Genomic DNA, 55488 nt, shown 5'->3' on the forward strand with positions numbered 1-55488 from the left:
GGTACGCGGTGGACGTGCCCACCGAGTGCCGTCCGTGGAAGGCGGAGACCCGGCGGGCGCTGGTGAACAGCTTCGGTTTCGCCGGAGCCATCGCCGCGGCGGTGCTGGAGGAGGCTCCGGAGGGTCCCGTGGCGGAGCCCCCGCACACGGGCGAGGGCGGGCATCTCCTCACCCTTTCGGCGAAGAACCGCAAGGGCCTGCGCCTCCAGGTCGAGGCCTACCGGGCGTTCCTCGACGAGCAGCCGGACACACCGGTGGGCGACCTCTGCTACACGGCCAACGTCGGCCGCAGCCACTTCAACCAGCGGATCGCGGCCGTCGTGCACGACCGCGGCCAGCTGGCCCGTTTCCTCGACAAGCAGGCGGCCCGTCTCGAGAGCGACGAAAGGGGAACCGGTGACTTCCGCAAGACGGCCTTCCTGTTCACCGGGCAGGGTGCGCAGTACCCGGGCATGGGGCGCCCGCTCTACGAGCAGTTCCCCGTCTTCCGGGACTGTGTGGACGAGTGCGACCGGCTGTTCGCCCCGCTCGTGGGCCGGTCCGTGCGGGACCTGCTCCTCGACCGGGCCGAGGACGGCGACGCAGTCCACCGGACCCGTTACACGCAACCGGCTCTGTTCACCCTCGAATACGCCCTGGCCCGGCTGTGGCTCTCGTGGGGAGCACGGCCGAACGCCCTGATCGGCCACAGCATCGGCGAGGTGGTGGCCGCCGCGGTCGCGGGGCTGTTCAGCCTCGAGGACGCCGTGACACTGGTCGCCCACCGAGGCCGCCTCATGCAGTCGGTGACCGCCCCCGGCGGCATGGCCGCGGTGGGGGCGCCGGCGCAGGAGGTGGCTCCGTATCTGGAGGGGTACGCCGATCTCACCGTCGCCGGGATCAACTCCCCGCAGCAGTGCGTGATATCGGGCGGGGACGCCTCGCTGGCCGAGGTCACCGCCGTACTGGAGGAGCGTGGGCTCAAGGTCAGCCGGCTCGCGGTCTCGCACGCGTTCCACTCCCCTCTGATGGCGGAGGTGTACGAGGAGTTCCGCGCCGCCCTGGCGGGCATCGTCTTCCACGAGCCGTCGTTCACGCTGATCTCCAACGTCACGGGCAGGGTCGCCCGGCCCGCCGAGCTGATGACCGCCGACTACTGGGTGCGCCACATCGGCGCCCCGGTGGACTTCCTCCAGGGGATGCGGACACTGGAACGCCGTGGACGGCACGTCCTGATCGAGATGGGCCCGGCGGCCACGCTGTCCGGCCTGGCCCGGGCGTGCGTCGAGCCGGAGGACCACCGCTGGCTGACCAGTCTCGGCAAGGCGGACACGGACGGGTCGGCGATCCGCGCCTCCGTCGCCCAGTTCTACACGGCGGGCCTGCCGGTGGACTGGGCCGAGTACCACCGGGGCCGTGAGGGGCGGCGCATCCACCTGCCGCACTACTCGTTCGACCGCAAGCGGTACTGGCTGCCCGTGAAGGGGGAGCGTCACGGCCTGGGAGCGGGGGCGGGATCGGGTCCCGCCGTCCATCCGCTGCTCGGCCAGGAGGTCACCGGCTCCGCGGGCGTGCCGGACGGCGTACGGGAGTTCTCCGCGAGGCTGTCCCCGCACAAGCCCGCCTATCTCGCCGACCACGTCGTCGGGGAGCAGGTGGTCCTGCCGGGCACCGGCTACCTCGAGATCCTGCTCGCGTTGCAGGACGCGGTGTACGGCGAGACGAGCCGGCCCGTCCTCGACGTGGAGATGAAGGAGGCCATGTTCCTGCCGGAGGAGGGCGTGGTCGAGGTGCGCACCCGGCTCCGGCCCCGGGACGACGGATCGGCGACGGTCGAGGTGCTGAGCCTCGCGGCGGGTCAGGACGGGGCGATCGAGCGGCTGCACACGACCGCCACCCTCGCCGCCGGCCCGGCGGCTCCGAGCGGCCTGGCCGACGAACTGCGCGCACTGGCCGACGCGGCCGGGGAGCCCGAGGACGTGCTCGGCGCGGACGAGGTCTACTCCGCCTACGCCGCGGCGGGGCTGCCGTACGGCCCCGAGTTCCGCCGGATGCGGGAGGTCGCCCGCTGCGACAGCACCCTGGCCGTCGGCGAGCTGGAGGGCCTGCCCGCCGACGCGGTCGGACACGCTCCGCCGGCTCTGCTGGACGCGGCCACCCATGCGTTCGCCGCGATCGGCGACGACGGGAGCAGCTATCTCCCGGTCCGGTTCGGCCACTTCCAGCTCTTCAAGAAGCCCAAGGGCGAGCTGCTGCGTGTGGTGGTGCGACGCTCCCCGGGTGAGCTTCCGGGCGTGGACATCTCCCTCGACCTGGTGGTGTTCGAGGGTGACCGGCCGGTGTACGAGCTGCGAGGGCTCGGCCTGAAGCGGATGGCCGGCATCGGGCGGGCCGGACGGCGCTTCCTGCACGAAGTGCACTGGGTCAAGCGGTCCCTGGTGTCGCAGCCCCTGCCGGAGAACCGGAGCGTGCTCGTTCTGGGGCGTACGGCCGCGGAGCTGCCCGGTCTCGTGGCCGCGGCGGCGGACAGCGGTGTCGTCCTGCGCTTCGCGCCGGACCCGGGTGCCGTGGCGGACACGCTGCGCACGGAACGGGTCACGGACGTCGCGTGGTTCTGGCGGCCGGGAGACGGCGGGGCGGGCAGGGACGGCCTGCGGTCGGAGGCCGAACACAACTTCGGCGGCCTCCTCGGTCTGCTCCGCGTCCTCGACGAGACGGGATTCGGCCGTGATCAGCGGCTGTGGCTGCTCACCGAGGAGGGTCAGTACCTCCCCGGTGACACGGTCGGCGATGCCCCGTGCGCCGCGGCGAGCCTCTGGGGCTTCGGGCAGGTGGTGCTCAACGAGTACCCCGCCTATCGCACGACGCTGATCGACCTGCCGGCCGGCGGGGGCGGCGCCGAGCTGGCGGCGGAGTGGAGCTCCCGTGACGGCGGTGAGTTCCAGCTGGCGTTCCGCGGGGGGCACCGTCATGTGCGGCGGATGGTGCCGGCCGCTCCCTTCGCCCCGAGTGACGAGAACGTCGAGCTGGCGGTGCAGGAGTACGGGCAGTTCTCCGGGATCAGGCAGCAGCCGGCGCAGGACGTCGTCCCGGCCGGTGACCAGATCCAGGTGCAGGTGCGTGCGGCGGGGCTCAACTTCAAGGACGTGCTCAACGCCCTCGGGATGCTGGCGGAGTTCGGCGAGCAGCCTCTGGGTTTCGAGTGCGCGGGCACGGTGGTGGCGGCGGGTCCGGAGGCGACGTTCCGCCCCGGGGACGAGGTCGTCGTCAACTATCTCGGCGTGTTCAAGCGCCGCATCACCGTTCCTTCGGCCGTCGCCGTGGCCAAGCCCGCCGGGCTGAGCATGACGGACGCGGCCGGGCTGATGTCCGTCTACGTGACCGCCTACTACGCGCTGCACACCCTGGGCGGGATGAAGGCCGGGGACAAGGTGCTGGTGCACGCCGCCGCGGGCGGGGTGGGTCAGGCCGCGGTGCGGCTGGCCCAGCTGGCCGGGGCGGAGGTCTTCGCCACCGCCAGTCCGCACAAGTGGCCGGTGCTGCGCGAGCAGGGCGTCGAGCACCTGATGCACTCGCGGACGCTGGACTTCGCGGACGAGGTCGACCGGATCACCGGAGGCACGGGGGTCGATCTCGTGCTCAACAGTCTCAACAAGGACTTCATCCCGGCGGGCATGCGGGCGCTGGGTGAGGGCGGGCGCTTCATCGAGCTCGGCAAGGTCGGGGCCTGGACCCCGGAACAGGTCCGGGCGCAGCGGCCGGACGTCACGTACCACAACTTCGATCTCAGCGAGCTGCCCGAGGACCGGTTGATCCCCGTCAACCAGGAGATCATGGCGAAGATCGCCGAGCTGGTCGGCGCGGGCCTGCTGCCCCCGCTGCCCACGACGGTCTACCAGCTCGACGAGGTGGAGGAGGCGTTCGGTGTCCTGAGCCGGGGCGCGAACGTGGGGAAGCTGGTCATCGACATGGAGGACGGCCGGCGCCCGGCCGCCCGCGAGGTCTCCGTGCGGCCCGACCGCACCTACCTGGTCACCGGCGGACTCGGCGGACTCGGTCTCGTCACCGCGGAGAAGCTCGTCGATCTGGGGGCCCGGCACATCGCGCTCGCCGGGCGCCGGACCGAGGCCGCGCCGGACGTGGCCCACCTGGAGAAGCGGCTGCGGGAGCGGGCCGAGGTGACGGTGTACCCCTGCGACATCGCGGAGGCCGCGGACGTGGCGGCGCTCTTCGCCGAGCTCGGGCAGGGGCCGCCGGTGGGTGGCATCGTGCACTCGGCCGGGGTCGTCGACGACAAACCGGTCTCCGCACTGACCTGGGAGGACATCGACACGGTCTTCAGGGCCAAGGTCTACGGGAGCTGGCTGCTCCACGAGGCGTCCGCGCACCTGCCGGAGCTGGACTTCTTCGTCGGATACTCCTCGGCGGCCTCGGTCGTGGGCGCCATGAGCCAGGGCAACTACGCGGCGGCGAACGCCTTCCTGGACGACCTGATGCGCCGCCGGGCCGCCACCGGGCTCCCCGGGCTCAGCGTCAACTGGGGGCCGTGGGGTGAGGTCGGCATGTCCGCGCGCCTCAGCGACCAGCTCATCAGGCGGTGGGCGGACGAGGGGGTGCGGCTGTTCACCCCCGCGCGTGGCACCCGGACCCTGGCCTCGCTGCTGGGCGCACCGGTGGCCCAGGTCCTCGCGGGCGAGTGCGACTGGGACATGTTCACCGCGACGAAACCGCTCGACAACGCCCTCTACCGCGAGCTCCTCGGCAGGAGCGCGACGGCTGCCCGGGGGCTGGACCTGGACGCGCTCCTGGCGCTGCCGGCCGAGGAGCGGGCCACGGCCGTCGAGGAGTTCGTCCGCGCCCGCGTCGCGGCGGTCCTGCACATGGAGGACCTGGAGAGTGTCGATCCGTCGACGCCGTTCGGCCAACTGGGTCTGGACTCCCTGATGTCGGTCGAGTTGAAGAACGCGCTGGAGTCCGCCTTCCGGGTTCCGTTCCCCGCCTCGGTCGTGTTCGACCACCCCTCGGCCGCTCTGCTGGCGGAGTTCATCGGCGGCCAGATCGCGCGGCCCTCGGAGCCGGCCGCCTGATCCGAACCGGCTCCGTAACGGGCCTCCGCGACCGTGTCATCACGGTCGCGGAGGCCCTTCCATCCATGACAAGGAGTGCTCACCCATGTCCGATCACAGGGCCGCCGGCCAGGGACGCTGGCTGCAGCCGGCCGAGACCGATCCGCAGGCCGCGATGCGGCTCGTGCTGTTCCACTACGCGGGCGGCGCGGCCTCCATGTACCGGGACTGGCCCGCCCATCTGGGCGACGACATCGCGTGCCAGTTCATCCAGCTGCCCGGGCGCCAGGAGCGGCGCTCGGAGACCCCCTTCGTCGACTTCGACGCCCTGATCCAGACCCTGGTGGACGAGGTGAGCGCCGAGCTCGACGACCGCCCCTTCGCCTTCTTCGGGCACTGCATGGGCGGCCAGATCGCCTACCGGCTCGCGGTCGAGATGGAGCGGGCCTGGGGCCGCGGGCCTTCGCTGGTCGGGGTCTCCTCCTGGGCACCGGAGGGTTTCCGGACCGTGCCCCCGGAGCAGGCGGACGTGCCCGAGGCCGAGCTGCTGGAGTGGGTGAAGGCGCTGGGTTCGCTCCCCGAGGAGATCTACCGGGACCGGGAGATGCTGCGTCTGGTCCTGCCGGCGATGCGGGCGGATCTGCTGGCGTGTGCGAGCTACACCGACGACGGCCTCGCGACGTCGTGCCCGATCGTCACCTACAGCGCCAAGAACGACCCGCTGGTGGAGTCGTCCGCCATGGCGTGCTGGAGTGACCGCACGCCCGACTACCTCGGCAACAGTGAATTCCGCGGCGGCCACTTCTTCATCCACGAGGAGTCGCTCGCCGTCTCGGCCGACTTCACGCGGCTGATGCGCAGGTACGCCGCACCGGCCGGGCGGCACTGAGCGCGGCGGAGGGAACGACGGAGGGGCCGCCCGGCAGTCCGGGCGGCCCCTTCGCCGTCGGCTCAGAAGGTGGGCGGCCGGTCGGTGTACTGGTAGGCGCAGGCGATCCTGCCGTCGTCCGCGAGGACGAAGAGGTTCGTTCCCGTGGAAAGCGCCTCGCCCGTCTCGGTGGACAGGAGCACCCAGCCGAAGCGCACCGAGTTGTGCAGCCCCACCGCGTCGTGCTGGGAGACGAAGCGGTGGGCGACGCCGCGCTCGGCGTAGTAGTCCTGCGCGAACCGGACCTGTTCGGCGATCTCCGCGTGGCCGCGGACGTGGCGCACCTCGTTGACGTACTCGCCGTCCTCCGACCAGAGTTCGGCCACGGCCGCGCTCACCACGTCGGGGTCCTTCTCCATCCACAGCGAGACGTAGCGCTCAGCCAGGTGGTTGTAACCGGTCATGTCCGTTCTCCTGTCGTCGCGTGCCGATGACGGACGCCGGACGGGCTTCGAGGAGCTCCGTCCGGCGTCCGGGAACTGGTCGGCGGTCCGCCGGGTCCGCCGTTACTTGCCGTCCTTGCCGCGCGGCAGCAGCTGGACCAGCACGGCCAGGACGACGCCGACGGCCGCCGAGTAGAACAGGCTGACGTTGTACGCGTGCCCGTAGCCGGCCGGCCCGTCCTCCGTGGAGACCGCGCCGTAGAAGATCACACCGATGATCGCCACTCCGAGGGAGTTGCCGAGCTGGAGCGCCGTGGTGAGCACCCCGGACGCGGCGCCGGCGATCTGGGGCTTGACCCGGGTCAGGACGGTGGAGGCGAGCGGCGCCACGACCAGGCCCATACCGGCTCCGTCGAGGAAGAGCCCGGGCACGAGCCACCAGGCGCTGCCCTCGACGCCGTTGGCGGCCACGGCGAGGCCGGTCAGCACCAGGCCGACCGTGGTGAGCAGCCCGCCGAGGGTGAGCACCTGCCGGCCGAGCTTCGCGGCGAAGCGGTGCGCGGTGGCGGAGGTGGCCATGTAACCGAGGCCGAGCGCCGTGAAGACCACGCCGGCGCCCAGCGGGTCCAGTCCCCTGCCGTACTGCAGGAAGAGGGCGAGGATCAGGAAGTAGGAGGCCTGTCCCATCCAGAAGACCAGCTGCACCAGAAGACCCGCGGTGAAGGCCCGGTCGCGGAACATGGCGGGATCGATGAGTGCGGAGCCGCTCCTGCCGATCAGCCGCTTCTCGTACGCGAAGAAGAGCGCGAAGAGCACGGCGGAGGCGGCCAGCGAGCCCCAGATCCACATCGGCCAGCCCTGCTCGCGGCCCTGGATCAGCGGGATGAGGAGGGCCACGAGGGCGCCGGTGACGAGCACCATGCCCACCGGGTCGAGCCGGGACTTCACCTCGGCCTTGGACTCCGGGACGAACCGCGGGGTGAGGAGCAGGGCGACGACGCCGATCGGCACGTTGATGAGGAAGCAGGCCCGCCAGCCGAGGCCGAAGACGTCGGCCCGCATGAGACCGCCGCCGATGAGCTGGCCGAAGACCGCGGCCACTCCCATCACGAAGCCGTACATGCTGAAGGCGCGGGCCTGGGCCTTTCCGCTGTACACCGTGCGGAGTACGGCGAGGACCTGCGGGGCGGTGAGCGCGGCGGCGACGCCCTGGGCCAGGCGGCCCACGACGAGGACTCCCGAGTTCGGCGCGATGCCGCAGAAGACCGAGGCCAGCGTGAAGAGCGCCATGCCGGTCATGAAGACGGCACGCCGGCCGAACATGTCACCCAGACGCCCGCCGGTGATGAGGCCCGCGCCGTACGTCAGCCCGTAGCCGGCGACGATCCACTGGACCGCCGCCTCGCTGGCGTGCAGCTCCTGCTGGGTGGCGGGCAGGGCCACGTTGACGATGAAGAAGTCGAGTACCGCCATGAAGAGGCCGGTCAGGACGATCCACATGGTCGCGGAGCCGGGTTCGGTGGTCGGAGCGTCCGGCCCCGTGGCCGGAGCAGCTGCCGGTCTGGCACTACTGGTGGTCATGGAAACTCCCGATCATCATGATGGCGCTGCGGTGAGCGAGGTGGCTGGTGTGGATGCCCTGGTAGGCCACCGACCGGAATGTCCCACGGCAGTTCGTCTCGGGCCAGGTACTCCGACATCGACCGCATATGAAGCATTCACATGCCTGCGGCCGCTGTTCGAGATCAGGCCGAGGGAGCGAAGAGCTGCGGAAACACCTCGGTGCCGAGGTGGTCCAGCAGCTGGTTCACGGTGGGGCTGTTGAAGAGCAGCGTGGTGCTGACGGGGCGCCCGAGGAGCTCTTCGAGGCGTTGCTTGACCTCGGTGATCCGCAGGGAGGTGAACCCGAGTTCGAAATAGCTCGTGTCGAGGGGAAGTTCCTCGTCGTCCGTCATGAGCAGAGTCGCCCTGAACTCGGCGGCGATCAGTGCCTCGAGCGCGTCACGGCGCTCGGAACGGGGCAGGTCCAGGAGTTCCTGGACGGCGGGGTACATCTCGGTCTCGGCCGAGGCCGGTATGGCGGGCACGCGTGCCTCCGGAGGCGGTGAGTGGTGTCCTGGTCGGTCTCCTGCGCACTCCGGGCCGGAACCCGCCGCCCACGCGAAGGCGGTGGCCGGCCTCGGCCCGGAGTGGTTTGTACGGTGGGGGTGTCGGCGGTCGGGGTTCAGCGCGGGCCGGGGCGGCCCGCCATTGTCAGCCGTCGATGAACTGGTGGTCGCTCTTGATGCGCCCCTCCTTGTCGAGGACGATGAAGTCGAAGCCGACGCCCCTCACCTCACCGCTCGCCAGGTGGAGCATCTCCCAGTTGAAGCGCACCGCGTCGTGGTGGCCGTTGGCGTTGTCGACGGCCCGGAAGACGTGCTCACCGGGCTTGACGAACTGCTCGTAGGCCTCGAGGAACCGTGCCTCCAGCTGCTCGTGGCCGTGGAACTCCCGCGTCGGGGTGTAGTGCACGGCGTCCGGCGCGAAGAGCTCGACGATCTTCGTTCGCCGGGCTCCCGCCTCCGCCTCGTTCCACGCGTCGATGTAGCGCCGGGCGAAGTCGTTCAGGTCGCTCATTGGTTCCTCTCTCGTCACTTCTCTGCAACCGGCGAGACCGGTTTGTCCTGCGGTCGGGTGATGTATGCGCCGGGAAAGGTCACGCCCTGTACCGGCGGCCCCGATGGTGGCACGCCGCAGTCGTCCCCGAACCGCCCTTGGTGAGCTTTTGGTCAGCTTCGTACGCCGGCCTCGGGCCTGATGGGATCGCGCAGTTCACGGCGCAGGACCTTGCCGGTGGGGTTGCGCGGGAGCCGGTCCACGAACTCGTACCGGGTGGGGATCTTGAAGTCGGCGATCCGCCCACGCAGCGCCACCATGAGCTGACGCCCCGTCACTTCGTGCCCCGGCCGCAGCACGACGACGGCCTTCGTGATCTCACCGAACCGGTCGTCCCGCACCCCGACCACCACGACGTCGGCCACCGCGGGGCTCGCGGCCCGCAGGGCGTTCTCGACCTCGGCCGGGTAGATGTTCTGGCCGGCGACGATGATCATGTCGTTGATGCGGTCGCAGACGAAGAGGTAGCCGTCCTCGTCGAGGTAGCCGGCGTCCGGCATCTTCAGCCAGCCGTCGTCGAGGGCCTCGCGGGTGGCGGCGGGGTTGCCCCAGTACTCCACGAAGCGCGCCGGCGTACGCACCGAAATCTGGCCGATTTCACCAGGGGCGACGGGCTTGCCCTCACCGTCCAGGATGCGTATCTCGTTGCCGGGGCACACCCGCCCCGCCGAGAGGGCCTTCGGCCCACCGGGGACGTGCTCGGCCGGCGTCAGGCAGGTGACCACGCTCCCGGTCTCGGCCGAGGCATACATCTGTGCGAGTTCGCTGCCGAACTCGTCGATGCAGCGCCGCATCAGCTCGGCGGGCATCGGGGCGCCGCCGTACGTCACCTTCCGCAGCGACGCGAACGCCTCGGGGCCCGCGGCCGGCTCGTCCAGCATCATCTGGAGCATCGCCGGTGCGCAGAACGTGGTGGTCACCCGGTGCTCGGCGATCAGCCTGACCGCTTCCTCGGGGATGAAGATCGGCATGACGACGCTGGTCGCCCCTGCGACCAGGTTGAACATGAACCACGCCATCCCGCCGGAGTGCAGCCCCGGGAAGGAGATCAGGGCGACGTCGTCCGGCAGCCAGTCGATCCAGTCCAGGCCGGCCCGCTCCATCCCGTCCTGGAAGGTGAAGTAGGTGCGGTGCGCCAGGACCACCCCCTTGGGCAGTCCCGTCGTGCCGCTGGTGTACATCTGGAGGATGGAGTCGTCGGTGCTCGCGCCCCCGCCGGTCTCCGTCTCCGGACGCCCCGCCTTCCACGCGAGGAATCCGGACCCGCGGACCGGCCCGTCGTCCGTCACGACGATCTCGGTGAGCTCCGGCAGCTCCTCCCGCAGGGCGTCGGCGATGTGCCGGAACTGGGGTTCCACGAACAGCAGCCGGGCGCCCGAGTCGCGCAGCACGTGGTCCACCTCGGGAGCCGTCAGGCGCCAGTTGACCGGCACCATCACGAGACCGGCCTTGATCACGCCCAGCACGAGGTCGTAGTAGTGCTCCGACTCCCTTCCCAGGTAGGCCACCCGGCTGCCCGGGGCCAGGCCCGTCGCGCGGAGCGCGTGGGCGGTACGGTTGCTCTCCCGGTCGAGCCGCGCGTAGGTCACCTGCCGCCCCTCGCAGATGATCGCCGGGTGGTCCGGCCTCTGCCGCGCGTGCAGCCGCAGCCGCGCCGTGATCGTGGCCGGGTCCTGACCAGTCATCCTGTCGCTCCTTGTCCGTCTGTCGGCAGCGCGGCCCCGGCCAGGTGCAGCCGGACCGCTTCGTTGAGCAGCGCCAGGAAGTCCCCGACGCTGCAGACCATCGGGTCGAGCCGTGGCGGGGGCGGCGCGGGGAGGTCCGGCCACACCCCGCCGAGCGGGCCCGACTGGGGGGTCACGGCGTGCGCCGGTGCGCCGGCCCGGCCGTGACCAGGGCTTCGGGGCCGGGCTCCGGCGGTGCGGGGTCCCGCGTCTCGACCCCGGCGAGCCGGGCGTACCGTGCGGGCCGGGCGGAGCGGATCCACAGGGCGTAGCCGACGCCGATCACGCCGGAGCCGAGGACGACCCAGGGCAGGGCAGCCACCACGGGGTTCGTGGTGCCGGTCATGGTGTCGAAATTGGCCACCACCAGGACCGTGGCCAGGGAGAGCCCGGCGAAGCCGAGCACCGGGGCGAGCCGGGTGTTCCACCAGTGGCCGTCGCCGCGGTTGCGGAAGAAGCCGATGACGGAGAGGCAGGCCAGTGCCTGGAGCACCACGATGCCGACCGTGCCCAGTCCCAGCATGCTGGTGGTGAGCCCCATGTACGGGTCGAGCCCGGCCAGTGCGAACGCCGTGGCCACCACGGCGCTGAAGCCGGTCTGCGCCAGGCCGGCCCGGTGAGGCGAGCGGAAGCGGCGGTGCACGGCGGACAGCCCGGCCGGCATGACCTTCTCCCGCCCGAGGACGAACATGTAGCGGTTGGCGGCGTTGTGCAGCGCCAGCCAGCTCGCGAACAGGCTGAGGCAGAGCAGGAGCTGCATGAGCGAGGTGAGCGCGCTGGTGAGGTAGTCGTCGCTGAGGTTGAGGAACAGGTCTCCGAGTTCCCGGGTGGCGACCTCCTGCACCCGCGTCGCTCCCACCGCTCCCACGGCGAGCCAGCTGATGAGGCCGTAGAAGAGGGCGATCAGGGACACGGCGATGTAGGTGGCCCGCGAGACGGTGCGCTCCGGGTGGTGTGCCTCCTCGCCGTACAGGGCCGCCGACTCGATGCCGATGAACGAGATGAAGGCGAACATCATCGACACCCCGATGCCCGCGCCGGTGACCGTGTGCGCGGAGAACGAGGTGGACGGCAGTGCGGATCCTCCGCGGTCGAGGAGGATCGCGGCACCCAGCGCGAGGAGGATGCCCACCTCGCAGATCAGCACGACGGCGAGCACCCGGGCGCTGACGTCGATCTGCCGGTAACCGAGCACGGCGACGGCGGCCAGACCGGCCGCGGCCCACAGTTCCCACGGAAGGTCCAGCCCGTGGGAGGCGCCGACCAGCTGCGCGAAGTAGGCGAAGGCGCCGAGCAGTCCGGCGGAGGCGGCGTTGTACGCGACCACCGCGATCAGTCCCCCGCCGACCGCCGCGGGCCGGCCGAGCCCGCACGAGATGTACGTGTAGAAGCCGCCGGCGTTGACGACCCGCCGGCTGATGGCGGCGTACCCGGAGCAGAAGCACATCAGGGTCAGGCCGCTGAAGACGAACATGGCCGGCACCCCGGCGCCGTTGCCGAGCGCGAAGGCGAGCGGGACGGTTCCCACCATGGCCGCGAGGGGTGCGGCGGCGGCGATGATCAGGAAGACGATCTTGGGTGTGGTCAGGGTGCGGGACAGCCCACCGTCCTCGGACGGTGGCGAGGGCTCACTCATGGTTCCTCCCGATGGCGGTGGGTGGAGGAGAGGCCGGCGCCGCCGGCCGCCCCGTGCGTCAGCCGGTGGTGGCCAGTCGGCTCTCCAGCAGGGCCACGACGGCGTCGAGCCGCCCCGCCTCCACCATCTCGTCGTCGGTGACGCGCGCCCCGAGGGTCTCCAGCTGCATGGACAGCTCGACCAGGTCGAGGGAGTCCAGACCGAGGTCGTCCAGGGTCGCGCCCTCGACGAAGTCCTCCTCGGCCACGTTGAAGCTCGTCATCAGGATCTTCTTGATCTGCTCGTACACGACTTCCTCCTCGGGAGTGCGGGTTCAGGCGGTCAGGGCCGGTACGTCCGGCCAGACGAGGGTGGTCGCGCCCCACGTGACGCCACCGCCGAAGGCGGCGATCAGTGTGCGGTCGCCCGGGCTCAGGAGCCCGGCGGCTGCCGACTCGGTGAGCAGCAGCGGTACGGAGGCGGCGGCGGTGTTGCCGACCCTGTCGATGTTGGAGAGGCGGTGGGCCCCCGCGGGGACGCCGAGCCGGTCGGCGACGGCCCCGATGATGCGGGCGTTGGCCTGGTGGGCCGCGAACCGGTCCACCTCTGCCGCCTCCCAGCCGGCCAGGTCCAGCGCCTCGCGGGCCACCGCGGTGGTGCGCTCCACGGCGTGCCGGTAGGTGTCGGAGCCGTTCATCCGGAAGTAGTGGTCGGCCAGGGGGGCGACGGCGCCGGAGGTCCGCTGGCGGGACCCGCCCGCGGGTATCCGGATCAGGTCGCTCTGCCCGCCGTCGCTGCCGAGCAGGACACGGCCGATGGCCCCCGGTTCGGCGGGGTCGCCGGCCCTCAGCACGACCGCCCCTGCCCCGTCGCCGAAGATGGGTACGGTCGAACGGTCGGCGGGGTCGAGGATCGAGGTGAAGGTCTCCGCGCCGATGACCAGCACACGCTGGGCCATCCCCGCGGCGATCATCCCGGCGGCGGTGCCCAGTCCGTAGAGGAAGCTGGTGCACACCGCCGACACGTCGAACGCGGCCACGCCGGTGAGCCCGAGCCGGGTCGCCACCTCGGGCGCGGTGGCAGGGCAGAGGCGGTCCGGGGTGGTCGTACCGAGGACGACGGCGTCGGCTTCGGTGACGCCCGCGGCCTTGAGCGCCAGTTCGGCGGCCGTGACCGCGAGGTCCCCGGTCGACGTACCGGGGTCGACGCGGTGCCTCGACGCGATGCCCGTGCGCCGCCTGATCCACTCGTCCGAGGTGTCCAGATAGGCGGCGAGCTCGTCGTTGGTCACCGCGCGCGGGGGTACGCAGGCTCCGAGCCCGCTGATCACCGCGGCGGGCCCGCGGCAGTGGTGGCCGGTGGTCATCGCCGTCAGCCGATCCGCATGACGGCGGGGTCGAGGCCCATGTACGCGAAGCGGCTCTCGGCCATCTCGTCCGTCCAGCGCTCGGCGAGGTCGTAGCGCTCCTCGGGGGTGGTGTCGAGCAGCAGGCGGCCGGGGAAGACCTCGTAGTCCCGGATGAGGTCGGCGTGGTCGTGCATGCCCTTCTGGAAGAGCTCCTCGCGCTCCAGGACGTAGGCGCGGTCCGGGATCTCGTCCCACAGGGCGCGGCCACGCTCCAGGATGTCCGTCAGCCGCGGCAGGTAACCGGGGTCCGCCAGGAGGTGGTCGCGGACGACGGTGCTGCCCACCGAGAGATGGCGGATCTCGTCGATCGAGGCGCCGCGTGCGATCGCGCCGGCGGCCGGGTCGAGCACGTTCCACTTGCGCTCGCTGAGTTCGGCGGCGGGGGCCAGGACGCCCTCGATGACGATGGTGAACACCGCCACCCCGCCGATGAAGTCCCCCTCGTCCCGCACCGCACGCAGGGCGAAGTCCAGGATCGGGTCCACCACGTCGCGGGTGTACGCGCCCGACACCCGCTCGACGGTGGCGTGCAGGTCGCCGGCGGGGACACCGAGCTCCAGCAGGTGGTTGCGGAAGACCATCGCGTGCCGCGCCTCGTCGAGCAACTGGGTCGAGAAGAACTCCAGTTCGGGCGTGCCGGGGGCCGCTGCGACGTAGTGCGCGAGCGCCTTGGTGGCCTCCGTCTCGGCGACCGCACGGCAGCCCAGTTCCATGATCAGGGCGTCGCGCAGCGGGCCGGGCCTGCGCATGTGCTCGGGGGTGGTCTCCTCGGTGGAGTGTCCCGTCCGGGCCCGCCCGAGCAGGGTGCCCTGTGCCACGCCGGAGAGCCAGTAGGCGAGATCGCACTGCTGCGGCGTCAGGTTGAGGTTCTTCGCCCCGTCGAGGAGACCGGGTGCGGTGTCCCACCCTGTTTCGGCGGGTATCTGGCTGGTCATCGCTTTCCTCTCTCAGTCCAGGGAGACGGTGGCCGTGGCGGCGAGGCCGCGGCCCCACCGCCGGCGGACCACGTCACGGAATTCGGCGCTGTGCAGGGCGCCGTCGAAGCTCAGCAGCGGGCTGCCCGCGCCGGGGCTGCCGTCCACGACCTCCGCGAGCAGCAGCTCGTGGTCACCGACGGCGACCTGGCCGGTCACCCGGCAGACGAGACGGGCCAGGGTGTGCCGCAGCAACGGCAGCCCGGTGGCCGGATCGGGGTCCCATTCCAGGACGTCGAACTGGGCCCTGCCGCGGGGCCGCCGGGGGCTGGCGAACCAGTCGGCGACCTGTGCCTGCCGCCCGGAGAGCACGTTGACCGCGAACAGTCCGCTGGAGAGGGCCAGTTGCAGCAGCTCGGATCCCTGGCGCAGCCCGGCGCCGATCGTCATCGGGTTGCGTGAGACGAGTCCGGCCGCGCTGACGGTCGTGCCGTGCATGTGGCCGTCGAGGCGCGCGGTCAGGACGGTGACTCCGGTGGTCAGGCGCAGTGCGGCCCGCGACAGGTCGTCGTCCTGCGGTCCGCCCGGCCGGAGGCCACCGGGGCTCACCGGGACGCGCCGGAGGCACCCGCCATGGCGCTCTCCCGCTGCCTGCGGCGCTCGCGGTGGCGGAGCTCCGCGGCCATCCGGGTGTAGGCCGGGTTGGGCTCGGGCTCGAAGGCCAGGCTGAACGGCTTCAGGAAGTTGCCGAAGACGCCCCGGTCGGCGAAGAGATGGAGCGGCAGGACCAGCAACGCCCACTCGAAGCCCGCGACCGCGATCCAGACCGCGGCCACCACCATCTGCGTGATCATGCTGTGCATGACGTTGTACGCGATGTAGTAGCCCTTGGCCACGCGGTGGTCCGGGCTCCGGCGGTAGGCGATGGCGCCGGGGATGTAGCCGATGAGGTCGATGTAGGCGAAGAGGATCACCGCCGGCACCCAGCGGACCTCGCCGATGTGGGCGATGAACAGCCCGGCCACGGCGACGAGGCCGACCAGGTATTCGGCCCGGTGGAGCCGGTAGGTGTTGGGTGTCTCGAACGGGTTGGCCATGTCCATGGTGTGCTCCTGAGGTCAGGCGGCGGTGTGTCCGCCGCTCGGCGCGAGTTCGAGGTCGCCGGCGAGACGCACCGACGCGTGCAGACCCACGACCGCCCATGCGACGGTCTCCTTGATCACCCGTTCCGCGATCGGGTCGAGGATCCCTTCGAGGCTCTCGATGCCGAAGTCGAAGTCGCACTCGAAGTGCAGTGCGGTGTCGGGCCCCTGCTGGGTCAGGGTCCAGGTGCCGCCGAAGGTGTCGAAGTCGCCCTCGGTCTGCTCGAACTCGATGCGCAGTTCGTCCTTGAGGAAGCGCTCGGTCTCGGACCAGCTCAGCAGCCCGCTGCGGAAGAGCAGCTCCCAGCTGGACGTTCCGGTGGCGCTCGGGCGGGTCTCGGTCACCTCCGTGGACTGCACGTGCGGTGACAGTTCCGGGTAGCGGGCGAAGCGCGACACGTTCTCGAAGACGGTTCCCGCGTCCTCGTTCGCGATCACCGCGTCCAGGATGACTTTGCGCATGTCAGTGGCCACCTTCCGGCATCCGGGCGCTCTGCTCGACCAGGGCCCGGGTGGCCTTGTCGAACGCGTCGAGCAGGAAACTCACATCGGCGTCGGTGAGGATCGCCGGCGGGGTGAGCCGGGCGACCGCGCTGCCGTTCATCGAGTGGTTGCCGACCACGCCGTGGTTGAACAGCTCGATGAGCAGCTCGCCGGCCAGCCCCGCCTCGATCAGCTCGATGCCGATCAGCAGCCCCTGGCCGCGTACCTCCTTCACCAGTCCCGGGAGGTTGCGGTGGGCGATGGCGCTGAGCTCGGGCAGCAGCTTGGCGCCGAGTTCGGCGGACCTGCTGACCAGGCGCTCCTCCTTGATGGTCTCGACGGCGCCCATGACGGCCGCCATCAGGACGGGCGCGCCGGTGAACGTGCCCGTGTGCAGGTACGGGTCCTTGTCGAAGGGCGAGAACGTCTTGCGGTTGGCCAGCGCCGCGGAGACCGGCATGACGCCGCCTCCCAGCGCCTTGCCCGCCAGCAGCACGTCCGGAGTGACGCCGTACAGATCGGCACCCCACCACTCCCCGAGCCGGCCCATGCCGGTCTGCACCTCGTCGAGGATCAGGAACTGGTCGTACGTGCGCACCAGGCGCTCCACGCCCGGCAGGTAACCCGACGGCGGCAGGATGACGCCCCCTTCGCCCTGGACCGGCTCGACGATCACCGCGACCTCGCCGGGGTGGGCGGACAGCACCTCTTCGAGGGCGTCGAGGTCACCGAAGGGCACATGGGTGACATCGGCCAGCAAGGGGCGGAAGGGCCGCTGGTAGACGTCCTTCGCCGTGACGGAGAGCGCGCCGAGTGTCTTGCCGTGGTAGCCCATGTGCATGGAGACCAGGCGCTTCTTGCCGTTGGCCCGCGCCAGCTTCAGCCCCGTCTCAACCGCTTCGGCGCCCGAGAGCGCGAAGTGGATGCGGTTGAGGTGGCCCGGGACGACCGACGACAGCGCTTCCGCCGCCCGCCCGACCGTGGGCTCCAGAAGGATCCGGGTGGCGATGGGGTGGGTCTCCAGCTGGCGCCGGACGTGCGACATCACCCTCGGGTGGCGGGCCCCCATGACGAAGACGCCGTACCCACTGCAGTTGAGGAACTCCATGCCGTCGCTGGTGCGCAGCCGCGCTCCCTGCGACTCGATCTCCATGTGGCTGCCGAACAGTTCGGCGACCGTGGCGCGGCCCTTGCTCAGGTGCTTGCGGTACAGACCGAGGATCTCCGCCTCGGTGTCGGCCGATCGCTCGGCGTCCACGACTGTGGACATACGTGCGCCTCCTTCAGGTGTCACGGGGTGTGGGACGGGTGGTGGGCGCCGTCAGGGCAGCAGCAGGGGTCCGCCGGCGAAGTAGTCGACGAGCGCCTCCGCGGTGCTGGTCCGCGACGGGGGGTGGAAGGCCAGCGGGCTGATCGCCGAGGCGAGCGTGGCGATCTCCGGTGAGCCGATGAAGGCGATGCCGCCGAGCAGTTCGACGGCCAGCTCGCTGACCGCGGCCAGGACCTTCTGCGCGGCGAACCGGGTGACCAGGACGGCCGCCACGGCCTCGTCCCCGAACGCGCCCGCGTCGACGGCACGGGCCATGCCCTCGGTGAGGGCGACGGCCGATTCGAGCTGCACGCACAGCGCACCGCGGTCGCTGACGCTGCCGCGGCCACGGGTGAGGACGCGCTCGGTCAGCTCGGACGCTGCCCCGACGTAGGCCGAGGTCACGAGCATCTCGAACCAGACGAACGCGGCCGTCTGGAGATCGTCGAGCCGGCCCGGGTCCTCCGGAGTCGCCCGGATGACGAGGTGTTCGGGCACGAAGACGTCGTGGAGCCGCACCTCGTCGCTCTGCGCCCCCGCGAGTACGGGGGAACCCCAGAAGGGGTGCAGCGAGACGCCCTCGGCGTCGGACGGGACCAGCAGGATGACCAACTGCGGCACGCCGTTCTCGTCGGGCAGGAAGGCGCTGGCCGTCAGCATGTCCATCGAGGCGGACAGGCTGCACGGCTTCTTGGCGCCGTTGACGAGATAGCCCCCCGGGGCGGGGGTGGCGACGACGCTCGGGGAGAGGATGCTCTGCTCGGTCCGGCCCTCCGCCCAGCCGGAGGCCAGCAGGAGCCCCTCCGGGGCGATCCGGGACAGCAGGGCCCGCTGGCCCTCGGTGGGCTCGGCGGCCCGCTCGGCCAGTTCGAAGAGCATGGCCGCGGAGAAGTTGTGCATGGTCGCGCCGGCCGCGAGGGACGGCGAGGCGGAGCCGAGCGCGCGCGTCACCCGTACCGCCTCCAGGGCGGAGACCCCGAGCCCGCCGAACGAGCTGGGCACCAGCAGGCCCGGGCCGCCGTGCGTACGGAACAGGTCGATCACCGGGCTGCCCGGTGCCTCCCGCTCCGTCAGGGGCAGCGCCGTGAGGGCCTTGTACAGGCCGGGGTGATTGCGCTCGCAGGCGTCACGCGCCACGTCGAGGGACCGCATGGGGAAATCCTCCCTTTGAGTGTGAGTCAGCCTTCGAACATCGCCCGGCGGGGGGAGGCACCCGTGCCGATGCTCACTCCCTGCACGTGGGAGGTCTTGAGCATGGGGTAGTTGCCCTCTCCGAACGCTCCCCCGGTCATGCCGGTGCCTCCGTGCGTCGGCACGACGGGCAGGAAGCCGATGTGGGAGTCGTTGATCTTCAGCAGCCCGGAGTTGCGGACCCGCGCGACGAAGGTGCCGACGACGTCGTCCGAACGGGACCAGAGCGAATTGCGCAGGCCGTACCTGTTGGCGTTGACGAAGCGGATCACGTCGTCGAGGAGGACGTCGTCGGGAGCCTCCGCGGGCACCACCACGGGCAGCAGCGGGAAGAAGGTCTCCTCGCACACCATGCGGTACTCCTGCGACTCCTCCAGCCCGTCGACCCTGACGACGGTCGGCTCCAGGAACTGCCCCGCCTGGGAAGGCGATCCGTCCAGCTCGACACGGTTGCCGCCGCAGACGAGCTCGCCGCCCTGCTCCATGGCCTGAGCCAGCAGGCTGAAGAAGCGCTCGCTGCGGCGCACCGGCGAGAGCAGCACCTCGGGCGAGTCCGGATACCCGGGCTTGATCGCCTCCGCGGACTCCTTGAGCCGGGCGATCAGTTCCTCGGCCACCTCGGGGTGCACCACGACGCAGTTCGGGACCATGCAGATCTGGCCCGAACCGTAGAACGCCTCCGTGACGGCCTCCACGGCCGCCGGGATGTCGGCGTCCTTCCAGACCACGAGCGTGTCGTTGCCCGCCAGTTCCAGGATGGGCTTCTTGCCCCGCTCCACACACTGCTGCTCGAAGCGCAGCCCGGCCTCGCTGGAGCCGAAGTAGAGGATGTCGTTGATCCTGGGGTCGTCGAGCCAGTGGTCGATGATCTTCTGCGGGGTGCCGCAGACGATGTTCAGGGTGCCGGGGGGCGCCCCCATCTCCTCCAGCAGCGGGACCGCCAGCTCACGCAGGATGTAGAGGGTGCTGAGCGCGATGCTGCGGGGCGCCCTGACCACGACCGCGTTGCCGGCCATGAGGGCGAGCACCGCCAGGCCGGAGTTGGGCACGGGCGCGTTCTGCGGCGGGTTGAGCGCCACGACGCCGTCGGCCTGCCGGCGGACGATCAGGGTGCGGTCCCCGTAGGTGCGCCTGCTGTACATCTGCTGCCCGTACCAGGCGATGCTCTCCTCGCTGTACGCCTGGACGAGGCAGCTCAGCTCCCAGCGGGCCAGGGTGATCGGGTGCGCCTCGGCGACCATGATGTCGAGGATGGTGTCCTGATGCTTGATCAGCTCCTCTCCGAACCGGCGCCCGAGGTTCAGCCTGTCCGCCAGCGGTACGGCGGACCACGCGTCCACGGCGTCGGCGGCGGCGTCGGTGGCCGCGAAGACGTCGGGCATGCCGATCACCGCGCAGCGCCCCACCACGTACGGGTGCTGGGCCGCGGGGGACCCGGGGTCCGGGTCCTGCTCGAGCGCACGCTTGAGACTCACGCTGGTGAATACATCCTCGAGGAGCGACTTGGAGCTGACCGTGTACACCCAGCCGATTCCCTCGATGTCCTTTCCGCCGACATAGCAGGGGTAATTGAGCAGGGGCTTCGATCGCCCTTTCAGAACCTGATCCGCGCCGCCCAGGACTTCACGCACTGCACGATCCTTCTCTCTTAGCGCCGGTATTCCTATCGCTGCCGGTGATAGTGCAGGAACGCCCCTACCCATCGCTGACATGCCTCTGACCGAAGCCTCGGTCTGACCTGGCGTTGACGGTGGGCTGACGGACGAGCGGACACACGGCCGGACAGGCTGCCTCCGCCTTGCGCCGCTTCCCCGCCCGTGTCACAGTCACGACTCCCGGACCGGTCCGGCCACCGCACCCCGGAAAACAACACGCACGAGGGGTATTCATGGCCGAGACCATCGAAAGCACGGTTTCATTCGACTACGTGCACCACGCCATCCAGGAGTACACGGCTGCTGAGAACCCGAGTTCTTTTCTCGCCGTGAGCCAGGGGAATTCGTACTTCACCCTCCCCGGACTGGCCGGCGTCATCGTCTACCGCAGCGCGGGTCCGTATCTCGTCCAGCTGGGCGGCCCGTTCGCACCCGGAGACTCCTACACGGCGCTCCTCGACGGCTTCCTGGCCTTCGCCGCACAGCAGGGGCGACAGGTCGTCGGGGTCCAGCTGCAGGAGCACGACGCGCGGATCTACGCGGAACACGGCTTCACCGTCAACCAGATCGGCGCCTCCTACGCCGTCGATCTGGAGGGCTTCTCACTCCGCGGCACCCGTTTCATGCAGCTCAGGAACAAGATCTCCCGGGCGTTCCGCAACGGGCTGACCGTCGTGGAGGCCGATTACGACGCCTGGCAGGAGTCGATACGCGAGATCGACCAGCTCTGGCTGCCGCTCAAGGGAGAGGGCGCCAAGCCTCTGGAGTACCTGGTCGGCCAGTGCGGCGGACCCGCCCAGAAGCACCGCAGGCTCTTCCTCGGCCTGGTGGACGGCGTGGCGGTGGGCTACGTGCTGTACTCCCCCGTCTACGGCGGACGCCCGGGCTGGATGCACGATCTCTCACGGCGCCGCCCGGAGTCCGGCCCGGGAATCATGGAGGCGATCAACAAGACCGCGATCGAGGCGTTCATGGCGGAGGAGGTGCGGTGGCTCCACTTCGGCTTCACGCCGTTCACCGGCCTGGACGAGAAGTTCGAGATGCCGGGCAGCAGCGACGCCTTCCGCTGGTTCATGCACTTCCTCTGGGAGCACGGCAAGGACGTGTATCCCGCGGCGACACAGCTGGCGTACAAGGAGAAGTGGAACCAGAGCCTGGTGCTCGCCGAGTACGCGGCGTTCCAGGGACCGGCGAGCGTCAACGCGTTCGTCCACATCTTCCGCGCCGCGGGCGCCCTGTAGAGGCAAGGAGATTCGCGATGAGTGTGCAAGCCGCCCAGGATCAGATCGTCGAACTGTTCACCCGCTTGTGCGGCGACCCCGACGACGCCGAGGTCGCAGCGGCGGCCGACCGGGCGTTGCAGTCGCTGGACGAGGCGTTGCGGGCCGAAGGGGCCTGACACCAGGCCAGGGAGAGCCGGGCCGCCCCTGCCGCGCCGCCGTGAGGCGGATGCGGCGGGGGCGGCCCGGTGTCGTGCTGCGGCCGGTGCACGACGGGACGGCGAGGCGGGCCCGGTGCGGTGCCCCGGCCGGTGCGCGGCCGGGTTCCGGGGCACCGCCGGAGGCGGGGGTCGAGCTCACACGGGCCCCGCCCCCGAGGTCGGCTCAAGTCCCGTTCCAGCCGCCGTTGGTAGCTTCCCTCTCGCCTTCCCCGAGGGGGTCCCGAAGCGTTCACATGGAGGAGTACCCAATGAGGTTCACCGTGCTGGGCTCGGTCGGAGCTGTCGTGAACGACCAGTTCACCGCCATCGCGGGCACGCAGCAGCGCATCCTGCTCGCCACGCTGCTGCTGCGGGCGGGCCGGCTCGTGCAGAGCGAGCAGCTCTACACGGAGCTGTGGGGCGACAACCCGCCGGACGGTGTGTCCAACGCCCTTCAGGCCCATGTGTCGCGCCTGCGGCGCACGCTGCGGCGTCTCGGCGACGAGGGCCCCCAGCCGGCGCCTTCGCTGAACATCCATGCGTCCGGCTACATCCTGGACCTGTGTCCGGACCGGGTGGACATCAACGTCTTCCGGGACCGCATCGCCCGCGCCCGGGTGGCCATGGTCGACGCCCCGCTGCGCGCCCGCTCACTGCTGGACTCGGCGCTGTCGCTGTGGCAGGGCGATCCGTTGCACGACGTCTCCTCCAGCCCGATGTGCCGCAGCGTCTCCCTGGAGCTGGACGAGGAGTACCTCGCGGCCCTGGAGTGCAAGTACGAGCTCGGGCTGCGGTGCAACGAACCGCACTCGGTGATCAGCGAGTTGCGGCGGATGAGCGTGACACATCCCTGGCGGGAGCGGCTCACCGAACTGCTGATGCTCGCCCTCTACCGCTGCGGCCGGCAGGCGGACGCCATGGAGGCGTACAACGCGGCCAGGGCCCGGCTGGTGGACGAGCTCGGCATCGAGCCGTCCCCCCAGCTGAAGAGGCTGTTCAGGGACATACTCAACCAGGAGCCCTCGCTGAACCCGTCCCCTCAGCCGATCAACCTCGCGTCGTGAGGGCGGTACCGCCGCCCGGCAGAATCCACCGGAACCCGGTGTAGGGCACCAGGCATTCGGGCAGCCGGACGGAACCGTCCGGCTGCAGGCCCTGTTCCAGCAGCGCGGCGACGGTCCGCCCGACAGGCAGGGCCGAGCCGTTGAGGGTGGCCGCGGGCCTCCTGCGTCCGGCCGCGTCGCGGTAGCGGATTCCGGCGCGTCTGGCCTGGAAGTCCCCGCAGTCGGAGCACGAGGACACCTCCCGGTAGGCGTCGCTGCCGGGGAGCCACACCTCGATGTCGTACGTCATCCGGGCCGAGAAGCCGGTGTCACCGGCCGGGAGCACTACGACCCGGTAGGAGAGGCCCAGCTCCTCCAGGCAGTCGGTGGCGTGCCCCACCAGTACCTCCAGTTCCGCCCTCGCCCGCTCCGGGGTGCACACCCGGACCAGCTCCACCTTCTCGAACTGGTGCAGGCGCAGGATGCCGCGGGTGTCCCGGCCGTACGATCCCGCCTCGGCGCGGTAGCAGGGGGTGGCGGCGGTGAGCGCCAGGGGGAGCGCGGCCTCGTCGGCCGGGTCGCGGGCGACGAGGTTGGTGAGGGGTACCTCGGCCGTGGGGATGAGGAAGAGCTCCCGGTCGCCGGCCGACGTGGCGAAGAGGTCCTCCTCGAACTTGGGCAGTTGCCCCGTGCCGGTCATGGTGTCCCTGGTCACGAGGTGCGGCACGGAGTACTCCGTGTAGCCGTTCCGCTGGGTGTGCAGGTCGAGGAGGAAGGACACCAGGGCGCGTTCCAGTCGCGCCCCCGGGCCCTTGAGCACGGCGAACCGGGCTCCCGAGAGGCGCGACGCCCCCTCCGTGTCGAGGATGCCCAGGTCCGTGCCGATCTCCGCGTGGTGGCGGGGCTCGACGTCCTTACGGATCGGGGGGCCGCCCCTGCGGACCTCGACGGCGTCCTTCTCCGAATGGCCGTCGGGTATCTCGTCGAGCGGCAGGTTGGGGATCCGCAGGAGCTGTTCCCGCAGGGCCGCTTCCACGGTGCGGACGTCCGCCTCGGCGGCCTGGACCCGTTCCCGCAGCGACCGTGCGCGCTCCCGCTCGGCCTCCGTGGGGCCCTCGGCTCCGGCCCGGCGGCCGGCCCCGCTCTTCTTGAGCTCGGCCCGCAGGCGTTCGAGGGTGGCGAGGGAGTCGGAGCGGCGGCGGTGCGCCTCGCGCAGACCGGGGAGATCGAGGGTGTAGCGGCGCCGGGCCAGCTTGCGTTCGGCCTCGGCCCCCAGCTTCAGCAGTTCTCGCACATCGTGCACGGCATGGTTTCCTTCGCTCGGCTCATGCGTGGATGCCACCGGGCCGCGGGCCCGGACCAGTGGGCGACGGGTCGGTACGGCACCCCGCACGGACCGGCGGAGTGTCTGCTTCGTGCGTCGCCGGTGCGGCGGACCCGGGGGGAGTCCGCCGCACCGGCAGAGTGAAGAGCGGAGAGGGCAGGATTCGAACCTGCGAAGGCGGTAAAACCCGACCCGGACCAAAGCCCAGGCCCCCGATAAACCACTCCGGGCACCTCTCCCAAACCCCGGCCACACACCCACCGGGCAACACCGGCCACCCACCCACCGGCACCAGCGGAGAGGGCAGGATTCGAACCTGCGAAGGCGGTAAAACCCGACCCGGACCAAAGCCCAGGCCCCCGATAAACCACTCCGGGCACCTCTCCCAAACCCCGGCCACACACCCACCGGGCAACACCGGCCACCCACCCACCGGCACCAGCGGAGAGGGCAGGATTCGAACCTGCGAAGGCGGTAAAACCCGACCCGGACCAAAATCCAGGCCCCCGATAAACCACTCCGGGCACCTCTCCTCGTTCCCGGCCGGTCTCCCGTGCCGTTCACAAGTACGACTATGGCAGGTCCATCTGACGGGCCACTGACGTCCGGTTGACCGGATCGGCGGCGGGGCCGCCCCGCGCCGGGGCGACGCGCACACCCCGGCGGGCACCGGCCAGTTCACCCCACCAGTCGCTCCATACCCGCGTGGGCCTGCTCCTGGCTGCCCCTCAGCTGCGGGTCCGCCGTCAGCACCAGGTGGTAGAGCCGCTTGACCAGGCCGGACGGCGCGATGCCCAGCCCTTCGTCGAGGGTGTCGCGCAGCCGCCGGTACGTCTCCAGGGCCTGCCAGGCGCGCCCGGCGCGGTACTGCGCGACCATCAACTGGGCGTGCAGCCCTTCGTGCATCGGATGCTGGGCGGCCAGAGTGGTCAGCTCGCAGATGATGTCGTTGTGCCGGCCGAGCCGCAGGTCGGCCCCGATCCTCTTCTCCAGCACTCCGAGCCTGGCCTCCTCCAGGCGCATGACCTCGATCTCCAGCACCTGACCCGCCTTGACGTCCACCAGGGCCGGCCCCTTCCACAACCGCAGGGCGTGTCCCAGGAGTTCCGAGCCCGCCTGGTCGTCACGGGCGCCGAGCGCCGCGTCTCCGGCACTCACGAGTTCCATGAACCGATGCGCGTCCACCGCCCCTGGCCGCGCATTGAGCAGATACCCGCCGTGCGCGGTGACCAGGATGTCCTTCGGGCAGAGACCGAACCCGCTGACGGCCCAGGAAAGGTGGCGCCTGACCTGAAGTATGTAGGTCTGAAGGGTTGTCGAAGCGCTGCGCGGAGGTCTCTCCCCCCACAGTTCCTCCATCAGGGTGGCGGTCGGGACCAGCCGGCCCGCCCGCATCGCGAGCAGTGCCAGAACCTGCCGTGGCTTCGCCGCACTGGGCACGAACGACTTCCCACACTTCTCCGCGGCGAGAGAGCCCAGCAACTCGATCTTCACAGGATCATCTCCTCAAGTGACCGAATACCGCGCAAGGTTCGCATAGGAAACATCCGGCCAGCGAGGTACCTGATCACGCGAGGCATGGGAATTGCTCAATAGGTAACCGTGAATTGACCACAATCAGTCGACTGACTCGCATAAGTGAAAGCAGCGCCCGCCCCTCCGCACTCGAACGCGTAGGCCCCCTCTCCGTCGATCGACGTAGACGGACCGGAGAAGACCGTCGGTCACGTGCACTCTCCGGGCGTCACAGCGCCAGGGGGAGGGCCTCCGGCGGGCCCGGCTCCCGGAGTCGAAGCTCCCTCGGCACAGCGGCCACCCGCAGGCCCGAGCAGGGCACGGGCGCTTCATCGGCCCCACTTCCGTGCCCCCCACATCCGGTCTCACACCCCCGAGATGAAAGCTTCACCTCATAACCATGATTTGCACACTGTCTACCACTTCTGTACGTCCGAAGAATGCACGCCGACAGCGCTCCGCCCTGGCTAACGAACGGAAGGTAATGACTCCCATGCTCAGTACCACCATGCTCGCCGCACCCAGGAACATCGCGGCCCGGCGTCCCGCCCCGGCTCAGTTGACGGTGGAGAGCCTCGACTCGGTCATGGACGACTCAGCTGTCGCCTTCACGTACTGCATCCTGCAGGACGACGCCGACAGCACCTGTCGCGACGCACAGGCCGGGCAGCGCCGGCAGTGACCGATCTGAGCCGGGACGGCCATCCCGCCACACCCGAGGACACCTCGGTTCTCGTGGGTTTCAAGAGTCATCTGAAGCCGATGGTCGTCCGTGGGGAGGCCGTCTACCTGATTTCGCGGCGCGGGGTCACCGCGCTGCGCGGGATGCCGGCCGAAGTACTGGTGCCCCTGCTCGACGGCACCCGTTCCCCCGCGGCAGTACTGCGCGAGGCCTCCCCCGCCCTCACGGCGGACGAGACCCGCGACGCGCTGCGCCGGCTCAGCGAGGCCGGACTCGTCCGGTTCAGCCCGCGGCCCGGTCGGACGGAGCTTCCGTCCGACCGGGCCGCGGAGGCCTACTGGGACCTGGCCGGGCTCGACGGCGCGCGTGCCACACGGACGCTCGCAGAGGCCTCGGTCCGCATCCTGCCCCTGGCCGGCACCGATCCGGGGCCGGTACGGGAGGCGTGCCTGGCGTCCGGCATCCGCCCGGACGACTCCGCCGGCTTCACCCTCGTCCTCTGCGACGACTACCTCTCCCCCGAACTCGCCGAGGTGGACCGCGTGCACCGGTCCGCCGGCACGGCCTGGCTGCCGGTGCTGCTCTGCGGGACGGAACCCTGGGTCGGCCCCTTCTTCGGCAGCGGCGACGGCCCCTGCTGGTCCTGCCTGGCGGCCCGGCTCCGTCTGCACCGGCGCGCGGAGCGGGCCGTCCAGCACACTCTCGGCCTGGACCGGCCGCCCGCCGCTCCTTCCGTGTCCCTCCCGGCCGGCCGGGCGCTCGCGGTCAACACCGCCGTGCTGGAGGCGGCCAAGTGGCTCGCCGGCCTGCGGTACGCGGGGCAGTCCTCGATCCACGTACTGGACACGCTCACCCTGGCGTCCCGCTCCCACCCGGTGCCGAGGCTCCCCCAGTGCGCGGTCTGCGGCGACCCCGGGCTCGTGGCCGAGCGGGTCCGCGCCCCGTTCGTCCCCGTGTCCCGGCTGAAGGCCGGCGAGAGTGGCAACGGCCACCGGGCCCTGACACCCGAACAGATGCTGGAGCGGCACGGGCACCTCGTCGAACCGGTGACCGGGATCGTCAAGGCCGTGCGCCGTGCGCCACGGGCCCCCGGCTTCACCGAGACCTATCTCTCGGGCCACAACCTCGCGGTCGGCGCGCACAGCCTGTCCGGCCTGCGGGCGGGACTGCGCGCCCTCAGCGGGGGCAAGGGGCTGACCCCGGCCGAGGCCCGTGTCAGCGCACTGTGCGAAGCCGTGGAGAGGTACAGCGGCACCCGCCACGGCGACGAGCCGACCGTGCGCGGCAGCTACCGCGAGCTGGCGGCCGACGCCCTCCTGCCCAACTCCTGCCAGCTGTACCACGATCGGCAGTTCGAGGAGCGTGGGCGCTGGAACGCCTCCGGTTCCCCTTTCCAGTACGTCCCCGAACGCTTCGACGAGGACCGGCCCATGGACTGGACCCCGGCATGGTCCCTGACCGGACTCACCCACCGCCTGCTGCCCACGTCCATGGCGTACTTCCCCTCAGGTCCCGCCTCACCGCACGAGCCGCGGGCCGACTCCAACGGCAACGCGGCCGGCAGCAGTCCGGAGGACGCCGTGGTCCAGGGATTCCTGGAACTCGTGGAGCGGGACGCGGTGGCGCTCTGGTGGTACAACCGCACCCGGCAACCGGCGGTCGATCTCCGCGCGTTCCGGGCGCCCTACCTCACCGCGCTGCTCGACGGTTACCGCGGTCTGGGGCGCGAGGTATGGGTGCTCGACCTGACCTCGGACTTCGGGATCCCCGTCATGGCCGCCCTGTCACGGCGCACGGACGTGCCCACGGAGGACATCATCTTCGGCTTCGGGGCTCATTTCGACCCGCGTGTAGCCCTGCGCCGGGCGGTCACCGAACTGGGACAGATGCTGCCGGCGGTCGCCGACGTACAGGCCGACGGCTCCGGCTACGGCGTCGCCGATCTCGAACCTCGCACGTGGTGGCTAGGAGCGACTGTCACAAATCAGCCATACTTGCGTCCGGACGAGCACCGGACGGCGCGCACGCCGGACGCCTGGGAGTACGTACCGCGACCTGACCTGCGCGACGACATCGCCGCCATCACCGAGGCGGTCGCGTCGAAGGGCATGGAGCTGTTGGTCCTCGACCAGACCCGCCCCGACATCGGACTTCCCGTTTTCAAGGTCATCGTGCCCGGGATGCGACATTTCTGGGCAAGATTCGCATTCGGCCGACTTTACGACGTTCCCGTCGAACTAGGTCGGGTAGCGCAGCCGACGCCGTACGAGGACCTGAATCCCACACCTTTGTTCGTGTGACCAGATCACGATCCCAGCAAGTGTCACTCACCACCTGGCCCCCTGTTCTCGCCTCCCTGCGGCCCTAGACTCCTGCGAGGACACGCACCGGCTGGTGAAAGGGATCGACTGGACATGGCTTCCCCGGACGGAAGACATCCGGAAGCACCGTCCCCTCACCCGGGCACCTCGGTGCCTCCCGCGCGCCTCGCCCAGTGCATCCTCATCGCGGCGTTGCTCAGCTATCTGGCCATCACGATGCTCAATCTGGTGAGCCAGCACCCCGGCGGGCCCGCCGTCGCCTCGGCGGCGGTCACCCTCCCCCTCATCTTCCTGCTCCAGCTCCACCACTCCGCCGCCGGCGCACGCGACGCACCCCTCCCGCGCCGGCTCCTCACGCTCGGCGCACAGGCGCTCCTCACCTACGCGCCGCTCGAGTGGATCGGCGTGCTGTGGGGGTCGATGGCCGGCTTCCTGGCGGGATCCCTGCTCCTGCTCCTGCCGGCCCGGTGGTCGTGGCCGCTGTACGGATCGGCGAGCCTCGTCCTGATCGCTCCGGGCGTCCTGGAGCACCGCTCCTTCATCGACATCGTGTACATGTGCCAGACGACCGCGCTCACCGGCCTCGTCGTCTACGGTCTGTCCCGCCTGTCCGTGCTCATCGTCGAACTGCACCGCACGAGGACCGAACTGGCGAACATGGCGGTGGCCACCGAGCGGCTGCGCTTCGCACGGGACCTGCACGACCTCCTGGGCTTCAGCCTCAGCGCCGTCACGCTGAAGAGCGAACTGATCCACCGCCTGATCCGCACCCAGCCCGAACGGGCGCGTGAGGAGGTCGAGGAGGTCCTCGACATCTCCCGGCAGGCACTCGCCGACGTCCGCCGGGTGGCCAGCGGCTACCGGCAGATGTCCCTCGTCTCGGAGATGGCCTCCGCCCGCGGGGTGCTGACGGCCGCCCACATCGACGTACGGGTCGAGGCCGACCCCGAGGTGAACCGGATCAGCCCGCAGACCGGGACCGTCTTCGCGACCGTGCTCCGGGAGGGCGTGACCAACCTCCTCCGGCACAGCAAGGCGGACACCTGCACGATCGCCGCCCGCGTCCGGGGAGGGACGGCGGTGCTCACCGTCACCAACGACGGGGTCCCGCCGACTCCTTCCGTGCCCTCGCAGCACGGAGGATCAGGACTGAGCAACCTCGAACGGCGCCTCCAGGCGGTGGACGGCAGGCTGGCCGTGGAGCGCGGGCCCACCCCGGACGGCTCCGGCCGGTTCTTCCGGCTGGTCGCCACGGCTCCGCTGCGGGCCGAGGACGTACGCTCCCGCCGCTCCGGCGACCACGACCCGTCGCCCTCGGCCGTGGAGTCGGCGCAGCCCTGAGCCATTAGTATCGAACAAACGTTCTCTTTTGTGTACACATTGACCACGGGGGCCCTGGTGATACGCGTACTGCTCGCCGAAGATCTGAACATGGTCAGAGGGGCTCTGGTCGCCCTGCTCAACCTGGAGGAGGGCATCTCGGTCGTCGCGGACGTCGAGCGCGGCGACCAGATCGTCCAGGCGGCGCGCGAGCACCGGCCCGACGTCGCCATCCTCGACATCGACCTGCCGGGACTCGACGGCCTCACGGCGGGCGCACTGCTGCACGAGCAGGTCCCCGAGTGCCGGGTCCTGATCCTCACCAGCCTGAGCGCCCCCGGCACTCTGCGCCGGGCCATGTCCGGCCACGTGTACGGCTTCCTCGCCAAGGACGCCCCTCCGGATCAGCTGGCCGAGGCCGTACGGCGGGTGGCGAGCGGCAGCAGGGTCGTCGATCCCCAGCTGGCCATGGCCGCCTGGGGGGTCGGCGAGAGCCCGCTCACCGCACGGGAGTCGGAGGTGCTCCAGCTGGCAGCCGAGGGTTCGGAGGCTTCGGAGATCGCCACCCGGCTCTATCTCTCCAAGGGCACGGTCCGCAACTACCTGACCACCATCGTGTCCAAGCTCAACGCGCGTAACCGGGTGGATGCCATCCGTATCGCCCGGGAGTCGGGCTGGCTGGTCTGAGAGACGCGACGGGTGGTCCGCTCCACGGCGCACACCATGGAGCGGACCACCCGGCAGGTCCGCCTGCGGTCAGCGGTGAGGAAGAGACTGGGTCGTCCTCGTCACGTCGGCACGACCGGACCGGCTCACAGCTGACCTTCTCCTCGCCGGCGGGGAACCGGTCCGTGCCGCTACCACGGCCCGAGGAGTGATCACCGACTGCTGCCGGGCGGACTGACCGGCGGCTAGTGCGGGCGTCCGCCCGGCAGCAGTGTTCCTGGCTCGGCGGACGCCACGCCCGTCCCTTCCGTCTTGGGATTGCGCTGTTCCCGTCTGGCCACCCAGGTCGCGAACCAGGAGAGCAGCATGCACATTCCGATGTAGATGGGCGAGATCACCATGACCACGGGGATGAACGGCAGGTCGTAGTCGAGGTTCGACGCGATCAGCTTGCCCGCGTGGAGGAACTCCTCGTAGGTGATCAGGTAGCCCAGCGAGGTGTCCTTGAGCGCCACCACCAGCTGGCTGATGATCGTGGGCAGCATCGCGCGGACCGCCTGGGGGGCCAGGACGAAGGTGGTCACCTGCGTCTTGCGCATGCCCAGGGCGTACGCCGCCTCCCGCTGGCCCCGCTCCACGGAGTTGATGCCCGTACGGAAGACCTCGGCGAGCACGGACCCGTTGTAGAGGGTCAGTCCCGCCACCAGTGCGGGAAGGGCCTGGACCTTGAGGGCGACGAAGATGAAGAAGATCATCACCAGCACGGGCATGGCCCGGAAGAACTCGACCAGCAGCGTCGAGACCCAGCGCACCGGCTTGTGCTCGGAGAGACGCCCCACGGCCAGCACGGCCCCGAGCAGCAGCGAGAGGACAGCCGCGTAGGTGAAGGCCTTGAGGGTGTTGCCGAGTCCGCGCAGCAGCAGTTCCTGGATGCCCACGTAGATGAAGGGCGTCCACTTCGCGCTGGTGAACTGGTCCGTGTCGAACAGCAGATAGAGGATCCAGCCGATCAGGGCGAGGATCGCGGCGGTCGAGATGAGTCCGTAGACGAAGTGGCGTCTGCGCGTGACGGGCCCGGGGAGGTCGTAGAGCGCGGTGGCGTGTTCGGTGGTGTGGGTCATCGGGCGACTCCCCAGCGCTTCTCCAACACGTTGAAGATCGCGCTGATGGCGAGGGTGATGATCAGGTATCCGACGGCGATCCAGACGAAGGACCAGATGATGCTGTAGCCGAGTTCGTTGAGCGTCTTGTAGGTGCCCAGCAGTTCGGTGACGCTGAAGGCTCCGGCGATCGCCGAGTTCTTGGCGAGGGCGATGAGCGTGGACCCCACCGGCGGGATCACCGAACGGAAGGCCTGCGGGAGCACCACGGTGCCGAGCGTCTGCTTGAAGGACATCCCGAGGCTGCGGGCCGCCTCGCCCTGCCCCGTGGGTACGGTGTTGATGCCGGAACGCAGTGCCTCGCAGATGAAGGCCGAGGTGTAACAGCCGAGGGCGAGGACGGCGAAGACCTGGAAGGGCAGGACCAGGCCGAAGCGCGGCAGGCCCAGCAGCACGGCGAAGAACAGCAGCGTCAGGGGGGTGTTGCGCAGGACCGTCACCCAGACGGTGCCGATCGCGCGCAGCGAGCCCACGGGGGCGACCCGGAACGACGCCATGACGAAGCCGAGCACGAGTGCCAGGATCGAGGCGTACACGGTGAGTTCGACGGTGCCGAGGAATCCCTCGCCGTAGAGCGACCAGTTCTCTGTCAGTACGTCCATGGTGGTGGCCCGCCCCTCAGTTCGCCGGGTAGCGGTCGATGGGCGGCGGCGTCGGCGCGGGCACCCCGGACAGGCCCAGGGTCGCTTCGAACGCCTTCTTCCAGTTCCCGTTCTTCTCGTTCTCCTCCAGCGCGTCGTTGAGCGCGAAGCGCAGCGCGTTGTCGCTGCGCGGGACACCGATGCCGTAGGGCTCCTCGGAGAACGGCTTGCCGACCACCTTCATCTCGTCCGGCGCCTTGGCCGCGAAGCCGAGGAGGATGGCGTCGTCGGTGGTGACCGCGTCGACCTGGAAGGTCAGCAGGTTGTCGACGCAGATGGAGTACGTGTCGTAGGCGACGAGGTCCGCCTCCGGGTAGTCGGCGGCGATGCGCTGGTACGGCGTGGAACCCGCGGCCGAACAGACCGTCTTGCCCGCCAGGTCCTGGGGGCCGTGGATGTCGTTCTCGTCGGTGCGCACCAGCAGTCCCTGGCCTGCCATGTAGTAGGGGCCGGCGAAGCCGACCAGCTTCTTGCGCATGTCGTTGATCGTGTAGGTGCCGACGTAGTAGTCGATCTGACCGTTCTGGAGCGCCGTCTCGCGGTTGGCGGAGGCGATGGTACGGAAGCGGATCGTGTCCGGTTCGAAGCCCAGGGAGGCCGCCATCATGCGGGCGATCTCGATGTCGAAGCCGGAGTAGACGCCGGTGGCCGGGTCCTTCTCGCCGAGGTACGGCTGGTCCTCCTTGGCTCCGACGACCAAGTGCCCGCGGCGCTTCGCCTTCTTCCAGGTCTTCGACTCCGGCAGCTCGAAGCCGGTGTCGACCGTGTAATCGGGCAGGGCCTCCGCCTTCGGCCCCTTGACCGGCGGGCTGCCCTCCCTGCCGCATCCGGCGGCGAGCGCGGCGATCAGGAGGCAGGCCAGCACGGCCGCGATGTTTCTCGTACGCAACACTGTGCCCCCGTCAGTGCTTGAGGATCTTGGACAGGAAGTCCTTGGCGCGGTCGCTCTCCGGGGCGGTGAAGAAGTCCTCCGGGGTGCGGTCCTCGACGATGCGGCCGTCGGCCATGAAGACGACACGGTTGGCGGCGGACCGGGCGAAGCCCATCTCGTGGGTGACGACCACCATGGTCATCCCCTCGCGCGCGAGCTGCTGCATGACCTCCAGCACCTCGTTGATCATCTCCGGGTCGAGCGCGGAGGTCGGCTCGTCGAACAGGAGCGCCTTGGGATCCATGGCGAGGGCTCGGGCGATCGCGACGCGCTGCTGCTGCCCTCCGGAGAGCTGGGCGGGGAACTTGTCCGCCTGCGAGGCGAGCCCGACCCGCTCCAGCAGCTCCCGGGAGCGCCGGTCGGCCTCCTCCTTCTTGCGCTTGCGGACCTTCAGCTGGGCGAGCGAGACGTTCGCCAGCACGGTCTTGTGGGCGAAGAGGTTGAACGACTGGAAGACCATGCCCACTTCGGCCCGCAGCTGGGCAAGTCCCTTTCCCTCCTCGGGGAGCGGCTTGCCGTCGATGGCGATGTGGCCCGACTCGATCGTCTCGAGTCTGTTGATGGTCCGGCAGAGCGTCGACTTGCCCGAACCGGAGGGGCCGATGACCACGACCACCTCCCCGCGGCCGACGGTGAGATTGATGTTCTGCAGTACGTGCAACTTCCCGAAGTGCTTGTTGACGTCCCGCAGCTCGATCAACGGATCGACGGCCATACGTTGCCCTACCCACTTATCGCTTGTGTCGAGGTCAGCGCAAACTATCCAGGCCTGACACACGGGCGGGGGCCGACACGCACCAACAGCGCATAAGGCTGTTTATCGCGTTTTGACCTCGGGGCCGCTCTCCGCCGACTCCGCGTACATCTCGGAGAGCTCCGGGCTCCCGGACATCGCCCAGTCCAGACCCGCGGTGACGACGTCGATCTCACGCCCCGAGGCCAGCCGGACGACAGGCTGCCCGCCCGCCAGGATGTCCCAGGCGGCGTTGGGGACCGTACGGACGAGGACGGTGCCGAGGTAGAGGCCCGCGTCGTTCCCCACCCAGGGCAGCTCCTCCGGGTCGTCGCGCCAGACCGGAGGCAACTGGTCCAGCGCGGTCAACGAGGCCGGGCTGTCGTCGAGTTCGAGCCCGCCCTGGGCCGCGCGCGCGCGGAGCAACTCGCATTCCGCGAACAGCTCGGCCACGCCGTCGGGATCGGTCTCGACGGCGGCGGCGAGGGACACCGTGCGCGTACCGCCCTGACGCTTACGCCAGTTGTCCAGGAAGGGGATGTTCATACCCCCAGGATCCCACTCCCGGCGCGTTCCGCACCGCAGGCCACGCGACTCTTCGGGGACCCTGGCCGGGGAGAACAGGGCCCCGCTGTCTAGGGTGTGGGGATGACCTCGCAGAACTACCTCTCCGAACTCTTCTCGCTGGAAGGCCGGGTCGCCGTGGTCACGGGCGGCAGCTCCGGCATCGGCCGCGCCATCACCGGAGCCCTCGCGCACGCGGGGGCGAGCGTGGTGGTGGTGGCCCGCGGGGAGGCGGGACTGACCCGGACGGTCGGTGAACTCACCGCGGACGGCCTCCGGGCGGCCTGGGTGAGCGCCGACCTGGCGACCGGCGAGGGCGTGCGCACGGCCGGCGAGCAGGCGGCGGCCGCGTTCGGCGAGCCCGACATCCTGGTCAACTGCGCGGGAATCAACCTGCGGCCTCCGATGAGCGAGCTCGACGAGGACGTCTGGGACACGACGATGACGGTGAACCTCAAGGCGCCCTACCTGCTGGGCCGCCGGTTCGGACCCGGTATGGCCGAGCGCGGCTTCGGCCGGATCATCCACATCACCTCGCAGCAGGCGCACCGCGCCTTCGTGCAGAGCGGGGCGTACGGGGTCTCCAAGGGCGCCCTGGAATCGCTGGCCCGCTCCCAGGCGGAGGCCTGGTCGCCGCACGGCGTCACGTGCAACACCCTGGTTCCCGGCTTCGTGATGACGCCGCTGAACACACGGCTGTCGTCGGACCCCGAGCGGGTGGCGGCACTGGCGGCGCGCACGATGGTCGGGCGCAACGGGCTGGCCGAGGACTTCGCGGGCGCCGCCGTGTTCCTGGCGAGTGCCGCCTCGGCCTACGTGACAGGACAGTCGATCTTCGTCGACGGCGGCTTCTCCGTGCACTGAGGCGGGCGGCGCCGCCCCGGGAGAGGGGCGACGCCGGCGGTCGTGCGGAACCCTCGCAGGACGAGGCGTCCGGGATCCCGGCGGAGCTCTAACTCCCGGCGCCCGGCGGCTCCTCGACGCCTGCGGCGACGAGCGCGGCGACGGACGCCGAGGCCGACGCCTTGTCGAGGCCCAGTCCGGTGAGGACGCCGCCGCCGTCCTCGAACTCCAGGAGGGCCAGCAGAAGATGGCCCGACCCTACGACGTCGTTGCCGAGGCGGAGCGCTTCCCGGAAGGTGAGCTCCAGGACCTTGCGCGCCCCCGGATCGAAGGGGATCAGCGCGGGCAGCTCGTCGGCCGGAGCCGCCAGGGCGCGTGTCGCCGCCTCACGGACCGCGTCCGCGGGGACGCCCTGCTCGGCGATGGCCCGGACGGCGAGGCAGTCCGGGAGGGCCACGAGGCCCAGGAGGAGGTGCTCGGGGCTGATCTCGTCGTTGCGCGAGGCATGGGCCGCGTTGCTCGCGCCGACCACGGCGCTCCTGGCCTCCTCGTCGAAACGGCTGAAGCCCTGGCTCATGTCCAGGTCGGAGGCCTCGTCGGGCTTCTTGGGAACGAACCGCTTCTGCGCGGCCTGCCGGGTCACACCCATGCTGCGGCCGATGTCCGTCCATGACGCGCCCGAGCGGCGCGCCTGGTCCACGAAGTGCCCGATGAGGTGATCGGCGAGCTCGCCCAGGTGATCGGCCGCCACCACCGCACCGGACAGCTGCTCCAGAGCGTCGGTATGGGTCTTCTTGATCCCCTCGATCAGGTCGCCGAGGCGGAAGGGAGGGCTGGGTTGCACCGGATTCGTCGCCATGAGGGCAACCCTAGGTTGACACCCCCGGAGTGTCAACCCGCAGTTGACACCCGCACACGCCGTCGGAGCCGCCGGAACGCCTGGCCGCAGGCCGTGAACTCCAGGAAGATCGGGAGAGACTGAGGACATACGAGCGAGGGGCATCCGATGACCGAAGAACGAGGCGGCATGGTCGTCTACTGGCGGCCCGGCTGCCCGTACTGCATGAAGCTCCGGCTGCGGCTGCGCTTCTCCTGCCTCACCTACACCGAGGTGAACATCTGGCGGGACAAGGACGCCGCCGCCTTCGTACGCTCGGTCGCCGACGGCAACGAGACCGTGCCGACGGTCTCCGTCGCGGGGCGAGCCCTGGTGAATCCCTCGAAGCGTCAGGTGGTGCGGGCCGTCACCGAGCACGCCCCGCACCTGCTGCCCGCAAAGGCGGCGCCGGAGCGCTGACGCCGCTCCGCGGCGGCCCGACGGCCGTCAGACGTCGAGGTCCACCACCACCGGGGCGTGGTCGGATGCTCCCTTGCCCTTGCGCTCCTCGCGGTCGACGTAGCTGTCCTTGACCGCCGCGGCGAAGGGGGCGTTCCCGTAGACCAGGTCGATGCGCATGCCCTTGTTCTTCGGGAAGGAGAGCTGGCGGTAGTCCCAGTAGGTGTACGGGTGGTCGTACTTGAGGGGGCGCGGCACCACGTCCGAGAGACCTTCCTCGCGCAGCGCGGCGAGCGCGGCCCGTTCGGCCGGGGTCACGTGTGTGGCGCCCTCGAAGACCGCGGGGTCCCAGACGTCCTCGTCGGTGGGCGCGATGTTGAAGTCACCGAGGACGGCGAACGGCAGCGACCCCGCCGCGTCCGCCGCGACGGCCTTCTGGAGCGCCTCCAGCCACCGCAGCTTGTAGGCGTAGTGGTCGTGGGCGACCTCGCGGCCGTTGGGGACGTAGACCGACCAGACGCGGACGCCCCCGCAGGTCGCCGAGACCGCCCGCGGTTCCTGCACGTCCTCGTAGCCAGGGCCCTCGGGCAGGCCCGTCACGACGTCCGCGAGGCCGACGCGGGAGAGCAGCGCCACGCCGTTCCACCGGCCCGTGGCGTTGACCGCGGATTCGTAGCCCAGCTCGCGCAGTGCCTCGGCCGGGAACTGCTCCAGGGTGCATTTGGTCTCCTGGAGGCACAGCACGTCCGTGCCGCTGCTCTCCAGCCAGGCCAGCAGCCTGGGGAGCCGGGCAGTGATCGAATTGACGTTCCAGGTCGCGATGCGCATGCAGTAAACCTAACCGCTCCCACTGACAGCCGGGTCAGAGACGGGTCGCGTCGCCCGGGGCGAGGCGGCCGTGGTCCGTGCCTCCCAGTGCGCCGATCTGCTTGTCGTAGATGGGGCGGGCGAGGTCGGTGAGCAGGGCGTCGTGGACGTCGATCGCGCGGCGCGGCTTCACCTCGCGGACGTAGTCGATGACTTCCGAGATCTTGCTCCAGGGGGCCATGACCGGCAGCATCAGCGTGTCCACCGGATGGTCGGGCACCGTGAGGGCGTCGCCGGGGTGGAAGACGGAACCGTCCACCAGGAAGCCGATGTTGGTGATCCGAGGGATGTCGGGGTGGATCACCGCGTGCAGTTCCCCGTGCACCTGGACGTCGAGCCCGGCGGCGGTGAACGTGTCACCGTGGCCGACCGTGTGCACCCGCCCCGGGAACGCGGCGGTCAGCTTCTCGGCGACACTGCGCAGGGTCCACAGCTGCGCGGCCGGATTGGCCTCCAGCCCGGCGCGCAGCCGCTCCTCGTCGAAGTGGTCCGGGTGCTCGTGCGTCACCAGGAAGGCGTCGGCACCGGCCGTGGCGTCCTGTTCGGAGAACCCGCCGGGATCGATGACGAGCGACTGCCCGCCGCGCTCCAGACGGACGCAGGAGTGGGTCTTCTTGGTCAGCGTGAGAGACGAAGCGTTCATGCCACCATCCTGCTACGCGGGCGGGGTGGTTTCCTCCTCGATGACGGACCGCGCGATCTCGAATGCCGCGCCCGCGGCCGGGATGCCGCAGTAGACGGCCGTCTGGAGCAGCACCTCCTTGATCTCGACGGGCGTCAGTCCGTTGCGCAGGGCCGCCCTCACGTGCCGGCCGAGACCCCCCAGGTGCCCGGAGGCGACGACCGCGGTGAGGGTCACGCAACTACGGGATCTGCGGTCGAGGCCCTCCCGGGTCCAGATCTCACCCCAGGCGTAGCGGGTGAGGAACTCCTGGAAGTCCTCGGTGAAGCCGTCGGAGGCCGCCGTCTCGGCGTCCACGTGGGCGTCGCCCATCACTTCACGCCGGACCTTCACGCCCCGCTCGTACCGGTCGCTGCGTCCCGTGGCGGAGGCCTCCGGCAGCTCGGTCGCGGCGGTGATCTCGGCCACCGGCACGACCGGGCCGAACGGGGCGGCGAAACCGGGGGCCGGCGGTACGGGGATCGAGGCCTGGGTGTCCTGCCAGGACGTCGAGAAGTGCATGAGCAGCAGATCGGTGACGGCGGCCGGCTGCTCCACCGGAGCCAGGTGACCGGCCCCCGGGACGAGAGCGAGCCGGGCGTCGGGGATGCCCGCGACCAGGGTGCGGGCCTCGGCGGGGCCGGTGACCTCGTCCTCGGCCCCGACCAGGACGAGGGTCGGCACGCTTATGCGGGAGAGTTCCTCGCGGATGTCGAAGGCGGCCAGGGCCTCGCAGGAGGCGATGTAGCAGCCGGGGTCGGTGGTGCGGACCATCTGGACGGCCCACTCGACGATGGCGGGCTGTGCGGCGGCGAAGGCGGGGGTGAACCAGCGCTCCGGGGAGGTCCGCGCGATCGGTTCCAGGCCGTTGCTGCGGACGATCACCCCGCGCCGGCGGAATTCGTCGGCACTGCCGAAGCGCGGCGAGGCGGCGACGAGTGCCAGGGCGGCGACCCTGTGCGGGTGGCGCAGCGCGAGCTCGGCACCGACGGCGCCGCCGACGGCGCACCCCGCGTAGCCGAAGCGCTGGACGCCGACGCTGTCCAGCGTGGCCAGGAGCCGGTCCGCGAGGTCGCTGACCGCCGCGGCGGGGTGCGCGGGTGCTCCGCCGTGCCCGGGAAGGTCGTAGCGGAAGATCCGCCAGTGCTGGGAGAGCTCGGGTATCTGGCGGTCCCACATGTGCCAGGTGGTGCCGAGGGAGGGCCCGATCACCAGGACCGGAGCGTCCTCCGGCCCGTCGAAGCGGTACTGGAGGAGCCGGCCGGACTGCTGCCCCTGGGGCGCCCGCGGCGCGGTGGGCCCGGGCTGGGGAGCCGGGGGCTCGGCGTAGCCCGGCTGCGGGGCGGGGGGCTCGGCGTAGCCCGGCTGGGACGCTTGCGGTGCGGGGCCGGGCTGTGGGGGCTCGGCGTGACCCGGCTGAGGGGTCTGCGGTGCGGGACCGGGCTGGGCGCCTCGGAGGTCCTGGGGCTGCTGCGGTGCCTGGGGCTGGATGTACTGCGGTCCCGTGGCCGGCTGTGCGTAGGGCGGGACGGGCTGCGGAGGCTGGAGGGGTGCCGCTCCGGTGACCTGGGCGTACGGCTGCCCGGCTCCGGTCCGCGGGGTCTGGGGCAGCTGTCGGATCACCTCGCCCTGCAGGGGCTCGGGGTGGGCCGTCTGCGGGTGCATGGCGGGCTGGGGGGTCGTCTCGCTCACTTCACTCACTTGCTCCAGGGTAATGAGCGGCCCGCCCGCTCCCCGTCAGGGGGTCGCCGCGGAGACCGCGTAGACGACCGGAGCCGCCGGATCGGTCATGTTGACGGTGATGTTCTGGGTCGGGCGCGGGTCCTTGTTCTTGTGCACCGTCCCCGCCCAGTCCACGCCGGGCCCGAAGTACCATCCGGTGATCTTGATGTCCCGCTCGCTGATGGTGACCTTGCCGGTCTCCAGCGCCGCGCGACCGGTGCCGACACCGCTCAGGAAGCGGTCCAGTCCGGCGGAGGTCGTACGGAACTTCACGTACATCCGGCTGGCTTTCCAGTTGTTCGTCTCGTAGTACTGGACCCCGACCGCGTTGCCCGGGATGGGCAGCTCGAAGATGCGGCGCTGCATCCCGGACGGCCAGTCCTCCCGCAGCCCCTGGGCCGCCGCCTCGGCCTCCTTGTCCTTGCCGGAGCGCCGGCTCTGACCGGCGGAGATCACCAGGTAGCCGGCCGGGATACCGATGAGCAGCACGATGATCGTCAGCGTGATCAGGCGCCGTCGGATCACCTTGCGCCGGTCCTGCGGAGGCGTGCCGCCCCCGTCCCCGGACGCACCGGCGGGAGCCGGGGGGCCGGCGGGACCGGACGGACCCGAAGAGCCGGACGAAGGGGGCTGTCGCGGCACGATGTGGTGCTCGGCTGCGGTCATGTCGGTGGTCCCTCGATGCTGCGGTACGGGTGCGGGTGGCCGGGTGCCGCGGGCGCGCGGCCGCGGGTCAGTCGTCGGTGCGCGTGCTGCGCGTGTTGCGGATGGTGCTCGCCGCCTGGTCGTAGAACTGGGCGTACCGCTCGTAACGCTCGACCCTGCGCCGGTTGGTGCGCCGGAACCGCCGGGCGACCAGGCGGGCCAGGTCGGCGGCGCCGACCATGCCGGCCTCGGGACCGAGCTGCGCCTTCGCGATGCGGGCCTCGGGACGGTAGCCGCGACCCGTGAGGTGGCGCTTGAACGCGTCCCTGGCCGGGCCGATCAGCAGGTCGTCGGCCGCGCTGACACCTCCGCCGATGACGAAGCAGGAGGGGTCCAGGGCGGCGGCGAGGTTGGCGATGCCGACCCCGAGCCACTGCCCGATGTCCTGGAGGAGCTCGACGCACATCGCGTCGCCCTCGCGGGCCAGCTCGGTGATGAGCGGCCCGGTGATCTCGGGGATGTTGCCCTTGACCCGCTCGATGATGCCGTGGGCCACCGGGGAGTCCGCGGCGGCGAGCTCCCTGGCCTCGCGCACCAGGGCGTTGCCGGAGCTGTACTGCTCCCAGCAGCCGCGGTTGCCGCAGGGACAGCGGTGCCCGCCGGGCACCACCTGCATGTGCCCGAACTCCCCCGCGACGCCGTACTTGCCGCGCTTGACGTGCCCGTCCTCCAGGATCGCGCCGCCGATGCCCGTACCCAGCGTGATCATGACCAGGTGGTCCTCGCCGCGCCCGGCGCCGAAGCGCCATTCCGCCCAGGCGGCGGTGTTGGCGTCGTTGTCGACCATGACCGGCACCACGAGCCGGGAGGCGATCGCGTCGCGCAGGGGTTCGTCGCGCCAGGCCAGGTGCGGGGCGAACAGCACCTTGGAGCGGTCGGCGTCGACCCAGCCCGCCGCGCCGATGCCCACGGCGTGCACGTCGTGCCGGTCGGAGAGGTCCAGGACCAGCTCGACGATGGTGTCCTCGACGACCTTGGGGCTCTTGGACTTGTCGGGCGTCTCGGTGCGCAGGGTCTCCAGGATGTTGCCGTCGGCGTCGACGACCCCGGCCATCACCTTCGTCCCGCCGATGTCGATGCCCACGGTGGGTACCCGCGGCGCCGTGAGGTGCGAGCGGCGCTCCCTCGTGCCGACGGTCCGCAGGACGGTGGCGCGGGCGGAGCCGCGGTGTGTGAAGTCGCGGTACGTGCTCATCGTCCCTGCGCAGGTCGGGGGGCCGGTCGGTGATCCGTCCGGCGGCGGACGGCGTCCGCCGTGCACGATTCTGCCATTCCCGCGCCCCCGGAACCGGTCCGCCGGTCGGGGGCACGGGTCGCGGAACCCTGCCTACGGGGTCTCGTCCCCGGTGGGACGGCCACCGAGGTGGTCCGGCGCCGGGGCTCGTTCGAGCTCGTGGCTGAGCTCCTCGAGCTCGCTCCCCCCGGCCATCTGGCGGGTGAGTTCGTCGAGTGTGACGTCGTCCTTGGTGTGGCTCCCGGACATCGCGCCGCGCTTGAGGAGCACGAACCGGTCACCCACGAGATAGGCGTGGTGCGGGTTGTGCGTGATGAGGACCACGCCGAGCCCGGCGTCCCTGGCGGCGGCGACGTACTTGAGGACCACGCCGGACTGCTTGACCCCGAGCGCCGCGGTCGGCTCGTCCAGGACGAGGACCTTGGCACCGAAGTACACGGCCCGCGCGATGGCCACGCACTGGCGCTCACCGCCGGACAGGGTACCGATGGGCTGGTCCACGTCACGCAGGTCGATGCCCATGCGGAGCAGCTCGGCGCGGGTCGTCTCGCGCATCTGCCGCACGTCGAGCCGCTTGAACGGTCCCGAGCCCTTCGTCGGCTCCGAGCCGAGGAAGAAGTTGCGCCAGACCGGCATGAGCGGGACGACGGCCAGATCCTGGTAGACGGTGGCGATGCCACGGTCCAGGGCGTCACGCGGGTTGGCGAGGGTGGTCTCCTCGCCCTCGATCAGGAAGGTGCCCGCGTCATGCCGGTGCAGCCCCGCGATGATCTTGATGAGGGTGGACTTGCCGGCGCCGTTGTCGCCGAGGACGCAGGAGATCTCTCCCGCGTGGACCTCCAGCGAGACGTCCTCCAGGGCCTTGATGTTCCCGTAGTACTTGCTGACGCCGTCGAGCTCGACGAGCGCCGCGCCGGCCGGGTTCCGGGGGGCCGGAGCCTGGGTGGCCGTCATGTCGTCGCCTCCGCGCGCTTGCGTACCCATGCGTTGAGCAGGGTGGCCAGGAGGAGCATCGCTCCCAGGAAGAACTTGAACCAGTCGGGGTTCCATTCCGCGTACACGATGCCCTTGCTGGTCATGCCGAAGATGACCGCGCCGACGGCGGAGCCGATCGCCGAGCCGTAGCCACCGGTGATCAGGCAGCCGCCGATGACGGCCGCGATGATGTAGATCAGCTCGTTGCCGACGCCCTCGCCGGACTGCACCACGTCGTACGAGAAGAGCAGGTGCTGCCCGGAGACCCAGGCGGCGAAGGCCACACCGAGGTAGAGCCCGATGCGGGTGCGGATCACGGGCACACCGACCGCACGCGCCGCGTCCGCCTCGCCGCCGACGGCGAAGATCCAGTTGCCGAAGCGGGTGCGGATCAGGATCCAGGTGGCGATCGCGACGAGCGCCGCCCACCACAGGATGGTGACCTTCAGCTCGACCTCGCCGATGGTGAGGTAGGAGGCGAAGACCTTACGGGCGGACTCGAAGCCCTCCATGTCACCGATGGCCTTGGTGGAGACGGTTCCGCTGATCAGCTTGGTGAAGCCGAGGTTCAGGCCGGTCAGCATGAGGAAGGTGCCGAGCGTGATGATGAAGCTCGGCAGCTTGGTGCGCGTCAGCATGAAGCCGTTGAACGCGCCGAAGCCCAGGGTCACCAGCAGCGAGACGAAGACGCCGACCCAGACGTTGGCGGTCATCTGGTAGCTGAACATCGACGAGATCAGCGCCGAGCTGGTCACCATCACGCCGGCGGAGAGGTCGAACTCTCCGCCGATCATCAGCAGCGCCACCGGCGCCGCCATGATGCCGATGGTGGAGGCCGCGTAGAGGACCGTGCCCAGGCTGGAGGCCTGGAGGAAGCTGTCGGCGAAGATCGCGAAGAAGAGGAAGACGGCCGCGGCCCCGACGACGGAGCCGAGCTCGGGACGGCCGAGCAGCTTGCGCAGCGGAGAAGTGCGCAACAGGCGTTCGTCGGTGCGGGGCGCCACCGGTTGCCCGGTCGCCGTCATCGCGTACCCCGCTTCGTGTACTCGGCGAGCGCGTCGGCGTCGTCGGCGGTGATGACCTGCGGTCCGGTCAGCACGGGCAGTCCACCGCCGAGGACGTTGCGGTTGTAGCGGTAGAGCCAGAGCAGGTCGACCGCCTCGTACCCCTGGAGGTAGGGCTGCTGGTCGACGGCGAAGCCGAGCGTGTCGTTCTGCAGTCCGGTGGCGACGCTGGCGTTGAGGTCGAAGGTGTCGATCTCGGCCTTGCTGCCGGCGGTCTGCTTGGCCTTGACCGCGGCGGCGGCGAAGGGGGCGCCGAGGGTGACGACCGCGTCGATGCTCTTGTCCGAGTCCAGCTTGGCCTCGATGGAGGCCTGCACGTCGGGCATGTTGGTGCCGTCGACGTAGAGGTTCTGCATGGTCCCGTCGAAGGTCTTCTTCGCACCGGCGCAGCGCTGCTCGTGGCCGACGTTGCCCTGCTCGTGCAGGACGCAGAGCGCCTTCGTGCGCTTCCGCGTGTTCAGCTCGTCGCCGACGGCCTCGCCCGCGATGGACTCGTCCTGGCCGATGTGGGTGAGCGCCCCGAAGGCCTTGGACTCGGCGGATCCCGAGTTCACGGTGATGACGGGAATGCCCGCTTTGACGGCCTTGGCCACGACGGCCTTCATCGAGTCGGGCTTGGCCAGCGAGACGATCAGGCCGTCGACCTTCTTGTCGATCGCGGTCTGGACGAGCTCGGCCTGCTGCTGGCCCTCGTCGTTGTGCGAGTACAGGAAGTTGATGTTGTCCTTCTGGGCCGCCTGCTTGGCGCCCTTCTGGACGATGTCCCAGAAGGTGTCGCCATCACCCGAGTGGGTGACCATGGCGAACGTCCAGCGGGGTGTGTTCACCGCGGACCGGCCCTCGGCGGCCTGCTGGGCGGCGCGCTCCTCCGCCCGCTTGCCGCCGGTGCTGCTGCATCCCGCGAGGGAGGCCGCCAGTACCGCTGCCAGCACGGCGCCCATCGCGCGTACCCCTGTCCGAACCCTTGCCACGACGCCGTGCCCTTCTAGTGCTGCTCGTTGTGCTGCCTGGTGAGGCCGGGGGGAGCGGACTCGCCGCCCGGCGGGCCAAGTATCCCCGAGCCCGGGTCGGCCGTGCCCGGCAGGGGCGCGGGCCGCGCCCTCCCGCCGTTCTAGCGACCTAGCATGAGCGCGTCAATGGCCTTGTCCGAACATACGGACCTGTAACCCGCCGCGCGGGGGTCTCAGGGGCGGACGAGCAGCTGGAACTCGAAGGCGTACCGCGAGGCCCGGTAGACGTGCGAGCCGAACTCGACCGCCCGGCCGCCGTCGTCGAAGGTGATCCGCTCCATGGTCAGCAGCGGCGCGCCCTCGGGCTCCGCGAGCAGTTCGCCCTCCTGCGCGGTGGCCGCACGGGCCCCCACGGACTGACGGGCACTGTGCAGGGTGATCCCCGAGGCGCGCATCATCCGGTACAGGCCGGTCGTCTCCAGGCGCTCGGTGCCGAGGTCGAGCAGCTGGAGCGGGAGGTGGTTGCGCAGGAGCGCCATGGGCTCGTCGTGGGCGTACCGCACCCGCTCGACGAGGTGGACGTCACCGCCCTCCTCCACACCGAGCGCGGCGGCGACCTCGGGCGTGGCCGGTTCGAGCGTGTTGCGCAGGACCCGCGTGGCGGGGTGCCGTCCGGTGGCCTCGAGGTCGTCGTAGAGGCTGCTCAGTTCGAGCGGCCTCCTGATGCGGCTGTGCACGACCTGGGTGCCGACGCCGCGCCGGCGCACCATCAGCCCTTTGTCGACGAGCGACTGGATGGCCTGGCGGACGGTGGGCCGTGACAGCCCGAGCCGCGCGGCGAGCTCCAGTTCGTTGCCGAGGAGACTGCCCGGGGCCAGCCGTCCCTGCTCGACGGCCGCCTCCAGCTGCTGGGCCAGCTGGTGGTAGAGCGGGACGGGGCTGGTGCGGTCCACGCCCAGCCCCAGGGCGGCGAAGTCGGCGGCGGGTTTGGGCACGGCACGGAGCGTACCGCGTGGCACCGCGCCGCACCCCGTACTTTGTCAGGACATATAGTTGACAGTGCGCCTGGAGGGCGGCACGTTGGGTCCATGCGCATCGGACTCATCGGTACGGGCCGGATCGGTTCCTTCCACGCGAGCGTCCTGGCCCGCCATCCCGAGGTCGGCTCCCTGCTGGTGACGGATCGTGACGCCGCCCGGGCCTCGGGGGTCGCGGCGCGGACCGGAGCCACCGCGGTCGCCTCCGTGGACGAGCTGGTCCGCGCGGGGGTGGACGCGCTGGTGATCGCGTCGGCGACCTCGGCGCACGCGGAACTCATCGGCCGGGCGGCCCGGGCCGGTCTGCCGGCCCTCTGCGAGAAGCCGATCGCGCTGGACCTGCCGGGGACGCTGGGCGCGCTGCGCGAGGTGGACCGGGCGGGCAGCGTCCTCCAGCTCGGCTTCATGCGCCGCTTCGACGCGGGATACACGGCGGCGCGCTCCGCGGTGCGTGCCGGGGAACTGGGCCGGCTCCACACCGTACGGGCGACGACGGCGGATCCCGCGCCTCCGCCCGCCGCGTATCTGCCGCTGTCCGGGGGGCTGTTCCGGGACTGTCTGGTGCACGACTTCGACATGCTGCGCTGGGTGACGGGCCGCGAGGTGGTGGAGGTGTACGCCACCGGGGCGGACGCGGGCCCCGCGATCTTCCGCGCCGCAGGCGACGTCGACACGGCCGCGGCCCTGCTGACCCTGGACGACGGCACGCTGGCCACGGCCACGGCGACTCGCTGCAACGGGGCGGGGTACGACGTGCGCATGGAACTGGCCGGCGAGCGCGACCAGATCACCGTCGGCCTCGACGACCGTACGCCGCTCACCTCCGCCGAGCCGCAGGGGCCGCCCGCACCCGCCAAGCCGTGGCCCGGCTTCCTGGAGCGGTTCGCCCCGGCGTACGAGGCGGAGATGGACGCGTTCCTCGGTGTCGTGCGCGGGGAGCGGGCGAACCCGTGCGACGGCCGGGAGGCGCTGCACGCGCTGCGCATCGCCGAGGCGTGCGAGCTGTCGCGCGAGCGGCGCCGTCCCGTGCGGATGACGGAGATCGCGGGGGACTGAGTCCCGCTACCAGGACACCGGCAGGCTCACCGGCCCCCGGATCAGCATGCCGGTACGCCAGGACAGCCGGGCCGGATCCGCGTCGAGCCGCAGCCCGGGGCAGCGCTCCAGGAGCGACCGGACGGCCACGCGGGCCTCCGTGCGGGCGAGTGGCGCGCCGAGACAGTAGTGGATGCCGTGCCCGAAGGCCACGTGACCGCGGGCGTCCCGGGTGATGTCGAAACGCCCCGGGTCGGGGAACCGGGCGGGGTCGCGGTCGCAGTCGGCCATCGCGACCAGGACGAGCTCGCCGCCTCCGGGGATCACCGTGCCGAAGACGTCGAGTGGCTCCGTGGTGAAGCGATACGTCGGTGTCTCCACGGGCCCCTCGTAACGGAGCATCTCCTCGACCGCGTTGTCGAGGAGTCCGAAATCGGCTCGCAGGGCGGCCAGTTGGTCCGGGTGGGTGAGCAGGCTCAGCACGCCGTTGGAGATGAGGTTGACCGTGGTCTCGTGGCCGGCGACGAGCAGCAGCCAGGCCATGCCCAGGAGTTCGTCGGCGGAGAGCTGGTCGCCGTCCTCGTCCGACGTGTGGATCAGGGCGCTCATCAGGTCGTCCGCGCGCCCCACACGCTTCTCCGCGATCAGCGCGGTCAGGTAGTCGTTCATGGCCGCGCTCGCCCGGCCCCGCTCATCGGCGTCGAGTGACGACACCGCGGTGTCGGACCATTCCCGGAACGCCTGCCGGTCCAGGGTCGGCACGCCCAGCAGCTCGCAGATGACGGCCATCGGCAGGGGGAACGACAGCGCGCCGACCAGGTCGGCGCTCCGGCCCGGCCCCGCGGTCATGGAGTCGAGGAGCTCGTCCGTCATCTCCTGGACGCGTGGGGTGAGCCGTTCCATCCGGCGCGGGGTGAACTCTCGGGCCACGAGTCTGCGCAGCCGGGTGTGGGCCGGGGCGTCGGAGCTCAGCATGGACGTACCCGCGGACACCTTGCGGACGCCCAGGGAGGGGGACGCCCGGCGCCAGTCCTTGGAGAGCCGCTGGTCGGCGAGGAGGGCTCGTCCCGCCTCGTGACCGACCACGAGCCAGGCCCACGCACCTTCCGGGATGCGGACCCGGTGCACCGGCCCCATGGCGCGCAGGCGCGCGTAGACCGGATACGGGTCGCGGATGAAATCGTCGCCGAGCGCTCCCAGATCGATCAGGTCCTCAGTTGTCACCACAGGTCCCTTCAGGCCGGACGGACAGGACGGTCCCCTGAGCCACCGCGCACAGCGTCTCGGCGCCCTCGCCGTCCACGGTGAACAGATCGCAGCGCACGGTCGCCTGCCTCCGGCCGCTGTGGACCACCGAGGCCCGGGCGAGCAGGGTGCGACCGCTCGCGGGGCGGACGTACTGGATGGAGAAGCCGCCGGTCAGGACGGTGGGACCGAGCGTCGTCCCGGCGGCGAAGGTGAGCGCGTTGTCGGCGGCGTAGGACAGCACCCCGCCGTGGAGGAAGCCGTTCTGCTGGGTCAGCTCCTCGCGCACGTCCACTTCCAGGACGGCCCTGCCGTCCCCGAACTCCGTGATCCGCGCACCGACGAGACCGCTGAACGGCTGGCTGTCGAGCACCTGTCGGGCCGCTTCGAAGGAGAGCTCGGTCATCGTTCCCCCTTTCCCTGTCACCAGCGCACCGGAAGGCGCCGGACGCCTCGTAACAGCATCCCGGGCAGCCAGTCCGGCTCGCCCCCGTCCGGGTCCCTTTCGAGTCGGGGGCAGCGGTCGAGCAGCGCGCGGATCGCGATCCTGCCCTCCATGCGGGCCAGGGGCGCGCCGAGGCAGAAGTGGATGCCGTGGCCGAAGGCCAGATGGCCCCTGGCCTCGCGCCGGATGTCGAAGGTGTCCGGGTCGGGGTAACGGCCCGGGTCGCGGTCCCCCGCTCCGAGGGCGACCAGCACGGCCTCGCCCTGCGGTATGACCACCTGCCCGATCGGGACGGGTCCGCGCGTGAAGCGGAGGGTCGCCGTCTCGACCGGCCCGTCGTAACGGAGCATCTCCTCGACCGCGCCGTCCGTCAGCTCCGGCCGGGCGCGCAGCAGGGCCAGTTGCGCGGGGTGGTCGAGCAGGGCGCGTACGCCGTTGGCGATGAGGTTCACGGTGGTCTCGTGGCCCGCCACGAGGAGGAGGAAGGCCATCCCGATGAGCTCGTCGCGCGAGAGCCGGTCGCCGTCGTCCTGACGCACCTGGATCAGGGCGCTCATCAGGTCGTCGCCGGGGGCGCGGCGCTTGTCCTCGACCAGTTCGTCGAGGTAGGCACCCATCGACCGGACGGCCTCCCCCTCCGCCTCCGCCGAGACGGGCGCGAGGATGGCGTTGGACAGGAGCCGGAAGGCGTCCCGGTCGATATTGGGTACGCCGAGGAGCTCGCAGATCACCGTCATCGGCAGCGGGAAGGCGAAGGCGTCGACGAGGTCGGCGCTCCCCGCGGGCACCATCGCGTCGAGCAGGCCCGCGGTGATCTCCTCGACGCGCGGGCGCAGCGCCTCGACCCGCCGGGCGGTGAACTCGCGTGAGACGAGACCGCGCAGCCGTGTGTGGTGCGGAGCGTCCATCTCCAGCATGTTGGCGTTGATCGGGTGGGCGCCGGCCGACCAGCGCTCCGTCGTCCGCCAGTTCTTGCTGAACCGCTGGTCGGCCAGGGCGGCTCGGGCCTCCTCGTAACCGACGATCATCCAGATGCGCTCGAACTCGTCGGTGCGGACCGGGTGCGCCGGCCCCTCGGCGCGCAGCTTCGCGTAGTACGGATACGGATTAGCGCTGAAGTCCCGCGCCCCGCGCAGATCGACCACCGACATCGTCCCGTCCCCTCCTCCGGTCCGCTCCCGCCCCGGTCAGCCTAGGCCGCCACCGCGTGCTCCGTCCTCGTCCTCATGGAGGAGACCCGCGTCATGCACCGGCAGGCTGTCCGCACGCGGACCTGGCGAGGATGCGGGAGACGCGCGTCTCACAGCGGCCACTCCCGGACGGAGCGCGGCGGCGATCCCGGCGGTGGAGCTGCCCCGGGCCCGCGCGCCCGGTGCGATTCGCCGGCCTGGGGGAGCGGGAGCGGGACGTGGCGTCTGCCGTAGGGCGGCTGATCGTCAGCATCGCGCCGGGCGTGACGGGCGCTGCCGTGACGGTGGCGGTGGACTCGATCAAGGCGTGACGTCGGCGCGGCGGCGTCCCCACGCCGTGCCCACGAGGACGAGGAGCGCGCCGGCCACGCCCCAGACACCGAGACGCTCACCCCCGATCGCGATGCCGACGGCGGCGGCCCAGAGCGGTTCCGTGCCGAGGAGCAGGCTGACCCGGGACGGCGAGGTGCGGCGTACGGACCACATCTGCACGAAGAACGCCAACAGCGTGCAGAACGCGGAGAGGAAGATCAGTCCGGCCCATTCCGCGCGGCCGAAGTCCGCGGCCACCGTCCAGGGCGCCGGGCCGGTGCCGGGGACGGCGGCCAGCACGGCGAAGACGGCGACGGCGCTGCCGAGCTGCACCGTGGTCAGGGACAGCGAGTCGGCGTCCTGGACGGCCTTGATGCGGGCCATCGCGAGGACGTGGACCGTGCGGGCGAGGGCCGCGAGCAGCATCAGGAGGTCACCCCCGGAAGGACTGGTGAATCCGCCGCCCTGGGTCAGCAGCACCACACCGGCGACGGAGAGTCCGGCAGCGGCGAGAAAGGCTCCGGGCGGCCGGACCCGGGTCACGGCGGCCTCGGCCAGCGGGGTGAAGATCATCGTGAGGCTGATGATGAGACCGGCGTTGGTCGCCGACGTGTGCACGACGCCGTACGTCTCCAGCAGGAAGATCCCGCTGAGCACGAGACCCAGCAGGCCCGCGCCCCGCCACTGCGCCCCGCTCAGCGCACGGAGCCCGCGCCACCCGGCGAGGACCAGGGCGGGCAGCACGAGGGCGAAGCGGAGCACGAGCACGGCGATCACGGTGTGCGGGGTGGTGATGCCCTTGGCCGCGAGATAGCTGGCACCCCAGACGGCGGCGACGAGCAGCAACGGCAGGTCGGTGACCCACGCGCGACGGGTCCCTGAGAGAGCGGGTACGGCGGCAGCGGACATCGGCGCTCCTGGTTCTCCACAACGGGAACGATGTGGAGACCTCGCCGGCTCGCACGGGAGCGATCACCGTACCGAACGGACACCCCTCTCGGGAACCTCTGTCCGCAGGGCGGCCCGGCCATGAGCCCTCAGGGGTCCAACGGGGCGAAAGCGGTCCGGTGGGGGGCCGGCTCCTCCTAGAATGTCGGTCTTGGGACGCTCGGACACACGGAGTTGGCACATGGGTGGAGCGCGGCTGGACGGACGGATCGAGCGGGGGAACCAGACCAGGCAGCTGGTACTGGGGCGCGCGGTCCAGGTCGCCTCGGCCGAAGGGCTCGAAGGCCTGTCGCTCGGGCGCCTGGCCACGGAGCTGAAGCTGAGCAAGAGCGGTGTGTTCGCCCTGTTCGGCTCCAAGGAGGAACTGCAGCTCGCCACCGTGCGCGCGGCCGTGAACGTCTTCGTGGAGCACGTTCTGACCCCGACGCGGGCGGCGCCGCCGGGCCTGGGACGGGTCTGGCGGATGTGCGAGAGCTGGCTCTCCTACTCACAGCGCCGGGTGTTCATCGGCGGCTGCTTCTTCTACGCGACCATCGCCGAGTTCGATTCGCGGGAGGGCAAGGTGCACGACGCGCTGGCCTCCACGCAGACGGGCTGGGTCACCTTCGTCGAGGAGACGATCGAGGAGGCCCGGGTGCGGGGCGAACTCGCCGCGGACACGGACGTCTCCCAGCTGGCCTTCGAGCTCATCGCGTTCATGGAGCTGGCGAACGCGGAGTCCGTGCTGCACAACAACAACCCCGGCTACACCAAGGCCGCACGGGCCATCCTGGGGCGGCTGCGCGCCGCCGCGACGGAGCGTTCGACGCTGCCTCCGGCCCCCTGACCCCGCCGGCCCCTCACACCCCGTCCTCGAAGGTCCCGAACCGCGCACGGCCGTCCAGCCGGTAGGTGTGGATCGCGATGCCGCTCCCGGTGGTCCGGTGATCCGTCAGCTCGAAGGCCGTCGGCCTGCCGCCGTCCGGGAAGAGACGCCTGCCGCTGCCCAGGTAGACGGGGTGCAGGAGCAGGTTGATCTCGTCGATCAGGTCGTGCGCCAGCAGGGACCGCGCCAGGGTGCCGCTGCCGTGGATCTGCAGCTCACCCTCCGCCGTCCGCTCCTTCAGCCGGGCGACCTCGGCCGGGACGTCCCCCGGGACGACGGTGGTGTTCTCCCAGGCGGGGTCGTTCAGGGTAGTGGAGACGACGTGCTTGGTCAGCGTGTTCAGGCGGGAGGCGATCGGGTCCTCCGGGTCGGTGACCTGGGGCCAGTAAGCCGAGAAGATGTCGTACGTACGCCGTCCGAGGAGAAAGGCGCCGGCGCGGTCGAAGACCTCGTGGGCGAAGGCCACCATCCCGTCGTCCGCGAAGGGCACCACCCAGCCGCCGTACCCGAATCCGCCGGAGGTGTCCTCCTCGGGCCCTCCGGGGGCCTGCATCACACCGTCGAGGGACACGAACGTGGTGAGGGTCAGCTTCGCCATGGTCCCGCTCCTTCGTGCAGCGCTGCCGTGCGCCCCGGGGGTGCCTCCACCTGTACAGACCCCACTCTCGGACGGAACGCGTCGCCGCGCCCGGCGGGTACTCCGGGCCGCGTCGCGCGCCCCGTCCGGTGGGCCGCCCTAGGCTGGCCGGGACGGTATGCGAACGAAAGGGCAGACCATGAGCGAGACACCGACCCCGGTCCGTAATCTGCACGACGGCAGCACCATCCCCGCAGTGGGCCTCGGCACCTGGCCGCTCGACGACGAGGCCGCGGAGAAGGCCGTCGCCGGTGCGCTGGAGCTCGGCTACCGGCTCGTGGACACCGCGCTGAACTACGGGAACGAGACCGGCACGGGCCGTGGGATCGCCCGCTCGGGGGTGCCCCGGCAGGAGCTCTTCGTCACGACGAAGGTGCCCGGCCGGCACCACGGCTACGAGGAGACGCTCGCCTCCTTCGAGGAGTCCCGGAGCAATCTGGGCCTGGACTACGTCGACCTGTACCTCATCCACTGGCCGCTGCCCCGGGTGGACAAGTACGTCGACACCTGGAAGGCGATGATCAAGCTCCGCGAGGAGGGTCTCGTCCGCTCCATCGGCGTCTCCAACTTCACGGCGGAGCACCTGGACCGGCTGGAGCGGGAGACGGGTGTCCTGCCCGTGGTGAACCAGATCGAGATGCATCCGCTGCTCCCGCAGGAGGAACTGCGGGCGGTGCACGAGGCGAAGGGCATCGTCACCGAGAGCTGGAGCCCGCTGGCCCGGGGGCGGCAGGTGCTGGAGGCCCCGGAGGTCGTCGCCGCGGCCGAGGCGCACGGGGTGACGCCGGGCCAGGTCGTCCTGCGGTGGCACACCCAGCTGGGGGCCGTTCCGATCCCGAAGTCGGCCGACCCCGGGCGGCAGCGGGAGAACCTCGACCTGTTCGGCTTCGAACTGACGCAGCGGGAGCTGGACCGGATCGGAGCACGGCCGCCGCACCGCTTCGGCGGGGACCCTGCTACGCACGAGGAGTTCTGAGGGCCGCCCCGGCCCGTCCCCCGCACACACCGCACGGCACGTCGGCGCCACGCGTCGTCCGGCCGGGCCGGCGCCACCGGTCGCGCGGCCTGCGGACCGTCACCCGCCGCGCGGCCAGGTGTGGCAGCCTCACGCGTCGTCCGGCTCGGCGCGGGAGCCGTCAGGGGTCGCGCGGCCTGCGGACCGTCACCGGTCGCACGGTCCGGACGCCGTCACCGGTTGCGCGGGGTGACCTCCGACATCCGGGACCAGTCGTCCCCGGGCACCTCGACGTTGATGATCTCCGGCACCTCGCTGACAAGCTCGGACATGGTCTCGATCGCCGCCTTGAAGTGGTCGGAGTTCACGTGCGCCACACCGGCCTCCTGCGAGGCGAACGCTTCCAGCAGCACGAACTGGTCCGGGTTCTCGACGCTGTAGGACCAGTCGAAGAAGAGGTTGCCCGGCTCCTGACGGGTGGCGAGGGTGAAGTCCTCGACGGCCGGAAGCCAGTTGTCGCGTTCGGCGGAACGCACGGTGAACTTGACGGCGATGAAGATCATGGTGACTCCTGGTCGGGAGGAAAGCGTCCCGACCAGGGTCCCATATGCCTACAGGCCGGACAGGAAGCGGCACACCCGCCCCTCGGTGCCGCGGCAGCCCCTCACTCCCCGAGCTCCACATGACGGGCCGCAAGCCGCGTCTCGCCCTGCTCGGTCAGGGAACCGAAGAGCCGCAGCCGGGAGATCCCGCCGTCGGGGAAGATGTCGATCCGCACGTGGGTGCCCCGGACGGGCTCCGGCAGGACGAAGCGATGGTTCGTGTCGGGCTGGAGCCGGGTGCGAGGCAGGAGTTCGGCCGGTTCGCCGCCCTCCCCGTCGCTCACCGAGATCTGCGCCCAGCCCGCCGCGTTGCCCTTGAGGTAGGCGGTGTCGATCTCCACGGCGCGGATCTCCGCCTGCTCCACCAGCCGGTAGCGGATCCAGTCGTTGCCCTTGTCCCGACGTCGCCGGGTCTCCCAGCCGTCGTCCATCTTGCGGGAGCGGCCCGGGGCGATGGTGTTCGTGGCCGGGGAGTAGAAGCGGTCGGAGGCGTCCTCGACCCCGCCGCCGTTCTCCAGGGCCACCAGGTCGAACGTGCCGAGGGCGGCCAGCCATGCGGGATCGGGGACGACCTCGCCGTGGACGCGCAGGCGCGCTATGCCGCCGTCCGGGTGCTGGTTGACCCGCAGATGGGTGAAGCGCTGGGCGGCCTCGACCACGAATCCGTTGGCCGCGTGCCCGCCGACGGCCGTACGGGGCACGAGGGTTGTCCACTTCACCTCGGGCGCCAGCAGGTCCTCCGGGGACGGGGAGCCGGGCAGCGAGGTCGCCTCGACCGAGACCGACTGCGGGTAGTTGCCACGGAAGTGGGCGGTGTCGACGACCAGGCCGCGCACCACGCCCGGCGCCCCGAGGCGCACGAGGGCCCAGTCGTGGTCCTCGTCGGCGGGGTGCGGCTCGGCGGCGCTCGCGCCACGCCTGCGGCGGGTCTCCCAGCCGTCCATGATCTTGCCCTTGTGCCCGAAGCGCTCGGGGTCGAACGCGGCGGGCTCCGGCTTCAGGAGGTTCTCCCGCTCGGCGAAGAACTCGTCGTTGGCGGCGATGACACCGGCGCCGAGCCGCCGGTCGGCCAGGTCCACGAGGTGGGTGAAGGGGAAGTCGGCGGTGCGGTAGTCGGCGTACGGGTCGCCGCCGCCGTACGGGCT

At 70.9% G+C, this 55488-nt stretch carries 54 protein-coding genes and 3 tRNA genes (2 of these 57 only partly in view); 14 read left to right on the forward strand and 43 right to left on the reverse strand.

Annotated elements, in window-relative coordinates:
• Both ACFY8O_RS25015 and ACFY8O_RS25020 read left to right on the forward strand, forming a co-directional pair.
• Positions 1–5066 carry the 3' portion of a type I polyketide synthase gene (locus ACFY8O_RS25015; protein ID WP_387905921.1) on the forward strand. The gene continues 1213 nt to the left of window position 1, outside the view, so the window shows 5066 of its 6279 coding nt (coding positions 1214–6279); its start codon lies beyond the left edge, outside the window; the stop codon is at positions 5064–5066.
• An 85-nt stretch (positions 5067–5151) separates the two neighbouring features.
• Complete coding sequence (locus tag ACFY8O_RS25020; RefSeq protein ID WP_387905924.1) at positions 5152–5934, forward strand: thioesterase II family protein; 783 nt, start codon at positions 5152–5154, stop codon at positions 5932–5934.
• Positions 5935–5996: 62 nt separating this feature from the next.
• Here ACFY8O_RS25020 and ACFY8O_RS25025 read toward each other — a convergent pair whose 3' ends face one another.
• The 16 genes from ACFY8O_RS25025 to ACFY8O_RS25100 form a co-directional block, all read right to left on the reverse strand.
• Positions 5997–6377 (reverse strand): nuclear transport factor 2 family protein, encoded by a 381-nt coding sequence (locus tag ACFY8O_RS25025; protein WP_145809718.1) that lies wholly within the window; start codon positions 6375–6377, stop codon positions 5997–5999.
• Positions 6378–6479: 102 nt separating this feature from the next.
• Entirely contained in the window at positions 6480–7937 is a 1458-nt protein-coding gene (locus tag ACFY8O_RS25030) for an MFS transporter (protein ID WP_145809720.1), read from the reverse strand.
• A gap of 164 nt (positions 7938–8101) precedes the next feature.
• Positions 8102–8443: an acyl carrier protein gene (locus tag ACFY8O_RS25035; RefSeq protein WP_387905928.1), complete on the reverse strand. Its 342-nt coding sequence runs from the start codon at positions 8441–8443 to the stop codon at positions 8102–8104.
• A 166-nt stretch (positions 8444–8609) separates the two neighbouring features.
• A complete protein-coding gene (locus ACFY8O_RS25040; RefSeq protein ID WP_145809722.1) occupies positions 8610–8975 on the reverse strand; it encodes a nuclear transport factor 2 family protein in 366 nt (121 codons plus the stop codon).
• Between the two features lie 152 nt (positions 8976–9127).
• The gene (locus tag ACFY8O_RS25045) at positions 9128–10699 is read right to left on the reverse strand and encodes a long-chain-fatty-acid--CoA ligase (protein WP_387905932.1); all 1572 of its coding nucleotides are present in this window, start codon (positions 10697–10699) and stop codon (positions 9128–9130) included.
• Positions 10696–10875 (reverse strand): hypothetical protein, encoded by a 180-nt coding sequence (locus ACFY8O_RS25050; protein ID WP_387905933.1) that lies wholly within the window; start codon positions 10873–10875, stop codon positions 10696–10698. The genes ACFY8O_RS25045 and ACFY8O_RS25050 overlap by 4 nt, the downstream gene beginning before the upstream one ends.
• A complete protein-coding gene (locus ACFY8O_RS25055; RefSeq protein ID WP_145809727.1) occupies positions 10872–12374 on the reverse strand; it encodes an APC family permease in 1503 nt (500 codons plus the stop codon). Before ACFY8O_RS25055 ends, ACFY8O_RS25050 begins: the two co-directional genes overlap by 4 nt.
• A 58-nt stretch (positions 12375–12432) precedes the next feature.
• On the reverse strand, positions 12433–12663 hold the full coding sequence (locus ACFY8O_RS25060) for a phosphopantetheine-binding protein (protein WP_145809729.1): 231 nt from the start codon (positions 12661–12663) through the stop codon (positions 12433–12435).
• A 24-nt stretch (positions 12664–12687) separates the two neighbouring features.
• A complete protein-coding gene (locus tag ACFY8O_RS25065; RefSeq protein WP_387905936.1) occupies positions 12688–13719 on the reverse strand; it encodes a beta-ketoacyl-ACP synthase III in 1032 nt (343 codons plus the stop codon).
• Positions 13720–13724: 5 nt separating this feature from the next.
• Positions 13725–14696 carry a VlmB-like protein gene (locus ACFY8O_RS25070; RefSeq protein ID WP_387905938.1) on the reverse strand — a complete coding sequence of 324 codons (972 nt, stop codon included), beginning with the start codon at positions 14694–14696 and terminating at the stop codon, positions 13725–13727.
• A gap of 12 nt (positions 14697–14708) precedes the next feature.
• Positions 14709–15284 (reverse strand): flavin reductase family protein, encoded by a 576-nt coding sequence (locus ACFY8O_RS25075; RefSeq protein ID WP_145809734.1) that lies wholly within the window; start codon positions 15282–15284, stop codon positions 14709–14711.
• Complete coding sequence (locus ACFY8O_RS25080) at positions 15281–15778, reverse strand: hypothetical protein (RefSeq protein ID WP_208766088.1); 498 nt, start codon at positions 15776–15778, stop codon at positions 15281–15283. The genes ACFY8O_RS25075 and ACFY8O_RS25080 overlap by 4 nt, the downstream gene beginning before the upstream one ends.
• Before the next feature lie 15 nt (positions 15779–15793).
• Positions 15794–16279: a type II toxin-antitoxin system RatA family toxin gene (locus ACFY8O_RS25085; protein ID WP_387905942.1), complete on the reverse strand. Its 486-nt coding sequence runs from the start codon at positions 16277–16279 to the stop codon at positions 15794–15796.
• Position 16280: 1 nt separating this feature from the next.
• Positions 16281–17570: an aspartate aminotransferase family protein gene (locus ACFY8O_RS25090; RefSeq protein ID WP_387905944.1), complete on the reverse strand. Its 1290-nt coding sequence runs from the start codon at positions 17568–17570 to the stop codon at positions 16281–16283.
• A gap of 51 nt (positions 17571–17621) precedes the next feature.
• Entirely contained in the window at positions 17622–18761 is a 1140-nt protein-coding gene (locus ACFY8O_RS25095) for an acyl-CoA dehydrogenase family protein (RefSeq protein ID WP_145809739.1), read from the reverse strand.
• 26 nt (positions 18762–18787) lie between these two features.
• On the reverse strand, positions 18788–20275 hold the full coding sequence (locus ACFY8O_RS25100) for an aldehyde dehydrogenase family protein (protein ID WP_387905947.1): 1488 nt from the start codon (positions 20273–20275) through the stop codon (positions 18788–18790).
• A 413-nt stretch (positions 20276–20688) separates the two neighbouring features.
• Between ACFY8O_RS25100 and ACFY8O_RS25105 the strand changes: the two genes are divergently transcribed.
• The 3 genes from ACFY8O_RS25105 (at position 20689) to ACFY8O_RS25115 (ending at position 22939) form a co-directional block, all read left to right on the forward strand.
• On the forward strand, positions 20689–21696 hold the full coding sequence (locus ACFY8O_RS25105; RefSeq protein WP_145809741.1) for a phosphatidylglycerol lysyltransferase domain-containing protein: 1008 nt from the start codon (positions 20689–20691) through the stop codon (positions 21694–21696).
• A 17-nt stretch (positions 21697–21713) separates the two neighbouring features.
• Positions 21714–21854 (forward strand): hypothetical protein, encoded by a 141-nt coding sequence (locus ACFY8O_RS25110; RefSeq protein ID WP_167526236.1) that lies wholly within the window; start codon positions 21714–21716, stop codon positions 21852–21854.
• 290 nt (positions 21855–22144) lie between these two features.
• Positions 22145–22939, forward strand: coding sequence for an AfsR/SARP family transcriptional regulator (locus tag ACFY8O_RS25115; protein WP_387905950.1), 795 nt, complete (start codon positions 22145–22147; stop codon positions 22937–22939).
• On the opposite strand, the gene serS is transcribed toward ACFY8O_RS25115, so the two are convergent.
• From serS to ACFY8O_RS25140, 5 genes are all read right to left on the reverse strand, one after another.
• The gene (serS, locus tag ACFY8O_RS25120) at positions 22923–24221 is read right to left on the reverse strand and encodes a serine--tRNA ligase (protein ID WP_387905952.1); all 1299 of its coding nucleotides are present in this window, start codon (positions 24219–24221) and stop codon (positions 22923–22925) included. The two genes, ACFY8O_RS25115 and serS, sit on opposite strands and share 17 nt — an antisense overlap.
• A 169-nt stretch (positions 24222–24390) precedes the next feature.
• A tRNA-Gln gene (locus ACFY8O_RS25125) sits at positions 24391–24481 on the reverse strand.
• Between the two features lie 56 nt (positions 24482–24537).
• Positions 24538–24628 (reverse strand) — tRNA-Gln (locus tag ACFY8O_RS25130).
• Positions 24629–24684: 56 nt separating this feature from the next.
• Positions 24685–24775: transfer RNA gene (locus ACFY8O_RS25135), tRNA-Gln, on the reverse strand.
• A 145-nt stretch (positions 24776–24920) separates the two neighbouring features.
• On the reverse strand, positions 24921–25736 hold the full coding sequence (locus ACFY8O_RS25140; RefSeq protein ID WP_387905955.1) for an AfsR/SARP family transcriptional regulator: 816 nt from the start codon (positions 25734–25736) through the stop codon (positions 24921–24923).
• Between the two features lie 514 nt (positions 25737–26250).
• Between ACFY8O_RS25140 and ACFY8O_RS25145 the strand changes: the two genes are divergently transcribed.
• The 4 genes from ACFY8O_RS25145 (at position 26251) to ACFY8O_RS25160 (ending at position 30767) form a co-directional block, all read left to right on the forward strand.
• Positions 26251–26439: a hypothetical protein gene (locus tag ACFY8O_RS25145; protein ID WP_387905958.1), complete on the forward strand. Its 189-nt coding sequence runs from the start codon at positions 26251–26253 to the stop codon at positions 26437–26439.
• Positions 26436–28739, forward strand: coding sequence for a TOMM precursor leader peptide-binding protein (locus tag ACFY8O_RS25150; RefSeq protein WP_387905960.1), 2304 nt, complete (start codon positions 26436–26438; stop codon positions 28737–28739). The genes ACFY8O_RS25145 and ACFY8O_RS25150 overlap by 4 nt, the downstream gene beginning before the upstream one ends.
• Before the next feature lie 114 nt (positions 28740–28853).
• The gene (locus tag ACFY8O_RS25155) at positions 28854–30101 is read left to right on the forward strand and encodes a sensor histidine kinase (RefSeq protein WP_387905962.1); all 1248 of its coding nucleotides are present in this window, start codon (positions 28854–28856) and stop codon (positions 30099–30101) included.
• 54 nt (positions 30102–30155) lie between these two features.
• The gene (locus ACFY8O_RS25160; RefSeq protein ID WP_145810026.1) at positions 30156–30767 is read left to right on the forward strand and encodes a response regulator transcription factor; all 612 of its coding nucleotides are present in this window, start codon (positions 30156–30158) and stop codon (positions 30765–30767) included.
• Between the two features lie 224 nt (positions 30768–30991).
• On the opposite strand, the gene ACFY8O_RS25165 is transcribed toward ACFY8O_RS25160, so the two are convergent.
• The 5 genes from ACFY8O_RS25165 to ACFY8O_RS25185 all read right to left on the reverse strand — a co-directional run bounded on the left by ACFY8O_RS25165 (position 30992) and on the right by ACFY8O_RS25185 (position 34757).
• On the reverse strand, positions 30992–31867 hold the full coding sequence (locus tag ACFY8O_RS25165; protein WP_387905966.1) for an amino acid ABC transporter permease: 876 nt from the start codon (positions 31865–31867) through the stop codon (positions 30992–30994).
• Entirely contained in the window at positions 31864–32508 is a 645-nt protein-coding gene (locus ACFY8O_RS25170) for an amino acid ABC transporter permease (protein ID WP_145809753.1), read from the reverse strand. The genes ACFY8O_RS25165 and ACFY8O_RS25170 overlap by 4 nt, the downstream gene beginning before the upstream one ends.
• 16 nt (positions 32509–32524) lie before the next feature.
• The gene (locus tag ACFY8O_RS25175) at positions 32525–33439 is read right to left on the reverse strand and encodes a glutamate ABC transporter substrate-binding protein (protein WP_145809754.1); all 915 of its coding nucleotides are present in this window, start codon (positions 33437–33439) and stop codon (positions 32525–32527) included.
• A gap of 10 nt (positions 33440–33449) precedes the next feature.
• On the reverse strand, positions 33450–34193 hold the full coding sequence (locus tag ACFY8O_RS25180) for an amino acid ABC transporter ATP-binding protein (protein WP_145809755.1): 744 nt from the start codon (positions 34191–34193) through the stop codon (positions 33450–33452).
• Between the two features lie 102 nt (positions 34194–34295).
• Positions 34296–34757, reverse strand: a complete 462-nt coding sequence (locus tag ACFY8O_RS25185) for a DUF6278 family protein (RefSeq protein ID WP_387905972.1) — start codon at positions 34755–34757, stop codon at positions 34296–34298.
• Between the two features lie 102 nt (positions 34758–34859).
• Between ACFY8O_RS25185 and ACFY8O_RS25190 the strand changes: the two genes are divergently transcribed.
• Positions 34860–35639: an SDR family NAD(P)-dependent oxidoreductase gene (locus ACFY8O_RS25190; RefSeq protein ID WP_145809759.1), complete on the forward strand. Its 780-nt coding sequence runs from the start codon at positions 34860–34862 to the stop codon at positions 35637–35639.
• A gap of 88 nt (positions 35640–35727) precedes the next feature.
• Here the strand turns inward: ACFY8O_RS25190 and ACFY8O_RS25195 are convergent, their stop codons facing one another.
• Positions 35728–36477, reverse strand: coding sequence for a Clp protease N-terminal domain-containing protein (locus tag ACFY8O_RS25195; protein WP_387905975.1), 750 nt, complete (start codon positions 36475–36477; stop codon positions 35728–35730).
• 147 nt (positions 36478–36624) lie between these two features.
• On the opposite strand from ACFY8O_RS25195, the gene ACFY8O_RS25200 reads away from it, so the two are divergent.
• Entirely contained in the window at positions 36625–36915 is a 291-nt protein-coding gene (locus tag ACFY8O_RS25200) for a glutaredoxin domain-containing protein (protein ID WP_387905978.1), read from the forward strand.
• 27 nt (positions 36916–36942) lie between these two features.
• Here the strand turns inward: ACFY8O_RS25200 and ACFY8O_RS25205 are convergent, their stop codons facing one another.
• The 9 genes from ACFY8O_RS25205 to ACFY8O_RS25245 all read right to left on the reverse strand — a co-directional run bounded on the left by ACFY8O_RS25205 (position 36943) and on the right by ACFY8O_RS25245 (position 46067).
• Positions 36943–37722 carry an exodeoxyribonuclease III gene (locus ACFY8O_RS25205; RefSeq protein WP_145809763.1) on the reverse strand — a complete coding sequence of 260 codons (780 nt, stop codon included), beginning with the start codon at positions 37720–37722 and terminating at the stop codon, positions 36943–36945.
• 34 nt (positions 37723–37756) lie between these two features.
• Complete coding sequence (locus tag ACFY8O_RS25210) at positions 37757–38404, reverse strand: MBL fold metallo-hydrolase (RefSeq protein ID WP_145809764.1); 648 nt, start codon at positions 38402–38404, stop codon at positions 37757–37759.
• A gap of 12 nt (positions 38405–38416) precedes the next feature.
• On the reverse strand, positions 38417–40123 hold the full coding sequence (gene pcaDC / locus ACFY8O_RS25215; protein WP_449341827.1) for a bifunctional 3-oxoadipate enol-lactonase/4-carboxymuconolactone decarboxylase PcaDC: 1707 nt from the start codon (positions 40121–40123) through the stop codon (positions 38417–38419).
• Positions 40124–40159: 36 nt separating this feature from the next.
• Positions 40160–40810, reverse strand: a complete 651-nt coding sequence (locus tag ACFY8O_RS25220) for a hypothetical protein (RefSeq protein ID WP_145809767.1) — start codon at positions 40808–40810, stop codon at positions 40160–40162.
• A 67-nt stretch (positions 40811–40877) separates the two neighbouring features.
• A complete protein-coding gene (locus tag ACFY8O_RS25225) occupies positions 40878–42044 on the reverse strand; it encodes an ROK family glucokinase (protein ID WP_145809770.1) in 1167 nt (388 codons plus the stop codon).
• A 132-nt stretch (positions 42045–42176) separates the two neighbouring features.
• The gene (locus tag ACFY8O_RS25230) at positions 42177–43037 is read right to left on the reverse strand and encodes an ATP-binding cassette domain-containing protein (RefSeq protein ID WP_145809772.1); all 861 of its coding nucleotides are present in this window, start codon (positions 43035–43037) and stop codon (positions 42177–42179) included.
• Positions 43034–44083: an ABC transporter permease gene (locus ACFY8O_RS25235; RefSeq protein ID WP_387905985.1), complete on the reverse strand. Its 1050-nt coding sequence runs from the start codon at positions 44081–44083 to the stop codon at positions 43034–43036. Before ACFY8O_RS25235 ends, ACFY8O_RS25230 begins: the two co-directional genes overlap by 4 nt.
• Positions 44080–45093, reverse strand: a complete 1014-nt coding sequence (locus tag ACFY8O_RS25240) for a substrate-binding domain-containing protein (RefSeq protein ID WP_449341828.1) — start codon at positions 45091–45093, stop codon at positions 44080–44082. Before ACFY8O_RS25240 ends, ACFY8O_RS25235 begins: the two co-directional genes overlap by 4 nt.
• 212 nt (positions 45094–45305) lie before the next feature.
• Positions 45306–46067: a GntR family transcriptional regulator gene (locus ACFY8O_RS25245; protein WP_145809778.1), complete on the reverse strand. Its 762-nt coding sequence runs from the start codon at positions 46065–46067 to the stop codon at positions 45306–45308.
• 93 nt (positions 46068–46160) lie between these two features.
• Between ACFY8O_RS25245 and ACFY8O_RS25250 the strand changes: the two genes are divergently transcribed.
• Positions 46161–47165 carry a Gfo/Idh/MocA family protein gene (locus ACFY8O_RS25250; RefSeq protein WP_387905989.1) on the forward strand — a complete coding sequence of 335 codons (1005 nt, stop codon included), beginning with the start codon at positions 46161–46163 and terminating at the stop codon, positions 47163–47165.
• Positions 47166–47171: 6 nt separating this feature from the next.
• Here the strand turns inward: ACFY8O_RS25250 and ACFY8O_RS25255 are convergent, their stop codons facing one another.
• The 4 genes from ACFY8O_RS25255 to ACFY8O_RS25270 all read right to left on the reverse strand — a co-directional run bounded on the left by ACFY8O_RS25255 (position 47172) and on the right by ACFY8O_RS25270 (position 51245).
• A complete protein-coding gene (locus ACFY8O_RS25255; RefSeq protein WP_387905991.1) occupies positions 47172–48368 on the reverse strand; it encodes a cytochrome P450 family protein in 1197 nt (398 codons plus the stop codon).
• Positions 48358–48795, reverse strand: a complete 438-nt coding sequence (locus ACFY8O_RS25260; RefSeq protein ID WP_387905993.1) for a PaaI family thioesterase — start codon at positions 48793–48795, stop codon at positions 48358–48360. Before ACFY8O_RS25260 ends, ACFY8O_RS25255 begins: the two co-directional genes overlap by 11 nt.
• 17 nt (positions 48796–48812) lie before the next feature.
• Positions 48813–49985: a cytochrome P450 family protein gene (locus ACFY8O_RS25265; RefSeq protein ID WP_387905995.1), complete on the reverse strand. Its 1173-nt coding sequence runs from the start codon at positions 49983–49985 to the stop codon at positions 48813–48815.
• A gap of 339 nt (positions 49986–50324) precedes the next feature.
• Entirely contained in the window at positions 50325–51245 is a 921-nt protein-coding gene (locus ACFY8O_RS25270) for a DMT family transporter (RefSeq protein ID WP_387905998.1), read from the reverse strand.
• 220 nt (positions 51246–51465) lie between these two features.
• On the opposite strand from ACFY8O_RS25270, the gene ACFY8O_RS25275 reads away from it, so the two are divergent.
• Positions 51466–52110, forward strand: a complete 645-nt coding sequence (locus ACFY8O_RS25275; protein ID WP_145809790.1) for a TetR/AcrR family transcriptional regulator — start codon at positions 51466–51468, stop codon at positions 52108–52110.
• A 13-nt stretch (positions 52111–52123) separates the two neighbouring features.
• Here ACFY8O_RS25275 and ACFY8O_RS25280 read toward each other — a convergent pair whose 3' ends face one another.
• Positions 52124–52747: a dihydrofolate reductase family protein gene (locus tag ACFY8O_RS25280; RefSeq protein ID WP_387906002.1), complete on the reverse strand. Its 624-nt coding sequence runs from the start codon at positions 52745–52747 to the stop codon at positions 52124–52126.
• Positions 52748–52925: 178 nt separating this feature from the next.
• On the opposite strand from ACFY8O_RS25280, the gene ACFY8O_RS25285 reads away from it, so the two are divergent.
• Positions 52926–53762: an aldo/keto reductase gene (locus tag ACFY8O_RS25285; protein ID WP_387906005.1), complete on the forward strand. Its 837-nt coding sequence runs from the start codon at positions 52926–52928 to the stop codon at positions 53760–53762.
• 212 nt (positions 53763–53974) lie between these two features.
• Here ACFY8O_RS25285 and ACFY8O_RS25290 read toward each other — a convergent pair whose 3' ends face one another.
• On the reverse strand, positions 53975–54304 hold the full coding sequence (locus ACFY8O_RS25290; RefSeq protein WP_145809796.1) for a putative quinol monooxygenase: 330 nt from the start codon (positions 54302–54304) through the stop codon (positions 53975–53977).
• A 101-nt stretch (positions 54305–54405) separates the two neighbouring features.
• A protein-coding gene (gene alc, locus ACFY8O_RS25295; RefSeq protein WP_387906008.1) for an allantoicase crosses the window boundary here: on the reverse strand, positions 54406–55488 show its 3' portion. 33 nt of this gene lie beyond the right edge of the window; 1083 of the gene's 1116 nt are visible here — the last part of the coding sequence; its start codon lies off the right edge, out of view; the stop codon is at positions 54406–54408.

The sequence above is a fragment of the Streptomyces argenteolus genome (genome assembly GCF_042902585.1).
Classification (GTDB): Bacteria; Actinomycetota; Actinomycetes; order Streptomycetales; family Streptomycetaceae; genus Streptomyces; species Streptomyces argenteolus.

What these genes read in the sequence shown, in the direction of transcription:
- ACFY8O_RS25275 (WP_145809790.1), top strand. Translation starts at nt 51,466, where the DNA reads ATGGGTGGAGCGCGGCTGGACGGACGGATCGAGCGGGGGAACCAGACC.
- ACFY8O_RS25225 (WP_145809770.1), bottom strand. Translation starts at nt 42,044, where the DNA reads ATGAGCACGTACCGCGACTTCACACACCGCGGCTCCGCCCGCGCCACC.
- ACFY8O_RS25030 (WP_145809720.1), bottom strand. Translation starts at nt 7,937, where the DNA reads ATGACCACCAGTAGTGCCAGACCGGCAGCTGCTCCGGCCACGGGGCCG.
- ACFY8O_RS25195 (WP_387905975.1), bottom strand. Translation starts at nt 36,477, where the DNA reads ATGGCGACGAATCCGGTGCAACCCAGCCCTCCCTTCCGCCTCGGCGAC.
- ACFY8O_RS25220 (WP_145809767.1), bottom strand. Translation starts at nt 40,810, where the DNA reads ATGACCGCAGCCGAGCACCACATCGTGCCGCGACAGCCCCCTTCGTCC.
- ACFY8O_RS25055 (WP_145809727.1), bottom strand. Translation starts at nt 12,374, where the DNA reads ATGAGTGAGCCCTCGCCACCGTCCGAGGACGGTGGGCTGTCCCGCACC.
- ACFY8O_RS25085 (WP_387905942.1), bottom strand. Translation starts at nt 16,279, where the DNA reads ATGCGCAAAGTCATCCTGGACGCGGTGATCGCGAACGAGGACGCGGGA.
- ACFY8O_RS25230 (WP_145809772.1), bottom strand. Translation starts at nt 43,037, where the DNA reads ATGACGGCCACCCAGGCTCCGGCCCCCCGGAACCCGGCCGGCGCGGCG.
- ACFY8O_RS25025 (WP_145809718.1), bottom strand. Translation starts at nt 6,377, where the DNA reads ATGACCGGTTACAACCACCTGGCTGAGCGCTACGTCTCGCTGTGGATG.
- ACFY8O_RS25105 (WP_145809741.1), top strand. Translation starts at nt 20,689, where the DNA reads ATGGCCGAGACCATCGAAAGCACGGTTTCATTCGACTACGTGCACCAC.
- ACFY8O_RS25065 (WP_387905936.1), bottom strand. Translation starts at nt 13,719, where the DNA reads ATGACCACCGGCCACCACTGCCGCGGGCCCGCCGCGGTGATCAGCGGG.
- ACFY8O_RS25110 (WP_167526236.1), top strand. Translation starts at nt 21,714, where the DNA reads ATGAGTGTGCAAGCCGCCCAGGATCAGATCGTCGAACTGTTCACCCGC.
- ACFY8O_RS25020 (WP_387905924.1), top strand. Translation starts at nt 5,152, where the DNA reads ATGTCCGATCACAGGGCCGCCGGCCAGGGACGCTGGCTGCAGCCGGCC.
- ACFY8O_RS25280 (WP_387906002.1), bottom strand. Translation starts at nt 52,747, where the DNA reads ATGGCGAAGCTGACCCTCACCACGTTCGTGTCCCTCGACGGTGTGATG.
- ACFY8O_RS25095 (WP_145809739.1), bottom strand. Translation starts at nt 18,761, where the DNA reads ATGCGGTCCCTCGACGTGGCGCGTGACGCCTGCGAGCGCAATCACCCC.
- ACFY8O_RS25290 (WP_145809796.1), bottom strand. Translation starts at nt 54,304, where the DNA reads ATGATCTTCATCGCCGTCAAGTTCACCGTGCGTTCCGCCGAACGCGAC.
- ACFY8O_RS25155 (WP_387905962.1), top strand. Translation starts at nt 28,854, where the DNA reads ATGGCTTCCCCGGACGGAAGACATCCGGAAGCACCGTCCCCTCACCCG.
- ACFY8O_RS25270 (WP_387905998.1), bottom strand. Translation starts at nt 51,245, where the DNA reads ATGTCCGCTGCCGCCGTACCCGCTCTCTCAGGGACCCGTCGCGCGTGG.
- ACFY8O_RS25235 (WP_387905985.1), bottom strand. Translation starts at nt 44,083, where the DNA reads ATGACGGCGACCGGGCAACCGGTGGCGCCCCGCACCGACGAACGCCTG.
- ACFY8O_RS25145 (WP_387905958.1), top strand. Translation starts at nt 26,251, where the DNA reads ATGCTCAGTACCACCATGCTCGCCGCACCCAGGAACATCGCGGCCCGG.
- ACFY8O_RS25185 (WP_387905972.1), bottom strand. Translation starts at nt 34,757, where the DNA reads ATGAACATCCCCTTCCTGGACAACTGGCGTAAGCGTCAGGGCGGTACG.
- ACFY8O_RS25210 (WP_145809764.1), bottom strand. Translation starts at nt 38,404, where the DNA reads ATGAACGCTTCGTCTCTCACGCTGACCAAGAAGACCCACTCCTGCGTC.
- ACFY8O_RS25285 (WP_387906005.1), top strand. Translation starts at nt 52,926, where the DNA reads ATGAGCGAGACACCGACCCCGGTCCGTAATCTGCACGACGGCAGCACC.
- ACFY8O_RS25045 (WP_387905932.1), bottom strand. Translation starts at nt 10,699, where the DNA reads ATGACTGGTCAGGACCCGGCCACGATCACGGCGCGGCTGCGGCTGCAC.
- ACFY8O_RS25115 (WP_387905950.1), top strand. Translation starts at nt 22,145, where the DNA reads ATGAGGTTCACCGTGCTGGGCTCGGTCGGAGCTGTCGTGAACGACCAG.
- ACFY8O_RS25265 (WP_387905995.1), bottom strand. Translation starts at nt 49,985, where the DNA reads ATGTCGGTGGTCGATCTGCGCGGGGCGCGGGACTTCAGCGCTAATCCG.
- ACFY8O_RS25250 (WP_387905989.1), top strand. Translation starts at nt 46,161, where the DNA reads ATGCGCATCGGACTCATCGGTACGGGCCGGATCGGTTCCTTCCACGCG.
- ACFY8O_RS25080 (WP_208766088.1), bottom strand. Translation starts at nt 15,778, where the DNA reads ATGGACATGGCCAACCCGTTCGAGACACCCAACACCTACCGGCTCCAC.
- ACFY8O_RS25165 (WP_387905966.1), bottom strand. Translation starts at nt 31,867, where the DNA reads ATGACCCACACCACCGAACACGCCACCGCGCTCTACGACCTCCCCGGG.
- ACFY8O_RS25180 (WP_145809755.1), bottom strand. Translation starts at nt 34,193, where the DNA reads ATGGCCGTCGATCCGTTGATCGAGCTGCGGGACGTCAACAAGCACTTC.
- ACFY8O_RS25170 (WP_145809753.1), bottom strand. Translation starts at nt 32,508, where the DNA reads ATGGACGTACTGACAGAGAACTGGTCGCTCTACGGCGAGGGATTCCTC.
- ACFY8O_RS25260 (WP_387905993.1), bottom strand. Translation starts at nt 48,795, where the DNA reads ATGACCGAGCTCTCCTTCGAAGCGGCCCGACAGGTGCTCGACAGCCAG.
- ACFY8O_RS25190 (WP_145809759.1), top strand. Translation starts at nt 34,860, where the DNA reads ATGACCTCGCAGAACTACCTCTCCGAACTCTTCTCGCTGGAAGGCCGG.
- ACFY8O_RS25040 (WP_145809722.1), bottom strand. Translation starts at nt 8,975, where the DNA reads ATGAGCGACCTGAACGACTTCGCCCGGCGCTACATCGACGCGTGGAAC.
- ACFY8O_RS25200 (WP_387905978.1), top strand. Translation starts at nt 36,625, where the DNA reads ATGACCGAAGAACGAGGCGGCATGGTCGTCTACTGGCGGCCCGGCTGC.
- ACFY8O_RS25205 (WP_145809763.1), bottom strand. Translation starts at nt 37,722, where the DNA reads ATGCGCATCGCGACCTGGAACGTCAATTCGATCACTGCCCGGCTCCCC.
- ACFY8O_RS25070 (WP_387905938.1), bottom strand. Translation starts at nt 14,696, where the DNA reads ATGACCAGCCAGATACCCGCCGAAACAGGGTGGGACACCGCACCCGGT.
- ACFY8O_RS25090 (WP_387905944.1), bottom strand. Translation starts at nt 17,570, where the DNA reads ATGTCCACAGTCGTGGACGCCGAGCGATCGGCCGACACCGAGGCGGAG.